Annotated in this window: 54 protein-coding genes, 1 pseudogene and 1 riboswitch (1 of these 56 only partly in view); of the genes and pseudogenes, 36 read left to right on the top strand and 19 right to left on the bottom strand. The window is 48.8% G+C overall.

What is annotated here, in order from left to right; genetic code table 11:
- Nucleotides 1-909 carry the 3' portion of a Ppx/GppA phosphatase family protein gene (locus M1D61_RS18735; protein ID WP_458120109.1) on the top strand. The gene continues 648 nt to the left of window position 1, outside the view, so 909 of the gene's 1,557 nt are visible here — the last part of the coding sequence; its start codon lies off the left edge, out of view; the stop codon is at nt 907-909.
- Here the strand turns inward: M1D61_RS18735 and ppk1 are convergent.
- The 5 genes from ppk1 to M1D61_RS18710 all read right to left on the bottom strand — a co-directional run bounded on the left by ppk1 (nt 842) and on the right by M1D61_RS18710 (nt 6,876).
- Nucleotides 842-2,986 (bottom strand): polyphosphate kinase 1, encoded by a 2,145-nt coding sequence (gene ppk1 / locus M1D61_RS18730; protein ID WP_458120108.1) that lies wholly within the window; start codon nt 2,984-2,986, stop codon nt 842-844. The genes M1D61_RS18735 and ppk1 overlap by 68 nt on opposite strands.
- 151 nt (nt 2,987-3,137) lie before the next feature.
- Nucleotides 3,138-3,356 (bottom strand): hypothetical protein, encoded by a 219-nt coding sequence (locus tag M1D61_RS18725; RefSeq protein ID WP_458120107.1) that lies wholly within the window; start codon nt 3,354-3,356, stop codon nt 3,138-3,140.
- A gap of 280 nt (nt 3,357-3,636) precedes the next feature.
- Nucleotides 3,637-4,596, bottom strand: a complete 960-nt coding sequence (locus M1D61_RS18720; RefSeq protein ID WP_458120106.1) for a polysaccharide deacetylase family protein — start codon at nt 4,594-4,596, stop codon at nt 3,637-3,639.
- A 294-nt stretch (nt 4,597-4,890) separates the two neighbouring features.
- Nucleotides 4,891-5,886: a nuclear transport factor 2 family protein gene (locus M1D61_RS18715; protein WP_458120105.1), complete on the bottom strand. Its 996-nt coding sequence runs from the start codon at nt 5,884-5,886 to the stop codon at nt 4,891-4,893.
- A gap of 321 nt (nt 5,887-6,207) precedes the next feature.
- Nucleotides 6,208-6,876, bottom strand: coding sequence for a DUF1129 family protein (locus tag M1D61_RS18710; RefSeq protein WP_458120104.1), 669 nt, complete (start codon nt 6,874-6,876; stop codon nt 6,208-6,210).
- Nucleotides 6,877-7,133: 257 nt separating this feature from the next.
- On the opposite strand from M1D61_RS18710, the gene M1D61_RS18705 reads away from it, so the two are divergent.
- The 4 genes from M1D61_RS18705 (at nt 7,134) to thiE (ending at nt 10,709) form a co-directional block, all read left to right on the top strand.
- Nucleotides 7,134-7,970, top strand: a complete 837-nt coding sequence (locus tag M1D61_RS18705; protein ID WP_458120103.1) for an alpha/beta hydrolase — start codon at nt 7,134-7,136, stop codon at nt 7,968-7,970.
- A 187-nt stretch (nt 7,971-8,157) separates the two neighbouring features.
- A riboswitch (TPP riboswitch) is annotated at nt 8,158-8,257 on the top strand.
- A gap of 113 nt (nt 8,258-8,370) precedes the next feature.
- On the top strand, nt 8,371-9,168 hold the full coding sequence (gene thiM, locus M1D61_RS18700) for a hydroxyethylthiazole kinase (protein ID WP_458120102.1): 798 nt from the start codon (nt 8,371-8,373) through the stop codon (nt 9,166-9,168).
- Between the two features lie 79 nt (nt 9,169-9,247).
- Nucleotides 9,248-10,066 (top strand): bifunctional hydroxymethylpyrimidine kinase/phosphomethylpyrimidine kinase, encoded by an 819-nt coding sequence (gene thiD / locus M1D61_RS18695; protein ID WP_458120101.1) that lies wholly within the window; start codon nt 9,248-9,250, stop codon nt 10,064-10,066.
- Entirely contained in the window at nt 10,053-10,709 is a 657-nt protein-coding gene (gene thiE, locus M1D61_RS18690; RefSeq protein WP_458120100.1) for a thiamine phosphate synthase, read from the top strand. Before thiD ends, thiE begins: the two co-directional genes overlap by 14 nt.
- A gap of 168 nt (nt 10,710-10,877) precedes the next feature.
- Here thiE and M1D61_RS18685 read toward each other — a convergent pair whose 3' ends face one another.
- Nucleotides 10,878-11,405: a DoxX family protein gene (locus M1D61_RS18685; protein ID WP_458122559.1), complete on the bottom strand. Its 528-nt coding sequence runs from the start codon at nt 11,403-11,405 to the stop codon at nt 10,878-10,880.
- Nucleotides 11,406-11,983: 578 nt separating this feature from the next.
- Between M1D61_RS18685 and M1D61_RS18680 the strand changes: the two genes are divergently transcribed.
- The 10 genes from M1D61_RS18680 to rlmD all read left to right on the top strand — a co-directional run bounded on the left by M1D61_RS18680 (nt 11,984) and on the right by rlmD (nt 22,387).
- Nucleotides 11,984-13,249, top strand: coding sequence for a DUF3048 domain-containing protein (locus M1D61_RS18680; RefSeq protein WP_458120099.1), 1,266 nt, complete (start codon nt 11,984-11,986; stop codon nt 13,247-13,249).
- Between the two features lie 195 nt (nt 13,250-13,444).
- Nucleotides 13,445-14,059, top strand: a complete 615-nt coding sequence (locus M1D61_RS18675; RefSeq protein WP_458120098.1) for a DUF47 domain-containing protein — start codon at nt 13,445-13,447, stop codon at nt 14,057-14,059.
- A 214-nt stretch (nt 14,060-14,273) separates the two neighbouring features.
- Nucleotides 14,274-15,275 carry an anion permease gene (locus M1D61_RS18670; protein ID WP_458120097.1) on the top strand — a complete coding sequence of 334 codons (1,002 nt, stop codon included), beginning with the start codon at nt 14,274-14,276 and terminating at the stop codon, nt 15,273-15,275.
- Nucleotides 15,276-15,379: 104 nt separating this feature from the next.
- Nucleotides 15,380-16,342, top strand: a complete 963-nt coding sequence (corA, locus tag M1D61_RS18665; protein WP_046216656.1) for a magnesium/cobalt transporter CorA — start codon at nt 15,380-15,382, stop codon at nt 16,340-16,342.
- Between the two features lie 136 nt (nt 16,343-16,478).
- Nucleotides 16,479-16,769: a YerC/YecD family TrpR-related protein gene (locus tag M1D61_RS18660; RefSeq protein ID WP_017814542.1), complete on the top strand. Its 291-nt coding sequence runs from the start codon at nt 16,479-16,481 to the stop codon at nt 16,767-16,769.
- A 2-nt stretch (nt 16,770-16,771) separates the two neighbouring features.
- Nucleotides 16,772-17,545, top strand: coding sequence for a sirohydrochlorin chelatase (locus M1D61_RS18655; protein WP_458120096.1), 774 nt, complete (start codon nt 16,772-16,774; stop codon nt 17,543-17,545).
- 93 nt (nt 17,546-17,638) lie between these two features.
- Nucleotides 17,639-18,550: a diacylglycerol kinase gene (locus M1D61_RS18650; RefSeq protein WP_458120095.1), complete on the top strand. Its 912-nt coding sequence runs from the start codon at nt 17,639-17,641 to the stop codon at nt 18,548-18,550.
- 366 nt (nt 18,551-18,916) lie between these two features.
- Nucleotides 18,917-19,846 carry a YwqG family protein gene (locus M1D61_RS18645; protein ID WP_458120094.1) on the top strand — a complete coding sequence of 310 codons (930 nt, stop codon included), beginning with the start codon at nt 18,917-18,919 and terminating at the stop codon, nt 19,844-19,846.
- A 107-nt stretch (nt 19,847-19,953) separates the two neighbouring features.
- The gene (locus M1D61_RS18640) at nt 19,954-20,475 is read left to right on the top strand and encodes a glycosyl-4,4'-diaponeurosporenoate acyltransferase CrtO family protein (RefSeq protein WP_458120093.1); all 522 of its coding nucleotides are present in this window, start codon (nt 19,954-19,956) and stop codon (nt 20,473-20,475) included.
- Nucleotides 20,476-20,836: 361 nt separating this feature from the next.
- Nucleotides 20,837-22,387 carry a 23S rRNA (uracil(1939)-C(5))-methyltransferase RlmD gene (rlmD, locus tag M1D61_RS18635; RefSeq protein WP_458120092.1) on the top strand — a complete coding sequence of 517 codons (1,551 nt, stop codon included), beginning with the start codon at nt 20,837-20,839 and terminating at the stop codon, nt 22,385-22,387.
- Between the two features lie 228 nt (nt 22,388-22,615).
- Here rlmD and M1D61_RS18630 read toward each other — a convergent pair whose 3' ends face one another.
- Both M1D61_RS18630 and M1D61_RS18625 read right to left on the bottom strand, forming a co-directional pair.
- Nucleotides 22,616-23,485, bottom strand: a complete 870-nt coding sequence (locus tag M1D61_RS18630) for an IS3 family transposase (protein WP_458120091.1) — start codon at nt 23,483-23,485, stop codon at nt 22,616-22,618.
- Nucleotides 23,437-23,763, bottom strand: coding sequence for a transposase (locus tag M1D61_RS18625; protein ID WP_458120090.1), 327 nt, complete (start codon nt 23,761-23,763; stop codon nt 23,437-23,439). The genes M1D61_RS18630 and M1D61_RS18625 overlap by 49 nt, the downstream gene beginning before the upstream one ends.
- A gap of 624 nt (nt 23,764-24,387) precedes the next feature.
- Here M1D61_RS18625 and M1D61_RS18620 point away from each other — a divergent pair.
- The 6 genes from M1D61_RS18620 to M1D61_RS18595 all read left to right on the top strand — a co-directional run bounded on the left by M1D61_RS18620 (nt 24,388) and on the right by M1D61_RS18595 (nt 30,388).
- On the top strand, nt 24,388-25,782 hold the full coding sequence (locus M1D61_RS18620) for an N-acetylmuramoyl-L-alanine amidase (RefSeq protein ID WP_458120089.1): 1,395 nt from the start codon (nt 24,388-24,390) through the stop codon (nt 25,780-25,782).
- 30 nt (nt 25,783-25,812) lie between these two features.
- Nucleotides 25,813-26,358 carry a GerMN domain-containing protein gene (locus tag M1D61_RS18615; RefSeq protein ID WP_458120088.1) on the top strand — a complete coding sequence of 182 codons (546 nt, stop codon included), beginning with the start codon at nt 25,813-25,815 and terminating at the stop codon, nt 26,356-26,358.
- Nucleotides 26,359-26,758: 400 nt separating this feature from the next.
- A complete protein-coding gene (locus tag M1D61_RS18610) occupies nt 26,759-27,742 on the top strand; it encodes a tRNA dihydrouridine synthase (protein ID WP_458120087.1) in 984 nt (327 codons plus the stop codon).
- Between the two features lie 245 nt (nt 27,743-27,987).
- Nucleotides 27,988-28,557, top strand: coding sequence for an SF0329 family protein (locus tag M1D61_RS18605; RefSeq protein ID WP_458120086.1), 570 nt, complete (start codon nt 27,988-27,990; stop codon nt 28,555-28,557).
- A 440-nt stretch (nt 28,558-28,997) separates the two neighbouring features.
- Nucleotides 28,998-29,636, top strand: a complete 639-nt coding sequence (locus tag M1D61_RS18600) for a glycoside hydrolase family 11 protein (RefSeq protein WP_458120085.1) — start codon at nt 28,998-29,000, stop codon at nt 29,634-29,636.
- Nucleotides 29,637-30,016: 380 nt separating this feature from the next.
- A complete protein-coding gene (locus M1D61_RS18595; protein WP_458120084.1) occupies nt 30,017-30,388 on the top strand; it encodes an iron chaperone in 372 nt (123 codons plus the stop codon).
- Nucleotides 30,389-30,513: 125 nt separating this feature from the next.
- On the opposite strand, the gene M1D61_RS18590 is transcribed toward M1D61_RS18595, so the two are convergent.
- Together M1D61_RS18590 and M1D61_RS18585 are read right to left on the bottom strand one after the other, a co-directional pair.
- Entirely contained in the window at nt 30,514-31,155 is a 642-nt protein-coding gene (locus M1D61_RS18590) for an RDD family protein (protein ID WP_458120083.1), read from the bottom strand.
- Between the two features lie 45 nt (nt 31,156-31,200).
- Entirely contained in the window at nt 31,201-31,848 is a 648-nt protein-coding gene (locus tag M1D61_RS18585) for an RDD family protein (RefSeq protein WP_458120082.1), read from the bottom strand.
- A 544-nt stretch (nt 31,849-32,392) separates the two neighbouring features.
- Between M1D61_RS18585 and M1D61_RS18580 the strand changes: the two genes are divergently transcribed.
- Together M1D61_RS18580 and M1D61_RS18575 are read left to right on the top strand one after the other, a co-directional pair.
- Nucleotides 32,393-32,614 carry a hypothetical protein gene (locus M1D61_RS18580; RefSeq protein ID WP_046216039.1) on the top strand — a complete coding sequence of 74 codons (222 nt, stop codon included), beginning with the start codon at nt 32,393-32,395 and terminating at the stop codon, nt 32,612-32,614.
- A gap of 454 nt (nt 32,615-33,068) precedes the next feature.
- Nucleotides 33,069-34,256: an amidase domain-containing protein gene (locus tag M1D61_RS18575; RefSeq protein ID WP_458122558.1), complete on the top strand. Its 1,188-nt coding sequence runs from the start codon at nt 33,069-33,071 to the stop codon at nt 34,254-34,256.
- A gap of 189 nt (nt 34,257-34,445) precedes the next feature.
- Here the strand turns inward: M1D61_RS18575 and M1D61_RS18570 are convergent.
- Together M1D61_RS18570 and M1D61_RS18565 are read right to left on the bottom strand one after the other, a co-directional pair.
- A pseudogene (locus M1D61_RS18570) lies at nt 34,446-35,622 on the bottom strand (MFS transporter).
- A gap of 81 nt (nt 35,623-35,703) precedes the next feature.
- A complete protein-coding gene (locus tag M1D61_RS18565) occupies nt 35,704-36,735 on the bottom strand; it encodes an ROK family protein (protein ID WP_458120081.1) in 1,032 nt (343 codons plus the stop codon).
- 488 nt (nt 36,736-37,223) lie between these two features.
- Between M1D61_RS18565 and M1D61_RS18560 the strand changes: the two genes are divergently transcribed.
- The 7 genes from M1D61_RS18560 to M1D61_RS18530 all read left to right on the top strand — a co-directional run bounded on the left by M1D61_RS18560 (nt 37,224) and on the right by M1D61_RS18530 (nt 43,469).
- On the top strand, nt 37,224-37,418 hold the full coding sequence (locus tag M1D61_RS18560) for a PspC domain-containing protein (protein ID WP_046216036.1): 195 nt from the start codon (nt 37,224-37,226) through the stop codon (nt 37,416-37,418).
- A gap of 514 nt (nt 37,419-37,932) precedes the next feature.
- Nucleotides 37,933-39,477 carry a nickel ABC transporter substrate-binding protein gene (gene nikA, locus M1D61_RS18555; RefSeq protein ID WP_458122557.1) on the top strand — a complete coding sequence of 515 codons (1,545 nt, stop codon included), beginning with the start codon at nt 37,933-37,935 and terminating at the stop codon, nt 39,475-39,477.
- Nucleotides 39,477-40,421, top strand: a complete 945-nt coding sequence (gene nikB, locus M1D61_RS18550; RefSeq protein ID WP_458120080.1) for a nickel ABC transporter permease — start codon at nt 39,477-39,479, stop codon at nt 40,419-40,421. The genes nikA and nikB overlap by 1 nt, the downstream gene beginning before the upstream one ends.
- Nucleotides 40,421-41,272: a nickel transporter permease gene (gene nikC / locus M1D61_RS18545; RefSeq protein ID WP_458120079.1), complete on the top strand. Its 852-nt coding sequence runs from the start codon at nt 40,421-40,423 to the stop codon at nt 41,270-41,272. Before nikB ends, nikC begins: the two co-directional genes overlap by 1 nt.
- Nucleotides 41,269-42,078 (top strand): ABC transporter ATP-binding protein, encoded by an 810-nt coding sequence (locus M1D61_RS18540; RefSeq protein WP_458120078.1) that lies wholly within the window; start codon nt 41,269-41,271, stop codon nt 42,076-42,078. The genes nikC and M1D61_RS18540 overlap by 4 nt, the downstream gene beginning before the upstream one ends.
- Nucleotides 42,075-42,836, top strand: a complete 762-nt coding sequence (locus M1D61_RS18535) for an ABC transporter ATP-binding protein (protein WP_458120077.1) — start codon at nt 42,075-42,077, stop codon at nt 42,834-42,836. The genes M1D61_RS18540 and M1D61_RS18535 overlap by 4 nt, the downstream gene beginning before the upstream one ends.
- A 162-nt stretch (nt 42,837-42,998) precedes the next feature.
- Nucleotides 42,999-43,469, top strand: coding sequence for a DUF421 domain-containing protein (locus M1D61_RS18530; RefSeq protein WP_046216031.1), 471 nt, complete (start codon nt 42,999-43,001; stop codon nt 43,467-43,469).
- A gap of 225 nt (nt 43,470-43,694) precedes the next feature.
- Here the strand turns inward: M1D61_RS18530 and M1D61_RS18525 are convergent, their stop codons facing one another.
- Complete coding sequence (locus tag M1D61_RS18525; protein WP_458120076.1) at nt 43,695-44,255, bottom strand: helix-turn-helix domain-containing protein; 561 nt, start codon at nt 44,253-44,255, stop codon at nt 43,695-43,697.
- A gap of 133 nt (nt 44,256-44,388) precedes the next feature.
- On the opposite strand from M1D61_RS18525, the gene M1D61_RS18520 reads away from it, so the two are divergent.
- The 3 genes from M1D61_RS18520 (at nt 44,389) to M1D61_RS18510 (ending at nt 47,827) form a co-directional block, all read left to right on the top strand.
- The gene (locus M1D61_RS18520; protein ID WP_458120075.1) at nt 44,389-45,111 is read left to right on the top strand and encodes an AzlC family ABC transporter permease; all 723 of its coding nucleotides are present in this window, start codon (nt 44,389-44,391) and stop codon (nt 45,109-45,111) included.
- Nucleotides 45,108-45,431: an AzlD domain-containing protein gene (locus tag M1D61_RS18515; RefSeq protein ID WP_458120074.1), complete on the top strand. Its 324-nt coding sequence runs from the start codon at nt 45,108-45,110 to the stop codon at nt 45,429-45,431. Before M1D61_RS18520 ends, M1D61_RS18515 begins: the two co-directional genes overlap by 4 nt.
- Before the next feature lie 572 nt (nt 45,432-46,003).
- Nucleotides 46,004-47,827, top strand: a complete 1,824-nt coding sequence (locus tag M1D61_RS18510; RefSeq protein ID WP_458120073.1) for a sensor domain-containing diguanylate cyclase — start codon at nt 46,004-46,006, stop codon at nt 47,825-47,827.
- 101 nt (nt 47,828-47,928) lie between these two features.
- Here the strand turns inward: M1D61_RS18510 and M1D61_RS18505 are convergent, their stop codons facing one another.
- The 4 genes from M1D61_RS18505 to M1D61_RS18490 form a co-directional block, all read right to left on the bottom strand.
- The gene (locus M1D61_RS18505; RefSeq protein WP_458120072.1) at nt 47,929-48,609 is read right to left on the bottom strand and encodes a Na-translocating system protein MpsC family protein; all 681 of its coding nucleotides are present in this window, start codon (nt 48,607-48,609) and stop codon (nt 47,929-47,931) included.
- A gap of 240 nt (nt 48,610-48,849) precedes the next feature.
- Nucleotides 48,850-49,290: a hypothetical protein gene (locus M1D61_RS18500; RefSeq protein WP_458120071.1), complete on the bottom strand. Its 441-nt coding sequence runs from the start codon at nt 49,288-49,290 to the stop codon at nt 48,850-48,852.
- 305 nt (nt 49,291-49,595) lie between these two features.
- A complete protein-coding gene (locus M1D61_RS18495) occupies nt 49,596-51,089 on the bottom strand; it encodes a pectate lyase family protein (RefSeq protein ID WP_458120070.1) in 1,494 nt (497 codons plus the stop codon).
- Between the two features lie 396 nt (nt 51,090-51,485).
- Entirely contained in the window at nt 51,486-51,932 is a 447-nt protein-coding gene (locus M1D61_RS18490; RefSeq protein ID WP_458120069.1) for a YtxH domain-containing protein, read from the bottom strand.
- A 143-nt stretch (nt 51,933-52,075) separates the two neighbouring features.
- Between M1D61_RS18490 and M1D61_RS18485 the strand changes: the two genes are divergently transcribed.
- Nucleotides 52,076-52,213 (top strand): hypothetical protein, encoded by a 138-nt coding sequence (locus M1D61_RS18485; protein ID WP_458120068.1) that lies wholly within the window; start codon nt 52,076-52,078, stop codon nt 52,211-52,213.
- Nucleotides 52,214-52,292: 79 nt separating this feature from the next.
- On the opposite strand, the gene M1D61_RS18480 is transcribed toward M1D61_RS18485, so the two are convergent.
- On the bottom strand, nt 52,293-53,492 hold the full coding sequence (locus M1D61_RS18480) for a M20 metallopeptidase family protein (protein ID WP_458120067.1): 1,200 nt from the start codon (nt 53,490-53,492) through the stop codon (nt 52,293-52,295).
- Nucleotides 53,493-53,759: 267 nt separating this feature from the next.
- Here M1D61_RS18480 and M1D61_RS18475 point away from each other — a divergent pair, with 267 nt between their 5' ends.
- Together M1D61_RS18475 and M1D61_RS18470 are read left to right on the top strand one after the other, a co-directional pair.
- Nucleotides 53,760-54,629, top strand: a complete 870-nt coding sequence (locus M1D61_RS18475) for a class I SAM-dependent methyltransferase (protein ID WP_458120066.1) — start codon at nt 53,760-53,762, stop codon at nt 54,627-54,629.
- Between the two features lie 341 nt (nt 54,630-54,970).
- Complete coding sequence (locus tag M1D61_RS18470) at nt 54,971-56,920, top strand: fibronectin type III domain-containing protein (protein WP_458120065.1); 1,950 nt, start codon at nt 54,971-54,973, stop codon at nt 56,918-56,920.
- A gap of 197 nt (nt 56,921-57,117) precedes the next feature.
- Here the strand turns inward: M1D61_RS18470 and M1D61_RS18465 are convergent, their stop codons facing one another.
- On the bottom strand, nt 57,118-57,651 hold the full coding sequence (locus tag M1D61_RS18465; RefSeq protein WP_458122556.1) for a DoxX family protein: 534 nt from the start codon (nt 57,649-57,651) through the stop codon (nt 57,118-57,120).
- Nucleotides 57,652-57,671 lie beyond the last annotated feature (20 nt).

Genomic DNA, 57,671 nt, shown 5'->3' with positions numbered 1-57,671 from the left:
ACGATTCGTGCAGTCGGTAAAATGCATCAGCGCAAACGCAAATATTCGATGGAGCAGATTCACCAGTATACGCTCCAGCCGGAAGACACGGACTACTATTACCAGCAGCTCCCGTCGCTGACCAACGAGCAGCGTAAACGCATTGGCGGTCTGAGCAAGACACGGAGCGATATTATCGTGCCGGGTACTATTATTCTTCATACAATGTTCCGCCATATGCAATGTGATCATTACATTATCAGCGGTACCGGTCTGCGGGACGGACTGTTCTTTGAATGGGATCGTGGCAAGGATAACGCGGTTCTGGATAATGTACTGGAATATGAGATTCATGCGGCGCTTTCCCAGGAGCCGCTGCCCCGTCAGCGTCATCTGCGCCAGGTGGACAAGCTCTCGGTTCAGCTCTACGAAGCGCTGGGCGAAGGGCAGGGAGATGCCTGGAACCGCAAACTGCTGCGTACGGCAGCCCTGATGCACCAGGTCGGGATGAAGGTCGGCTACCATGAATATGAGGAACACACCCGCTACCTGCTGACGACCCGCGCAGTAGCCGGGTTGGATCACCGGGAGACGGTGCTGGTCGCTTTTATCGCCATCTTCGGAAGCAAAGGCAAGATCAAGAAAAGACGCATCTCCGTGGAATACGCGGATATTCTGCATCCCAAGGATGAAGAGCGTATTCGTCGACTCGGGGCGCTGCTTCAGCTCGCCGCCGCTATGGATACGAGCGAGACACAGCCGGTCGATCGCATGACCGCTGTACGCAAAGGAAGAGACTTCGAGCTGACCATACACTGTCGCACCGAAGCCTCTATGGAATTAAACGATATTACCGACGCTGTTAAAGATTTGGAGAAGGAGTGGGATGTGCGGGTCCGGTTGGTGGTACATACGGTTTCCACGAACTGACATCCCATGCTTTGAACTGACTGCGCAGCGGCGGTTTACCATTTTTGAATAATTCATAATTGCCGCTGGGCAGGAGTATTCTGGCTTTGACGTTATCCTCAAGGATAAGGTTCAGAATATTCAGCATAGCGGTTTTTGTGTTTTTGTCGAACAGCGGGCACATCAACTCAACCCGGCGGGTCAGGTTGCGGGTCATCCAGTCCGCGCTGGAAAGCCATACTTCCGGATCGCCTCCATTGTCAAAGGCATAGACACGTGAATGCTCCAGATACCGGTCGACGATGCTGCGTACCCGGATACGGTCGCTCAGGCCCGGAATACCCGGACGCAGACAGCAGACACCGCGGATGATCAGATCGATATCCACGCCAGCCTGGGAAGCGGCGTACAGTTCGTCGATCATGCGCTGATTGGACAGGGAATTCATTTTGGCGATGATCCGTGCCGGTTTGCCGTTGCGGGCATGGTCGGCTTCACGCTGGATCAGCTCAATGAACTTGTTCATCATCGTGTCTGGCGCAACAGCTACCGCTTTCCAGTCATGGCTCTCCGTGTATCCGGTAATATGATTGAACACCTCGGAAGCATCTTCCCCGATCTGCTGATTTACGGTCAAAAGGCCGACATCGGTATAACTCTTGGCGGTCGAGGCATTATAGTTACCGGTACCGATATGAATATACCGGCGCAGCATGCTGCCTTCGCGGCGTACGACAAGAATGACCTTGGCATGTGTCTTGAGGCCGACGAGACCGTACACTACATGACAGCCGGCTTTTTCCAGCATGCGCGCCCAGACAATATTGCGCTCTTCATCAAAGCGGGCCTTCAGCTCCACTACAACGGTTACCTGCTTGCCGGATTCGGCGGCTTTGGCGAGCGAGTGGATCAGGGAGGACTTGCCGCTTACACGGTACAGTGTCATCTTGATCGCCATGACATCCGGATCTTCGGCAGCCTGTTCGATAAAGTCGCTGATTGCATCAAACGATTCATACGGATGATACAGCAGCACATCGCGTTCCTTGAGCACGCTGAAGTAATCCGTTTCACTGCCTTCCGGGAATTCGGGAGAGTACCTTGGAATCTCCGGCGGGTAGCGGAGGGAGTCATGCCCCTGAATCGAATCGGAAAAGGACAGCAGGAAGCCAAGATCCAGCGGACCGTCAATCTCGAATACCGCCTCGCTGATATCGAATTCCTCCATCAGCATCTCCATCGCATACGGATGGATATCCTTCTGGATCTCCAGGCGGACCGGTGCTCCGCGTCTGCGTTTGCGCAGCTGGTTCTCGATCTCTTCCATCAGGTCTTCCGCATCTTCTTCGTTAATGTCGAGATCGGCATTACGGGTCAGCCGGAAAGCATTTACTGCCACCGGTTCGTAGCCGCCGAACAGCGTATGCACATGATGACAGATCAGATCCTCGATGATAACGTACTGCTGCTTTTTACTGTTCTGGCGATGCGGCAGCGCGACCATACGCGGCAGATTCGAAGGAATCTGTACGATGGCAAAATAATATTTGTCGCTGTCTTCCGCATCTTCATGCTTTTCACCTTTACGTTCGAGCACGACCGATACATACACATTCAGTCCATGCACGAGCGGGAACGGACGGCTCTGATCGACCGCCATCGGTGTCAGCACCGGATAGATCACATCATGATAATAAATATCCGCAGCTTTTTGCTGGGAAGCGGTAAGATCCGTATAGCGGTTAACCGTAATACCCTGCTTGCCCAGCTGACGGATCATGTCGCGGTAGATACGATATTGCTGGGAGACCATTTTTTCAACTTTTTTGGTCAGGCGCTTGTAGAGACCTGCCGGTGTATAGCCGGTAAAGTCCTTTTTGGTGTATCCGGCCTTGATCTGGTTACGGATACCGGCTACTCTGACGCTCATGAACTCGTCTAGATTGCGGGATACAATACCGAGAAACTTGATTCTCTCCAGCAGGGGAGTCTCCGGGTCCTGGGCCTCTTCAAGCACGCGGGTGTTGAATTCGATCCAGCTTAAGTCACGGTTGATATAAGACGACTGAGATTGTTGTTGTCCATGTTTGTTTTCCATAATGCCTCCGGTTAATCATTTGCTTCCTGTCCTAGCGTACTGGTACTACCAGTATAGTGCAGGACACATAGGAATATTGTCGAAATCTGCAAAAATACATCATATGTAGCCAGTATAGCCTTCTTTTGTTAACGCTGTGTAAAATAAGGCGTTAAGTTTCATTCCATAAATTCGGGCCGTCGATTTTGGCGATTGATCTTTTCTGGGTACGGCCGAAATTGAAGCTGCGGATGCGTACCTCATAGCCCTCGTCATCAAGCGGCATAGTCTTCTTCAGCTCCGCTACCGTACGGGTCGGATAGCCGGGACGGCTCAGGTCAATCAGCAGCAGATCGTTGTGCAGCTGGTTCAGGCATTCGCCGAGAGTCATGGTGTCGGGCTCCTTTGTATACAGGGAATGGCTGCCGGTCATCCTATAGATGTACCGGCATAATTATTATTTATTACCCGCATATCTCTATTTTGAGTAAATAAATCTAAAAATGCAAAAAAAGGCCTAATGCTACCACTTCCTTTCAGGGAAGAGGCAGGCTCAGGCCAGGGTTGATTATTTATTTATCGCAGGGCTGCGGTTATTTTAACTTGACCGGATCTGCTGGATTCTCCAGCAAATAGAAGCCTTATGCTGGATTGTCCAGCAAATTGAGACGTTATGCTGGATTGTCCGGTAAATTAAGCAGATGCTTGACTGTAGTCGTCGAAGTCACGTTCATGCGCGGCAGGTACATCGGATCGTCACCGGGATGCACATAGCCGGGGCGTACCGTAAAGGCCATACGGTATCCGTTCATTTTAAGATCATAGACCATTTTGGGATCGTATTCTCCATAAGGGTAGGCAAAGTATGGTGTATCAATGCCGGTTTTGGATTTCATGAGCTGGATATCATGGGTGAAGCGTGCGCTGTCCTTGCCGGCTGCATAATATTCGGCGCACTGTACAAGCCGCTTGTAATGCAGATTGTACGTATGACTGTGATACTCGAATACATCGCGGGTCGCTTTCATTTCCTTGCGGGAAATGGTGGTTTTGGCGGTGGGGATGAATTTTTGCTTGTGATCCTTGAGCTTGGTACCGACGATGAAGATTGAGGCATGGAAGCCGTACTTTTTAAGTACCGGATAGGCATAGACCACATTGTTCTGATAGCCGTCGTCAAAAGTCAGGACGACTGTTTTCTTGGGCAGTTGGATCTCGCCTCTCACATAGCGCTCCAGTTCTTTGAGCGTAGCGGTATAATAACCCTCGTCATGCAAATATTTGATGCCTTCTTCAAAAGCTTCCAGATTGATGCGCGCGTTATTTGGTTCAACATTATACTTTTCAGGTACGACGTAGTGATACATCAGCACCGGGATGTGACTGGCTTTGCCGGGAGGGGCGCTGTGGCTCACTTCCGAAGCGGAAGCGACATTGGCGGCTCCTTCGGGGACTTCGCCGTTCAGCGTCTTAAACAGATCATCGGTCATATCATATGTGGCCCTGCATGTCTCATAGGAGAAAGCGGAAGCATGTGGATACTTCAGGCTCAGCACATAGAAGGTCACGACGAAGGCGATGGTGATATACAGTAGGATGATGAATAGATTACGGATACGCCGGATTCGCATTTCGCAGGCTCCTTTTCTGTCAACTGAGTGAGCAGAATTAAACTGCCCTTATATAACATCGGAAAAAGGAGTCTGAAATTTTATGCTACTGTCGAATCATGTAGAATGTCCTATATAAACGGACTGATCATCCCGGGTTGTCCTTTTTGCAGGCCTGTCGGACCGGATTAGGGACGACTTATAGGAGACGCCCGGCATGCGGATACGGCAGCAGAGCAAAAAAAGCCGCTCTCCTATATGGATGGAGAGCGACTGTGGAAGCCGGAGTGCGAATCTATTCCTGCCCGGCTGTTATTAGAACATCGTATTTTCATTGGCGGATTGCTCCGGTACCGGCTGGCTCAGTGTCCACATCTCGGCAATCTGACCATTCTCGATCCGGAAAATATGGGCGACAGCCGTACCGCGATCATCGGCACTATTTTGCATCTGGCTGTGAACGACGACCAGATCGCCTTCAGCGATCACATTGACCACTTTGGCTGTGCTGTCCGGATGCGCACGGAACTCGGTCAGATAATGGCTGGTGAGTGCGTCACGGCCGTTAGCGATGCCGGAGCCATGCTGAACGACATTTTCACTGACTGCTTCGTTGGCAGCATCGGTATTATGCTGATTGAAAAACGATTCATAGAAATTTTTGACAAAGTTCGCATTGGCTGCAACAGTAGCTCGCGGCGTATCGGCGACAGCCGCTTCGGTAGAAGTCGACGGCAGCAGATCAGCCGGCTTCTCGGAACCGGTCAGCTGGGATGGAGCCACGCTCCAGTGTTCGGCGATCAGATTGTCCGCGATTCGGTAAATGTCGACTACAGCACCAGCGGAAGCTTTGGCTGCATCTCCTGCCGGTGCGGATGGCTCGGAGAAGACAGCGACCAGATCACCCTGGCCGACCATGCCGCGTACAGTGAATTTGTAATCGGCATTCTGCTCGAAGAACGGTGTAAAGTAGGACACGAATCCTTCACGACCGGTTGCGGAAGCCGAATCATGCTGTACATAATCTTCTGCCACATACTGGTTGACCTTGTCCAGCTGATGACCGTTGAATACATCGTTATACAATCCAAGCACCAGCTTTTTATTGGCGGTGATTTTGGTCTCTTCGGCGGAAGCATTGGAAGAGCTGTCCGGTGCGGCAGGATTGGCTGTATCCGGAGCCGTACCGCCGGAATTCTCGGTATTCGGAGTGGTGCTCGGTGCCGGTGCACTGGAATTATTGTTGCCCGAGCATGCGGATAATACCGTGATCAGCATCAGACTTGCAAGCAATAGACTGGTTTTTTTCATAAATAAAACTCCTTTGATTGTTCGTTGTGTACACCATGATTCATGATGTCAGGCTGCTCTCGTTATATTAACCATTTGCTTAGCCGGCGAATGCATGTCTGCCTCTATTATAAAAGACGGGCACAGCAATTGCGAAGTTGCGGTACAGCGGCTAGTATTCCGCTGTTACTCAGCTTTATGGTTATGCTGCGCAAGACATTTCTGATCACAAAAAAAGCCTCCGCTGCGCAATTGACCGGAGGCTTCTTTCTATATTAAATGCAGAATGCCGTAGTTGCTGGATAATTCGAACAACAAACAAAGCGCAGCGGAGCCAACCACTCAGCGGCGCATAAAGATAAGCTTCTGGCCGAGAATCCCGATAATGCACAGAATCAGACTCACCCACGGCGAGATGACCAGCACCGGCATCACATTGCGCAGATAGGTTCCGACGACAATGATCGCAATCATGACGATCAGATAGGACATGACCGAGCGGGCATTGATCTGCATTCGCGGACGGTCCAGATCGCTCTTCTCTACAGGTTGATCGGCGACGCGGCGAACGAGTTCGACCAGTACAATCGCACCGGCAGCGACCAGGATCAGGGTGGAGAGGCTGATTTCACCGACAACGCCCGAGCCGCTGATATTGATTTTGAAAAAGCCCATCAGTGCCTGCAGCAGGAACACCCATGTAAGCGCGACCCAGACAATCATCAGATAATACATCGGTTTGCTCAGCTGCCGGGCCTCCGGCAGATTCTCGATGAGCTGATTGGCATAACTGTCCGATTCCTTGCCAAACAGCTGGCGGGCACTTTTGCCTTTTTGCTGGGCGTCCAGCAGGTGCCGTCCCATCTCCAGCAGCAGTTCCTCACCCGATTCGCGGCGGATACGAGCGTCCCGTACATGCACGATGACATCGTCATAATAGCTCAGATTATCCTGTTTGAGCTGATCGCGAATTGAATTAATATCCTTTACCAAATGACGCACAGTACTCATAATCGTTCCTCCAATCGTAATCAATTGTACCTGAATATATCCCTATTTATACCGGCTGCCTATAGTGCCGGAGATCGGTCTGGAAGCTATTATTCTGCCACACTTTTGCTCCATTGACAATTGAATTCCCGGGATGCTACTATAATGTTACTTTAAATCATATTAAACTCATCGGAATTATTTAAATTAAATATTTCACCTTTAAAAAAATAGGAGTTTTCTGATTATATACACAGCTATTGCGGGGAGGAATCATTATGGAGAGGAATATCGTTATTCGCCATCAGGAAGTGGATTTAACAGCCAGTATTCACTATCCGACGCATGACCGTCAGACCGATACACAGGGCAAAGGCAAGGACCGTACACCGCTGATTATTATCTGTCACGGTTTTGTCGGCAGCCGGATCGGTGTGGACCGCTTGTTCGTCAACAGCGCCCGTGAACTGGCTGCTGATGGATACATGGTCGTTCGCTTTGATTACGCGGGCTGTGGGGAAAGCAGTGGACTATATGGTCAGCAGGGACTGGACTCCATGGTCGCGCAGACCCGCACTGTGCTCGATTATGTCATGAACTGCAGCGATATTGATCCGACCCGGGTCACGCTGATCGGTCACAGCCTTGGCGGAGCGGTAGCAATACTGACTGCTGTCCGCGATCACCGGATCAAGCATCTGGTACTGTGGTCGGCGGTGGGTCATCCTTTTAATGATATTGTGAAAATTGTCGGTCGCGAGACGTATGATCAGGCGGTAATCGAAGGGGAAGCGGATTATCTGGGCTACTGCTTCAAGCCGGTTTACTTTGAGTCGCTGGGCAATTACCAGCCGTTCATCGAAGCGCGCCAGTTCAGCGGCGATGTATTGGTCGTGCATGGTACCGGGGATGATGTGATTCCGGTGGATTATGCCTTTTTGTACCAGCAGGAGTTCTGGACCCGGCAGGAAGGGCGCTGTGACAAGCAGATTATTTTCCAGGCGGATCATACGTATTCTTCCGGTCCGCATCGCCGCGAACTGCTTCGTTATACACGCGAATGGCTCGCCGGACGTGAAGCGGCACAGACGCAGTGGCAGCACTGGATGATCTGACCGTTTGGCATATGTACATCTTATAAGGCTGTGTATGGATATTAAAGCTCTGTAATGGAGCATGAACCGGCACGGCTGTGGATTTGACAGTCGGCGGATATCCTTATAAGATCGTAACTATAAAGAGACCAGAGGACACCGGCAGCGCAAGACGTTCGGTGTGCAATCCTTACTCATCATATTGCTTTGAATTCACTAGGGGAGCCGCGAGGCTGAGACGGATTATGTCCGGACCCTTGGAACCTGATCTGGGTTATACCAGCGGAGGGAAGTGGACGCGGATTTCACTCATGCCTATACGGCACGATATACCTGAATGAATGATACGACCCATTGATCTCCTGCTGGAGGTGAATGGGTCTTTTTTGTATACAGTTTGTACAGTCGAGGAGGAGAAGGGATGTCTTATTTGCAAAAGGTGCGTGAGCAGAATCCGCTCATTCACAATATTACCAATGTGGTGGTGACCAACTTTACAGCCAATGGGCTGCTGGCTCTGGGAGCTTCGCCCTTTATGGCGTATGCGCATGAAGAAGTGGCGGATGTCGCCGCGATGTCTGGAGCGGTCATGCTGAATATGGGCACGCTCGATGAATATACGGTGCAGTCCATTCTACTGGCAGGACAGTCTGCCAATCGGGCGGGAGTGCCGGTTGTGTTCGATCCGGTTGGAGCGGGAGCAACCGCTTATCGCACAGATTCGGCCCGCCGGATTAGCGAGCAGGTCAAGATCGATTTTCTGCGCGGCAATGTGGCAGAGATTGCGAATGTAGCCGGAGCCGAATGGAATATCCGCGGCGTCGATGCCGGGGCAGGAGAGGGAGATCGTACTCAGTTGGCCCGCCAGGCAGCCGAGCAGCTGGGCTCCATCGTGATTGTGACGGGGGAGGAGGATATTATCACTGACGGTCAGGCGACCCTGACGGTGGCGAACGGACATCCGCTGCTGACCAAGGTGACCGGTGCAGGGTGTCTGCTCAGCTCGGTGGTGGCCGCTTTTGCAGCGGCTGCCGGAGGCCGGGAGCACTGGCTGCAGGCAGCAGCGGAAGCGCTGGCTTTCTACGGCATAGCGGCAGAGATGGCAGCAGAGCGTACAGAAGGGCAGGGAACCGGCAGTTTTCAAGTGGAGTTCATCAATCAGCTGTCCCTGCTGACTCCTGAACAAGTGCAGCAGCGGGCACGGATCGAGACCCTGTAGATGTGGCCAGGCTTGGCAGGATAGTCAGGCAGTACATTTTATATCCCTATATCCCTAATTCAAAGGAGTGCAAACAAACATGAGCATCCATCAGGCATTAACGATCGCCGGCTCGGACAGCGGCGGCGGAGCAGGCATACAGGCCGATCTGAAAACTTTTCAGGAACTCGGCGTCTACGGCATGTCGGTCATTACGGCAGTGACCGCCCAGAACACGGCAGGTGTACAGGGCGTCTATCCGGTCGATCCGGAAGGCGTAATCCGCCAGCTGGATTCGATCGGGGAAGATCTGGCACCCGAAGCAGTCAAGACAGGGATGCTGTTCAGCGCAGACATTATTCATGAAGTGGCACAGGCGGTGCAGCGATATGGCTGGCGCAATCTTGTGATCGATCCGGTCATGGTCGCCAAAGGAGGCTCCGTACTGCTCCAGCAGGAGGCGGTTCAGGCATTGACCAGGCATCTGCTGCCGCTCGCCGAGATCGTCACACCGAATGTGCCGGAAGCGGAACTGCTGACCGGCATGAGCATCCGGCAGCTGCAGGACCGGGAAGAAGCGGCCCGCCGACTGACCGATATGGGCGCACGCTATGCGATTGTCAAAGGCGGTCATGATCTGTCGACAGCAGGTGCCGTCGATGTGCTCTACGACGGGCAGAACTATCATTATCTGGAGACACCGCGCATCGATACGCCGCATACCCATGGAACAGGATGTACGTATTCCGCTGCAGTTACCGCAGAGCTCGCCCGGGGCCGCTCTGTGCTTGAAGCGGTGCATACCGCCAAGCAGTTTATCCAGGCAGCGATAGAGGATGGGCTGGGGATCGGTTCAGTACACGGTCCGACCAACCATTTTGCCTATCGGCAGAGGGGGTATACTCATGAGCCGTCCTGATACCGACATCATGCGCCGCTGGTTGAAGCTCTATCTGGTCATGGGCAGTGTAAACTGTACAGAGACGCCGGAGCAGGTGCTGCGCCAGGCGATTGCCGGGGGGATCACCATGTTTCAATTCCGGGAAAAGGGAGTGGGCGCACTGACCGGTACAGCCTGTGTTCAATTGGCCCGACGTCTGCAGGAGATCTGCGCGGAGCACGGGATTCCCTTTATCGTAAATGATGATCTGGAACTGGCACTCGAACTGAATGCGGACGGCGTACATGTCGGTCAGGACGACGAAGCCGCTTCGGTCATTCGCCGCCGTCTCGGTCCGGACAAGATCGTTGGCGTCTCGGCCCATTCGCTCGAAGAGGCGCAGCAAGCGATCGCAGATGGAGCGGACTATCTCGGAGTCGGCCCTGTCTATCCGACCATTTCCAAGCCGGATGCGGAGGCGGTGCGGGGCACGACGGTCATCGAGCAGCTGCGCACTGCCGGACTGGATATTCCGGTAGTCGGCATCGGAGGCATCCATGCATCCAACGCCGCTCCGGTGATCGCTGCGGGAGCGGATGGCGTCGCAGTGATCTCTGCCATTGCCGGGGCGCCGGACAGCCGTGCAGCCGCCGCCGAGCTGGCCGGGATGGTGACCCGGTAAACACCGTACCGGATGCTTGAGATCCGGCTGATGATATAAAGAAAGAGCAATCCACACAAAAAGTCACTCTACCGGTATACGGAGACTTCCCGTATTTGGCAGAGTGACTTTTTATAATGTGGGCGGCAGAGAAGACTGCCGAGCGGGTATAAATGATTACGCTTCAGGTCAGGCCGCTCGATGCGTAGGTGCATGAGGGCTGCTGCCGCGGCGGTTATTCTTTTTGAAAAAGGTCGCTTTCAGATAAGGCAGTATCCAAAGATCGAGGCCGATCTTACCGGCATTGGCGCCAGCAACGACGATGAAGATTTCGAGCAGCAGCAGGTATGGGTTGGTGCTGACGGTTCCCGAGAACAGGAAAGCAAAGTTCATGACCATACCCATCAACGCTGCGAGCGTTGTGAATGTGCCCAGAATCAGTCCCAGACCAACGAGGAATTCACCGATCGGTACGAGTACGTTAAACAGCCCTACATTCGGTAGTGCAAAGTGCTGCAGGAATGCGCCCCAGCCTGCCTGTACGCTTGGGTGTTCGCCGCCGGTGCTTGCGATTGCACCAGTGAGGAACCCGGTAGCGTCGAATCCACCGGTGAGCTTGCCCCAGCCGCCTTCGATCCACTGGAATCCGACATACACACGGACGATAGTCAATAACCACATTGCTACTGCATTTTCTCTAAGCCATCTGTTCATAATGGATACACCCCTTAAGTATAATGACAAGCAGTTATGCTGAATCTGTGATGATTATCTCTTTCATGGCTTTATCTTAAAACATTCCTAAATTTTAATATGTAATAAAAATCACAATCTAGCTTACTTTTTAATGTTTTATAATTGAACAGCTTGAACTGAAGGATTTGTTTGAATTAACATATAATTTTTACCGAATTTTTCATGTGTTTTTATGTACCACAGTTCTTTCTTATAGTTCGATGTTTGCCAGAATCATTCATATACTTACAAAATATGAGCTTTGCAGTTCTCCAGCCGCAGCAGCTATGTATATAATGGATGTATTGTCTGCAGCAGCCTCTGGCTATGCAGCAGTGTCACCGATCACCCGCGTCACGCATACATAATGAACAGAAACATCTATTACAGGACACAGCCAGGCCGCAGATTCACCTGTGTGGCAGCATACGTTATAGACCCGCCAGTCCGGATGCCAGCAAGCGTTCATACGGAATTCATGCCGGCAGTCTATTCTTGACGAAGCAGCTGTCCGGCGTAATCGCTGCTCTGCTGATGTCCTTTATTCTGAGGAGGATGTTATGAAAATTTCTTGGTCACCCTTATTACGTGGAATGATGCCTGTACTGCTCGGAATTAGCCTCACCGCCTGTCAGTCTGACGAAGCCGCCGTGCCGCCGCCGTCAGCAATACCTGCCCCGGAAAAGGCAGAGCCTGCGCCGGAAGCGACTGTGCAGGCGCCTGCTTATACCACTCCGCTGACCGGGCTTCCCGTCAAACAGCCTGATCTCGCGCGACCGGTCGCCGTGATGATTAACAACGCACCGGCGGCACGTCCGCAGTCCGGTCTGGCCGAAGCGGATATGGTGTATGAAGTGCTCGCCGAGGGCGGTATTACCCGTCTGGTCGCTGTCTATCAGAGTTATCACGGAGACGCTGCCATCGGTCCGGTACGCAGCATACGCCCTTATCTGATCACACTCGGGGAGACGGTAAACGGACTGCTCGTCCACGCCGGAGGCAGTAATGATGCCTATGCCATCCTGCAAAACGGCGGCAAGGAGCATCTCGACGAGATTACCAACGCCAGCGCTCCGTTCTGGCGCGATTCCAGCCGCAAGGCGCCGCATAATCTGTATACCAATGAGCAAAAGCTTCGCAAAGCCGCAGCGGACAAAGGATATACCGAGCAGCTCACTTTGCCGGTGTACCCATTTCTGCCGCCAGCGGATCAGACGAACTCTGCCGACAATGAACCAGCAGAATCGTTATCCGCCAGCACCGATACGGATGCCGGTCTTACTACAGAACGTGCATCATCCCCTATGCAGACCAAATCGGATTCTGCCAGTAATATGGAAACGCCTGCCGGTATGAGCGAAAGCCCGGCCGTCAATAGCGCATCATCTGCCACAACCAGCTCGGAGCAGGTAAATTCCCTGCAGCTCAAATACCTGCTGGACAGCTATACCGTCGGTTATGCGTACGATTCGGCCAGCGGCGAGTATACGCGCAGCATGAACGGCAAGCCGCATATCGATCTCAATACCCGTGAGCCGCTTACCGCCGCCAATGTTATTGTACTCGGCGCCGATTACAAAGTGCTGGATGATGTCGGCCGTCTCAGCCTCGATCTGGAGTCTGGCGGCGAAGCGCTCATGTTCCAGCAAGGCCGCATGATCCGCGGTGAATGGAGCCGCAGTGACGGAGATGTGATCCGTTTTCGCAGCGGCGGGCAGGAGACACCGCTCGTTCCCGGCGTGACCTACTACAATATTGTGCCGAACAGTCCGACATTTTACAGTCACTTAACAATTGATGATAAAAAAATGGACAATAATGGATAAAATGAAGACTTTCAGTGTAATGATATAAAGAAGTGCTGAACTTTGTATGAGATTTGTATATTATTTGTTAAGCTATTCTTTACAAAACCGCACACGGATTGATAAGATAACAAAGGTTGTTATCAAAGCCAGAATTGTGCTTAAAATGCGATTTTACGACATTTTTCGGCAAAATTTCGAAAAGGGGTTATAGGAATGCGTATTAAAAAGAAGGATATCTTTTTTGAGACGCTGGAGAATATGGCGGATAGCCTGGTACAGGCTGCGGATTACTTCGCAGAACAGGTCGCAAGCCTTAAAGACATTCCACAGTTCACCAAAACGATGAAGGATTATGAGAACCAGTGCGATACGTATACCCATACGATCATCACCGAGTTGAATAAAACATTCATCACGCCGCTGGAGCGCGACGATATCATGGAACTCACGACCAAAATGGATGATGTAATGGACGGCCTGGAAGCCTGTGCTTCCCGCTTCGAGATGTATCATCTGAACGAGCCGGACCAGTATATCAATGCCTTTGCAGAGATTCTGCGCGAGTGTGCCTATGAGATTCAAAAAGCGATTCAACTGCTTTCCCAGAAAAAACTGCTGCCGATCCGCGAGCACTCGATCCGCCTGAATGATCTGGAGAACCAGGGCGATGATATCATGCGCAAATGCATCACGGAACTGTTTGCTACCGTTACGGACCCTATCGAATTAATCAAACGCAAAGAAATCTATGAACGTTTGGAGAATACAACGGATTCTTGTGAAGATGTAGCCAATACGCTGGAATCGATTATTATGAGCAATTCCTGATCCGGAAAGAAGCCGAACCGACGTAAGTGTGAGCTGGTTCGTTTTTCTTTTGCCACCTGGCAGAAACTGAGCTGCTTTTAGGAACAGATTCATTGATGCTAACAGAAGATTCGGATTTTGCCGCGACTGCAAAATCTTAAGATAATTAAGGAGGTAGTATCATACAGCTTCTCTGCAAATAGGAGTGGGGAGAAACTCTGTATGATGAATAAATATGGTAGAAACCTCATTATTCGTGCTATGTATTGTCGTATTCCTGGCGCTGGCGTTTGACTTTATCAACGGCTTCCACGATACGGCAAATGCGATTGCCACATCGGTGTCCACCCGGGCACTGCCACCGCGTACAGCTATTTTGATGGCTGCGATCATGAACTTCCTCGGTGCGATTACATTTACCGGTGTTGCCAAGACGATTGGCGGCAGCGTCGCCGATCCCGCCACACTGGAGAACGGTATACCGATCGTTATTGCGACACTGATCGCAGCGATTATCTGGAACCTTGCGACCTGGTGGTTCGGGATTCCATCCTCATCCTCCCATGCACTGATCGGTGCACTGGCGGGTGCTGTATTTGTCGGAGCAGGTTCAAGTTCGGTCAACTGGAGCGGTTTTATCAAAATCGTCGAAGGTTTGCTGCTGTCCCCGCTGATCGCCTTTGTTATGGGTTTTATCGTCATGTATATTCTGAAATGGATCTTCGCCAAGCGCAGCCCGCACTCGGTGAACAAAGGCTTCCGGACGATGCAGATTCTGACGGCTGCCCTGCAATCCTTTTCCCATGGTACGAATGATGCGCAAAAAGCGATGGGGATTATCACGTTTGCCCTCGTAGCGGCCAATGTCCAGGACAATCTGGAAGTACCGCTGTGGGTTAAAATTTCTGCCGCAACGGCGATGGCGCTGGGTACCTCGGTCGGTGGCTGGAAAATCATCAAGACGATGGGCACCAAGATTTTCAAGATCGAGCCAATTAACGGATTCGCCGCTGATGCAACGTCCGCAACCGTTATTTTCACAGCCACACTGACTCACCTGCCGGTAAGTACGACACATGCTGTTACCTCCGCGATTCTGGGTGTTGGCGCAGCCAAGCGTTTCCGTGAAGTGAAATGGGGACTCGCCGGCCGGATCGTGATTGCCTGGATCGTGACCATTCCGATCGCGGCGACGCTGGCCGGCATCATTTACAAAGTAATGTTTGATCTGTTCTAATTCTTATATAAGCACAACCGTATGAACGATTCCGCCGTTTCTTGCGAACGGCGGTTTTTTATGCGATTCTAGCCTTATCCGATCCCGAGAAAAGAGGTTGAAGCGTGATACGTATAATGGGCTTTACACATGAACATATGATTGTGGAAGATGTACCGCTGGAGAAAGTGAAGTCCGGCGATTATATATGGTGCTGGGTCGATTTTGACCGTCCGACCGAAAAGGAATCCGAGCTGCTCAGTACCTTTTTCGAATTCCACCCACTGGCGGTGGAGGACTGCATGCATCTGCTGCAGCGTCCCAAAATGGACTATTATACCGATGTGGAATTTTTGGTACTGCATGCCGTGAAGCGCGATACGCTGAATGTGGAAGAGGTCGATCTGTTCATCAGCGAGAATCTGCTGGTGTCTTTCCATCATCAGAAACAGCCGGAAGTCGACTCTGCCTGGGAGAGAGTGCTGAGTTACCGTACCGGCAAGCGGCCCAAATGGATGCGCGGCCCGATAGCAGCGGCCTATATCATTATCGATAAAATCGTCGATGAGTACTTCCCGTGTGTATTCGATATCGAGGATGAGCTGAACGAACTGGAGAGCCTGGGGCCGGATGAAGCGGTCGATGAGCTGCTGGCACAGGTATTTGCTCTGCGTTCACGGCTGCTCAAGCTGCGGCGTACGGTCGTGCCGATGCGCGATCTGATGTACCGTGTCGTCAATTCCCAGCATATCCAGAAGGTGGACGATCATCATTCCTATTTCGGGGATATCTACGATCATCTGCTCAAGCTGTCCGATATGATCGAAGCGGATCGCGAGATGACATCGGATCTGCGGGACAGCTATATCTCGCTCAACTCCAACCGCATGAATACGATCATGAAGACGCTGACCGTTATCACGACCATATTCATGCCGCTGACGCTGATCGCGGGCATTTACGGGATGAATTTTGAGTTTATGCCGGAGCTGCACTGGAAATATGGTTACTTTGGCGTACTGCTGCTCATGTTCCTGCTGGGCGGGTGTATGATGCTGCTATTCCAGCGGCGGGGCTGGTTTAAATAGATCTAATGGTAATTTTGGAATAATTTATGGAAAAGACGTGTTGATTCTGTGATACTGTACATCGTTAACGCTTGAAAAAACAAATGGTAATCTATACAATGAAATTACATTAACCGTAGTAGGGGATGATCTAATCGTGCAACTTAAAAAGCTTGATGATAAAAGTGTCGATCAATTATTCGAAGCGATCCTGACGCTCAAAAACCTGGAAGAATGCTATGTATTTTTTGATGACCTGTGCACAGTGAATGAGATTCAATCACTGTCCCAGCGTCTGGAAGTGGCCCGTATGCTGGGCAAAGGCGCGACGTATAACCAGATCGAAGCGGAGACCGGCGCGAGTACAGCGACCATTTCCCGTGTCAAACGCTGCCTGAACTATGGCAATGATGGCTACAAAATGACGCTCGAGCGTCTGGGGAGATAAATATGATGAAACCGGGTGTATTGATAATCAGTCATGGATCGCCGGACCCGACATGGATGCACTGGATCGATGATGCAGTGGCAAACACTTCCTTTCCAGCCGATCTGCCTGTAAGTGCCGTCTATCTGGACAATGTGCCGGGACGATTCATACAGGACGGGATTGATGAACTGGAGGGACAGGGAATTACCGATCTGCTCGTTATACCGCTGTTCGTGTCCTCCGGCAGTACACATATGGATGAGATTGCCTACGCACTGGGCGTCAAGGCAGAACCCGATCGGGAGACAGATCTGGAACCGTTTACCATTAGAGCGAACGTGCACTTTGGTTACCCGGTCGATGACGATGACGATATTGCCCATATGGTATGGGACAAGGTCAAGCATCTGTCGACTGTCCCGCAGGAGGAGACAGTGCTGGTCGTCGGTCATGGCAGTATTCATGATGGCTTCCGTCAGCGCTGGGAAAAGGGCATCTCTTCGCTTGCCCGCCGTGTCGGCGATATCAGCGGTACGGCTCATGCCGATTATGCATTGCTTAATCCGGACAGCCTGCGGTCCAAGACCGAAGAGTGGACAAGCCGTGGCTACCGTGTGCTGGTCGCGCCGCTGTTTCTGAGCTCAGGCATTTTCCTGCGTTCGGTGATTCCGGGGCGTATCGAAGGGTTAAGCTATGAATATGCCGGTGAAGCGCTGCTGCCCCACCCGCGCCTGTCCCACTGGATGGAGCGCCAGGTGGATCTGCTGATGCAGCAGCTTCAGGTTGTAGAATAAGACATAGCCGGCCTGACCGGATCGGGTGGCAACAGCTGCCGCTCCTATGATCTGTACAACAGGCGAATCACAACAATATTAGGTGGCATGAACATGAAAAGAGCGAGGTTAATCTATAACCCGACCTCCGGCCGTGAAGAGATGAGACGCCGTCTGGCAGACATTCTGAAGCGACTGGACGAGGGAGGCATCGAGGCCAGCTGTCATGCAACGACAGGCGAATCCGATGCGACCGTAGCAGCCATGGAGGCGATTGAACGCGGCGGTTACGATATGATCATCGCCGCTGGCGGCGATGGAACGATCTACGAAGTCATCAATGGCATGGCCGCATACGACAACCCGCCGCCGCTGGGCATTTTCCCGCTGGGAACGACCAATGACCTGTCACGGGCGCTGGGCATTTCCCGGAACTGGGAGCAGTACTGCGACCTGGTCATCCGTCAGCAGTCCCGTCCGATCGATATCGGCAAGGTCAACGACCGTTACTTTATCAATATCGCAGGCGGCGGTTCCTTTACCGAGCTGACGTATGAAGTGCCGAGCAAGCTCAAGACGATGATTGGACAGATGGCCTACTATATGAAGGGCATCGAGAAAATGGTCAATCTGGCGCCAACCGAGCTGATCATCCGGGCCGAGGGCATGGAGACGATTCATGACCAGTTCATGATCTTCCTCGTCGCCAATACGAATTCGGTCGGCGGCTTTGAAAAGCTGGCACCAGATGCGCGGATCGACGATGGACTGTTCGACGTGATTGCCGTGCGCAACTGCAATCTGGCCGAGTTCATCCGCCTCGTCACCATGGCGCTGCGCGGTGAACATCTGGACGATCCCAAAGTACTCTACTTCCGCACGAGCAAGCTGGATATCGAAGCGCCGCGAGCGGACGAAGTCATGCTCAATCTGGATGGCGAGCTTGGCGGCAGTCTGCCGGGTCATTTCGAAGTGATGAAGCACAAGCTGCGGATCTTCGCGGACGATAAGAAACGACTGATCTAATCCGCTGCTCTCTTATCTGATGGGTATGATGGATAGTGTAGAATTTAGATTTAACTAATTGTATGACTGACTTAAGCTCATAACAGCTTCTGTACACTCTATCGTTGACGTTTCTACATGGAAATGTCTCTGCGGAGTGGATAGGAGCTTTTTGCTGTTGCCAAAAATCAGAGTATAATAGATATAGTGGAGATGAATAGTATCGTTTATGACACGTAAATACATCCAGGTATATTCAAGTACGTTCAAATACATATATTTACCTGCCTGTACGACATCTTTTGCTGTATATGCATTAGAACTCAGTATTGAAGCAGGTTAGCCAGAATCATACCTATCCAAGTGTAAAGGAGATTGAGGATTACGATGGAATATAGCAATCTATTATCAGACGAAGAGTTGAAGCAGCTTATGGAACGATATGAAGTCCCTGAATTAGAAAACTATCTGCGAGAACATCAGCGTCCAGTGGTCAAAATGGTACGCGGTGAAGGCGGCAACGGTCAGACCGGCTGTTCACGCTTTGGAGGCAGTCCAGATCTGCCAGCAGGTATGGAGTGGCCGCGAAGTCAAGGTGGCGAATGGATGACATCGGTCGCTCAGCTAAACCTGTCACAGATCACGGCAGAGATCAAGGACTCGGCGTATAACGCAATTCCTGAATCGCTGCTGCCCGCTCAGGGGATGCTGTACTTTTTCGTGGGCAAAGACGAGCCTGCCTATAACATCGAACACCGGGTACTGTACTGGTCAGGAACGGATACCTCGCTGTTGTCCTGTTATGAGCCGGACAGTCTGACGATTCTGGAAGAGGAAGCAGAGGAGCCGTTTTTACCTTACCAGGTGCATGCACAGGCCAGAGTGGAATTCCCGAATTACGGATATAGTGAAGTCTATAATCTGGATAATGAAGAGATTACAGAAGAGACCGCAGAAAATTATCTGCTGCTCACCGAAGAGATGGGCTGGGAACCTGAAAATGTGATCGGCAAAATGCTCGGCTACGGTGATGGACAGCATGGGGATCACGAGTTCGTCGCGGCATCCTATATGCATACTGGGAAGCATACGTATAATCAGGAAAAAGACAAGAAGCGCATGATTCAGCACTTTGATGGAGATGAAGAGAAGGTGGATCAGGAGATTGATGAGATGCTGATGCTGCTTGAGGTGGACAGTGACCGGGATATTGGATTCCTCTGGTGGGATGCAGGATGTATTCATTTTTTCATTCGCAAGGAAGATCTGCTGGCAGGAAATTTTGAACGAACGTATTGTTCGATTTACTCTAGTTAAAATAGTAATGTGCTTAAAATGTAGCTAATCCATCATCCGTTTTATATGTTGAAACGGGTAAATACATAAGGAAGTGGAAGAGAAGCAAGAGGGAAGGGCGGTGGGGCATGAGTGGTTTGATTGTATGGATGATCGTAATCAATACGCTGTTTTGGTTAGTCTGCTGCCTTGGCACAGCTCATGTGGTTCGATTCTTGCCCAAGTCCTGGTACGAAAAAAATGATTGGTTTTTTGCGGAACATTCTTTCGAAAGAAAATTATATAAACGAATTCGTCTTGATCAGTGGAAAGATAAGCTTCCGGAAGGCGGCGGGTTATGGAAATTTCAAAAGAAAGAACTCCATGGGACACTTACTTTGGAATATACGGATCGATTCATTTTAGAAACGAAATATGGCGAAGTCGGGCATTGGTGCATGGCTGTATTAGGCTTTGCTTGCATATGGGTGAATCCAATCAGCTATGCGAATGTCGCTCTGATTTGCGCGATAGTCAATGTGATCGTTCAGATCCCGTTTTGTTTGATTCAGAGGTACAATAGGCCAAGGCTGATTCGTTTGAGATCACGTTTGGCCCGTAAGAATACGCAGTCACATACGACTAAGCCCCAGACCGGTGCTGGTGTCTAATCAAGCCGTATCCAAGCAGAAGTCCATTTCGAATTATCTTGCGTCTTCACAATAGGGTACAAGGCTAACTTATAATTGATTTTATCCAGATTGGGAGGCAGCTCTTAGATGCTGCGCTCAATCTTTTTTGGTTTGAGCATCATTTCCTTGCTGCCTCTCATTTTAAGATATACCGATAAGTAAGAAGAACGAGCTTTCTTCCCGTTAACTAAAAATATACTTGATGAAAGTATCTATATTGTATTGTCACATTCGTTGGTTTTCTATACAATTTAATAGTTGCCCATCCGGAAGTCTGAGGTAGTTACGAAGAGGCTAAGAATGACATGTGGAAATATGTATAGAAAATGGAGTAATGATTATGAATAAAGACCGCAAAGGCGGCAAAAAATATAATTCGAATAAGCGTAAACCGGCGGCAGTGTCGGCGGCGATCGCGAATCTGCCAGTTGCCAAGAATGATGAGTTGGAGCTGGATATTGTTGGGCTGACTCATGAGGGAGAAGGAGTAGGTCGCGCAGAAGGATATACACTATTCGTTGCGGGTGCGCTGCCAGGTGAGAAGGTTCAAGCTCGCGTAGTGAAGACGAAGAAGCAGTACGGGTATGCCAAAATGCTGACACTGCTGCAGGAGAGTCCGGATCGTGTCAGTGCGCCCTGCCCGATCTACTCCCAGTGCGGAGGCTGCCAGATTCAGCATATGAACTATCATGCACAGCTGGCATGGAAACGTCAGCATGTGATCGACAATCTGCAGCGAATCGGCAAGCTGAATGTACTGAGCGATGATGCAGATCAGAGTGGCAGCGGAGCGATTCAGGATATGTCTAAGATTGGTACAGAACAAGACCAGCAAGCAGCATCTGTAGAGCGTCCCGCAAGTGGCGGGATTCGTGTACTACCAACACTCGGCATGGCAGAACCTTGGCGTTATCGGAATAAAGCACAGGTACCGATGGGTGAAGAGAACGGTCACCTGATCGGCGGTTTCTACGCACGTGGTACACACCGAATCGTGGATATGCAGAGCTGTCTGATTCAGGACAGCCGCAACGATCAACTGGTCAATAAGGTCAAGCAGATCGGCAGCGATCTGGGCATCCGTCCGTATAACGAAGAGAGCGGCGAAGGACTGCTGCGCCATGTCGTGGTGAAGGTTGGCTTTAGCACTAATGAGATGATGGTGGTGCTTGTGAGCAACGGAGAACGCCTGCCGCGCAAAGCCGAATGGATCGAACGTATTCGTGCAGAGATGCCTGCGGTGGTGAGTATCTGTCAGAACATCAACACCCGCCAGACAAACGTCATTTTCGGCGATGAGACGCGCGTACTATGGGGCAGTGAAGTCATTCATGACTATATCGGCGACGTAAAATTTGCCATCTCGGCACGATCCTTTTACCAGGTGAATCCGACCCAGACCGAAGTGCTGTATGAGCAGGCTGTGAAGTATGCCGGATTAACCGGCAAAGAAACCGTAATCGACGCCTACTGCGGTATCGGTACGATCTCCCTGTTCCTCGCCCAGCACGCCGAGCGTGTGTATGGCGTCGAGATTGTAAAAGAAGCGATCGAGGATGCCCGCAAAAATGCGAAGCTGAATCAGATGGATAACGTGGAATTCGAAGTAGGCGCATCCGAAGATGTGATTCCGCGCTGGAAAGAGCAGGGCATTACGCCAGACGTCATCGTCGTCGATCCACCGCGCAAAGGGTGCGATGAGCGCCTGCTGGCGACGATTCTGGAGATGCAGCCGGAGCGGGTGGTGTATGTGTCATGTAATCCATCGACGCTGGCACGGGATTTGAAAGTGCTGGAGGATGGCGGGTATGTGACGACGGAAGTGCAACCGGTAGATATGTTCCCGCATACAGTACACGTAGAATCAGTAGCTGTTCTCGTGAAAAAGTAATACAGGTTCGAAATCCCTTGTAAATAGAGGATATATTGCGTAGTACAGATTTCTAGAAGTATATAAGACAGTAGATTTTTTTGTGGATTGATGTAAAACTGATGTGAAAATTCTAGTTAATATGTGCGATTTCGTAATAAAAAAAGCGAATAGAAAAGAATTAAAAGCGCTGAGAGCTGAGAGCTGATTGGTCAAGCCCCTATTTTGTAGACAGTTAAAAAAGCCTCATCAAGCAAACTGGCGTCGGTACTCTACCGGCGTCAGTTTATTTAGTTTTCGTTGTGGTCGTTTGGTGTTGTAAAAGCGGATATACGTTTCCATTCGCTTTTGCGCTTCCTTCCAGCTTCGGATAGAATAGAGGGAGAGTCCTTCGGTCTTTAACGAGGAGAAGAAACTCTCAATGGAGGCATTGTCATAACAATTTCCTCCACGAGACATGCTGATTTGGGCGCCAACCTTGGGCAGCATGTCGTGGTACAGATGAGACGTGTACGGGGCTCCGCGGTCGCTATGAACGACCACGCCCGTCACGTCTTTTCGTTTGCGAAACGCCTTTTGAAACGTACGCTGCACCAATTCCTTGTTGGGATGTTCGCCGATGGCGTATGCCACAATTTCGTTGTTGAAAAGATCTTTGACGGCAGACAGATACAACCAGCGCTCGCCGATGAGAACCTGCGTGATGTCCGTGACCCATTTTTCGTTCGATCGGTGAGCGACAAAATTCTGGTTGAATACATTCTCAGCGATTCGTGCCGCCTTGTTGGTCGTGTACCTATACTGACATTTTTTACGAATACGAGACTGAATGCCAAGGTTCTGCATGAGCCGAAGCACTTTTTTGTGATTCATCCACACGCCTTCGTCATGCCACAGGAACAATTGTAGTTGTCTGTAGCCGTAGATTCCCTTGTATTTGGTGTAGACTTTGCTTACGACTTGCTTATCCTCCATATCCCGGTCGATGGGTTGTCGCTTCAACCAGACGTAATAACCGCTTTTGGAGACGCCAAACAGCTGGCAGAGCCGCTGAATCTGTCCTCGTTCGTTTACTTGTCGAATGAGCGAATACCGCGTCTTCGTTCCTCCTCCTTCCAAATTTTCAAGCACTTTTTTAGCAGTTCATTCTCTCGTTTTAATTGGTTCATCTGTCGATCTGAATCGATGTACGTCTCTCTTCGTCCTCGCTGATCGAGTAATCCAAACTCGCCTTGCTCCCGATATTTCCGCATCCAGTTTTTGACCCGGTCTGCGTCGTGAATCTGCAAATGAGCCGTGATTTGACGATACGTCCAGGCTTCCTCGATATGTAAACGAATGGCTTCTTTCTTGAGTTCCAACGAATACCTTTTAAACTTCTGTCCTTTTTCTGTCATGAAAAATGCACCCCCAAATGCTCATTAGTTTAACCGAGGGGTTTTCTAATGTCCATTTTAAGGGGTGCAGTTCACAATGGTTAGGAGTCTTTATTTTAGTGGTCATTATTCTCAAGTTATTCCCAATAAACTTTTTGATCCAGGTCTACTCTTGCTGACCATACCAGCTCGGCATGGTTGTTAATAATAATAAAGTGATTTTATTTCAATAAAAAACCACAATTTAAACAATATTGTATTAAAACCATTTACTGCACAACTTTTGCGGTGAAATAGCGTCTTACATTTAGCAACCCCAATAGGGCGATGAATTTTGATTACATATTCAAAAATTACAAAGCATATACGAATTTACAGGATAAATACAACATGCAAAATGGTGTTGTAATCGAAGAGCTAACAAGTTTATTGGAGGAACTGAATTGCAGATTACAGGAGGTGAATTATGCTTCACCGTTAGCTCAGTCGCTACAATGTCTACAGCATCCGCCTAATTTCATGGAATGATGAATTCGAGTGATTGGGTTATTTTCCTGTGACTTCTTTTCATAAATAATAGTCGTTTTATAAGGTTGCTATTCAGTCCAGAATGTAATGATATGCAAATTAAAATCGAGGTGTGAAATGAAGAACTCCATACTTATACTGCTGTTTAGTATGCTTTTACTTTTTCTAATCCCCATGCATACGGATGCAGCCGCAAATCAAACCAGAATTATTTTAGATGGCCAAGAGCTGGTTTTACCCAGGGACGTTGGAGTCGTTAATGTACAAAATAATATTATGATTCCAATCCGGGTAGTGGCTGAGAATTTGAAGTTTGACGTGAAATGGGATCAGACAACACAAAATGTACATATCCAGCAGGGAGCCAATGCCGTTTCATTAACAGTTGGGAAAAATGAGGCTTCCGTAAGCAATAATACCGTGAAGCTTAATGTTGCTCCTCAAATGATCAAAAACACGGTTGTCGTTCCTCTGCGGTTTGTTAGTGAAGAGATGGGTTTAGGAGTAGAGTGGAACAATAGCGATAAAATTGTCACTCTAGCCAGTCTGGCCAGCAGTACGCCTATCGTATCTTTACCTGCTAGTGGAGACTCAACAGTAACCAATCTGATTCATGAGATCAATTATGTGAATAATCAGCTGGTTGTCTCTTTGGATCATGAAGTCAATCCAGTGATAACCACACTTCAGAATCCTACGCGCATCATTATGGATTTTCCAGCTACTAACTTTGGTAATATGCAAGATATACCTTCTGCAGGATCTATAGCAAAATTGGATACGAGTGGTCTTCCAAATGTGAAAGATATACGCTATTCACTTTATAAAAACGATCCTGCTCAAGTTCGGATTGTAATTGAATTAAATAATGTAAGTTCTTTTAATTATAAGCAACAGACCAGCACGGGTAAGTTTATTCTTGATTTAAGCATGATCAATGATCCTGGACCTACCACTCCTGTAAGTAATGATAAGAAAATAGTCGTTATTGATGCGGGACATGGAGGAAAAGATCCAGGAACAATAAGTTTTGCAAAAAAACCTGAGAAGGACTTTACTCTTCCGTTAAGCCTTAAAGTTCAGAGTCTTTTAAAAAATGAACCTGGTATAGAAGTAATTATGACTCGTGAGACTGATGTTTACCCTACCAGATCAGAACGGGTTAAACTTGCTAATGATCTTAAAGCAGATGTATTTGTATCCATACATGGTAATAGTGCTCCTCGTTCTCCTCAGGCAAAAGGAACGGAGACGTATTATTACCAACGAGAAAGTAGCAAAGACTTAGCCAATTGTATCCACAAAAAATTGATTCAGGCTCTGGGATTTACGGATCGTGGGGTTAAAAATCGTAGCTTACAGGTTATTCGTGAGACCACTATGGCAGCTGTCCTTTTGGAAATTGGATTTTTGAGCAACAAAGAGGAAGAAGAAGCCATGATGTTAGAAGACAATCAGAATAAAGCCGCGCAAGCGATTGTGGATGGCATCAAAGAATATCTGGAGTTATAAAGTACGGAATAAATAAAGAGGATGTGCGTTATGAAAAAAGGAATTTATGTGGCGATCATCATATGCGTCCTGAGCGTACTTGCCCTCGGTTGCGAGAGCAAGCCTGCTGCCAATACCGTTCAAGGCTCTGATCCGGCAACGAATAAGCCGGCGGCACCGGCAGATACCAAGGACAAGCAAGACGAGAAGTCGCAGGAGATCACAGTGTATTACTCGGACGTTCAAGTCATGCAATTGGAGCCACATACACAGACCATTACGTTTAAAGAGGACTCGGAGAAATACAGTGCGACCTATGCGGCTCTCCAGAAGAGCGATCAGAAGGAGCTGATTCCCTTGTGGGAGAATATTGATTTGCTCTTGGCCAAGTTGGATCAAGGGACATTGACACTGGATGTGCATGTTCCGGATAAAGCACGGATGGGATCTTCCGGAGAGATTCTGGCGATAGATGCTTTGAAAAAGACATTTTTCCAATTTGACGAAGTAAAGAATATTCAGCTGCTGGTTGACGGAAAACAGACAGATAGCCTGATGGGGCAAGCGGAATTGGACAATCCACTCACTCGTGAATAAATGAATACAAAAGCAGCCGATAGTTATAGAGGATCGGCTGCTTTTTTGTTCGGTGATAGTGCTGGTTGGAAATGAATTATGTCTATTTTGCTGAAAGAAACCATATGCGTTCAATGTTACAGATCAATCTTCCAATTATCCATCCTGCTGGCTGCTTCCGAATCATGATAAGACAGGAAAAGGCTCTCTTCTGTATTAAGAAGCCATCCATGCAGCGCTTACTGACAGAAAAAAGCTTGATAACTTGTTCAAAAAGGGAAATTAATCTTCTGTTTTGGTTGTACAATCTAGTATAATGGTTGAGGTCCATACCGTTATCGTGTATATGCCAGTGTGTACTGGGATATGTTGATTTAACAGATAAAGAATTACAGCTATATACCATGAAAGGATTTTTAAAATGACAGACAATTTTTGGCGTGATTTACCCAAGCCATTTTTTATACTGGCACCGATGGAGGATGTGACGGATGTTGTTTTTCGTCATGTCGTGAGTGCAGCGGCCAGACCGGATGTGTTTTTTACCGAATTTGCGAATACGGAGAGTTACTGTCATCCGGAAGGGCATCACAGTGTGCGAGGACGGCTCATGTTTACCGAAGATGAGCAGCCGATGGTGGCGCATATCTGGGGAGACAAGCCGGAGTATTTCCGGCAGATGAGTATCGGCATGGCAGAGCAGGGCTTCAAAGGGATCGATCTCAACATGGGCTGCCCGGTGCCGAATGTAGCCGAGAACGGTAAAGGCAGCGGTCTGATCTGTCGTCCCGAACTGGCAGCAGAGATCATCCAGGCAGCCAAAGCCGGCGGTCTGCCGGTCAGCGTGAAGACACGGCTTGGCTTTAGCGAAGTCGACGAGTGGCGCGGCTGGCTGACCCATATTCTGCAGCAGGATATTGTGAATCTGTCGATTCATCTGCGGACGCGTGACGAGATGAGCAAGGTTCCCGCTCACTGGGAGCTGATTCCGGAGATCAAGAAGCTGCGTGACGAGATTGCGCCGAATACGCTGCTGACGATTAATGGCGATATTGCCGACCGTGCAGCCGGGTTGGAGCTGGTAGAAAAGTACGGCGTCGACGGAGTGATGATCGGACGCGGAATTTTCAGCAATCCGTTTGCATTTGAACAGGAAGCGAGAGAGCATACCAGTCAGGAACTGCTGGATCTGCTGCGGCTCCACATGGATCTGCATGATAAGTATTCGGTGATTGAACCGCGTTCGTTCAAGCCGCTGCCACGCTTTTTCAAAATCTATGTTCGCGGATTCCGCGGAGCGAGCGAGCTGCGCAATGAGCTGATGAGTGCCCGGTCGACCGATGAAGTACGTGCGATGCTGGATGCGTTTATGGCGAAGCAGATGGAGACGGTAGAAGAATATTAAAGGTATGGCAGGCGGGAATGTTACTGTGCACAAGTTGCACAGGGCATTCTCGCATTTATTTATAAAGAAATGAAATAAGGGAATCAGAAATGGAAATTGATATTCAAAAACTGAAACTTATTAGCAGAAGGATTGGGAGTACTGTAACAAGTTCCTATATTCTATGATTATGAGTTATTATTAAACCATATGATTTCATAAAGATAGCTGAAAAGTGGTTCAGCCTGAAGAATATAGGAGGATATATGTCCTGGAGTAAATTAAAGCAAAACCTGGAGAGCTTTCTGGCTCCGGCGCTGGATGGAAGAGTGGAGTACCGGGCGACGAGTTACAGTTATATGACCGGCAAATCGGGCACCTGCTATATCACGGTAGATAAGAAGAACATTTTCAACATGAACGACAAGACCAGCCCGATTCGCTGGTATCAGACGGAGCAGGAAATCAAGAATGATCCGGAGCTGCAGATTCCGGTCAGCCCGGAAGAGATTGAAGCGATCCGCAAAGAAACGGGCGGCAACGTACCGGAAGAGCGGATGAAGATTATGGCGCGAAACCGCAAAATCACCACCTATGCCAAAGAAATCCTCGCCGCGCAGACGGCACTGAGCAAGTCCAACTTTACTGCGGTCGCTACCCGCTTCCTGGCGACTTCCATCGAAGACAGTCTGGAGAGCAGTGACATCCTGCTGAACATTCTGGCACTGATGGATCGGAGGGTCGGGAAAAAGCGGATTCTGAGCATGAGCAGCACGATCAAGCTCAAGCATCCGATTGTGCAGTACTTTTATGAACTGCGATTGGGGAAATGTTGATATACTCATAACTGCCTCTGCAGATATCCCTGCCTACATCTGTACACATTCACAACTGCAGTTATCTACCCGTAATTACCTCTTTATCCGACCATAAATATCATGAGAAATGCCGCTGGAGGCTGTCGTTTTTTCGGCAGCCTTTTGTGCTGCTTCCACATATTTGGCAGAAGCACCGGATTGTCTTCTATCCGTACGACTGCTTTATAGTCAGCAGTCCAAGAACCCCGTTCAATTCACTGTCATACATGATCAATACCGCTGTTATGCTCCATATCCTATTCAAGTTCGCTTATATTATATGTTGAAATCAACATGTTAGAAAAGGTTTTTGTTACTTAATATGGTATATTTAAAGTATGGCTATCGCTCTAATAATGACTTTGAATAAGTAATTTTGTAAGCGGTACCATAAACTTATTCCTTAGAGGAGGCAAAATATGTCTACATTCAAAAAGAAATTCCTGACTACCATTCTCGCTATTTCCATGAGTTCCAGCGTGTTCGCAGCGACATCCAGTGCAGCTACCGATTACTGGCAAAACTGGACTGATGGCGGCGGTACGGTCAATGCAGTGAATGGCGCAGGCGGCAATTACAGTGTTAACTGGCAAAATACCGGCAACTTTGTAGTGGGTAAAGGCTGGACGACCGGCTCACCGAACCGGGTGGTCAATTACAACGCAGGTCAGTGGGCACCATCCGGCAACGGATATCTGACACTGTACGGCTGGACACGCAATTCACTGATCGAATATTATGTGGTCGACAGCTGGGGAACGTACCGTCCGACTGGTACATACAAAGGTACGGTCACCAGTGACGGCGGCGTGTATGACATTTATACGACAACCCGTTATGATGCACCATCTATCGAAGGCGATCACAAGACATTCACCCAGTACTGGAGTGTGCGCCAGACGAAGCGCCCGACCGGCAGCAATGCGACCATTACCTTTAGCAATCATGTGAAGGCATGGGCGAGCCACGGCATGAACATGGGCAGCACGTGGTCGTATCAGGTGATGGCGACCGAAGGGTACCAGAGCAGCGGTAGCTCCAATGTGACGGTATGGTAAGGCAGATCCTGCCCTTGTAATACAAGTCCGACTTTATTCTTAATGCTAATTTCAAGATATGTAGGTTAATTTCAAGAATGGAATATCCAAAAGGCATACCCGCATTCTTTTGAAAGATGCTGGTTATGCCTTTTGTGCTGTTATTCAAGGTGAGATCGCATCGAAGAAATATTTCCCGGTAAATAATTACCGGTATGATTGCAAAACCACCCTGCGGCCAAATAAGTACATATAGAAGCTATAATTAGACAAATTACTTGTAAAATGGAGCTGGATTATTCAAACTGAAAGAAACCCATCGTGACCGGAATCGTATGCTGCAGCTCCAGACAAATGATGGGAACAGCAATCCTAAAATGGTTATTCAGGAGGGCAAACCCATGGAAGTTTTTGCGGAATACCTGAATTCGATTGACGATCCATTGCAGCGGGAACGCACGGAGTATGTATTGTCCTGGGTAGGTGAGACTTTTCCCGATCTCGTCCCCAAAATTGCCTGGAACCAGCCCATGTTCACGGATCACGAGACCTTTATTATTGCGTTCAGTGTAGCCAAAAAGCACCTGTCTATCGCTCCGGAAAAAGCGGGCATTCATCAGTTTGCAGATCGAATCGTACAGGCGGGTTATACGCATACGAACCAGCTGTTTCGCATCCCCTGGAAAAGTCCGGTTGATTTTGCGCTGCTGCAGGAAGTGATAAAGTTCAATATTTCCGATAAAGAAAATTGTACGACGTTCTGGCGGCAGTAAACTATCTTCATCTTGCTGGACGATGTATAGCCATGAAGCAATGAAGCAATGAATAGGTGCTGGGCAGGCAATTGTTACAACAAAAAGAGGCGGCCAGGGAAGGTCGCCTCTTTGTTTTGGTTATTTTAGACATTCGTATTCTGTGTACCCATCCGGGCGTTGTACTCCTGAAGCTGCTGCTCGTATTCACGCTGCTGTTCATGCAGCCGCTGCAGGGCATGCTTGTCCACCACATAGGTGCTGGCGATCATATCATGCATACCTTGCTTGTATGCCGTCCAGCCGGCCATCATATAGCCGATATAGAGGGTGAATTCGTTCAGCCATTTCGCCCAGTATCGGCCGCTGGCCCGGCCAAAGCTCAGTGGGCGATACTGTTGATCCACTGCTACGAGACCCAGTGCCATTTTACCCGGCGTCGCGTGGTATTTGGAATGTTCAAACAGACTAAAATACAACCATGGACATACGAGTCTGAACAGGATGAACACGAAAGGCAATAGGGCGCCAAAAACCTGTTCTCCGGTGGTGGCGGATTCATAGGTTTGATTACTGTCAAAGTAACCATTCAGATTGCCGATCAGCATAATGACGCCGATAATACTGCCAAGCCCGAGAATCAGAATAAAATAATCGATGCATATCGCCAGGAATCGTTTCCAGAATCCGGCATGCAGGTCTTTCCATTCATTGTTTGGATGCTGCTGATACTGGCTCTGATTGTACATGTTGTTGGCTGCCTGGGCAGCTGTTGGTTCATTCATCATTACTAATTAGTCCTCCATAATCACATATTGTACAGCTTTATTGTTTTAGTTTTCCTGCATGGATATCTGGGCTGCCTGCTGGGCATTGAACTGCTGAACATGCTGCTCATATTCAAGTCGCTGCTGTTCCAGTTGAGGAAGAGCATCTTTGTTAATGACATACGTACTGGCGACCAGATCATGGATGCCCTGTTTGCGTGCTGTCCATCCTGCCAGCATATAACCGATGCCAAAAGGAAGCGTACTGAGAAACTTGGCCCAGTAGCGTCCGCTTGCCCGGCCAAAGCGCAGGGGACGGTAATACTGATCCACGACTATAAGGCCAACTGCCATTTTGCCCGGTGTTGCCTGGTACTTGGACTTTTCAAACAGGCTAAAATACAACCACGGAAAAATCACCCTCAAAAAGAAAACCAATATTAAAGAGGTAAAGATATACACAGTCTGGCCAGTCGAATCGTCACTGTACGAATGATCGGTGCTGATATAACCTTTGAGATTACCAAACAAGTCAATGCTGTGCATTACGATAAAAAAGATAACCAGGTAAATAACAGCATCGATGCATATCGCCAGGAATCGTTTCCAGAAGCCTGCATGAATCCCTTTTTGTGCTTGTACATTGCCTTGACCATACATTCTCTGTTCATACATCCGATTTGCCGCATCGGGAGCGGGTTGTTCATTCATCATTGCTAAGTATTCCTCCATCACTTTTGCTGTATGCTATTGTGTGCTTCAGCTGTTTTGCATATATATGCAAAAAGCCGGCTGTCTGAAATATCCCGTTGAAGCTTGTTCATATCTATCAATATCTGCCTAAAGCTTATATGTATAAGACTTCTATATCCTGTAACAACCGGCTTGCCGAAAGCTTGTACAGATGCAGCAACCTGTTTATTGGCATCTGTGTTAAAAACGTATCGGATTTCCTCCTTTCCCCAAAAGAAGATTATATCGCAATTGGAACAAGGAGGATAGTCAACTATAGACTTATATTATGAGCAAGTAACTTTTGAGTTATAGGGCAGCAGGCGTAGTAGGGATTATAGAATTTCGTATGTATGCAAAAATGAGAGAGTATGAATACCATATGCAGAGACTCGTTTTATGAAAAATCCGGATTCAAGGTTCGATAACATCGTTATACCGAAACGATACCAATTGACTATTCCACGATATGGGAATAATGCATTATGCTAGTTAAGCAGTTAAATAATTATCCAAGGGTGATCGTATGTATGACGTGAAGATTGTTTTTACAGGCAATACCGAGCTGTATATTCAGGGAGTAAGTGACAAGCAGGTCGCCCAGCTCAAAGAGGCGGTAGAACGGGGCGAGAATTTCTACTACCAGAATTATCACCTGAAATGTGCGAATATCGCATACTATCATCTGACCGAAGCGCCACGACAAAAGCCAAGCACCAATCCGAATGAGTACTTTTATTTCAATTGATCCATAGGTACGTTTTTTTGGTAAGGCGCGTAGGTGGCGAAATGATTGGTATAGCTGTCAGATTGTAGTAATCAAAGAGAGAATATACTTATGCAATATGAAAAATCTTAAAAGTAGTAGGTATTTCATAATAGACAGGACATTAAGCCAACTCATTTATGTATTACTTGTTTTTATGAGCAAAGGAGAATTTAATATTTAATGTGCGCCACAGCTATATGAAATAAAAAATATTTTTTTGAACGATATTTTGATGTAAACACTTTGTATGGCGTCTTATGTACTAATTTCGTTTGTATTGTTTGATATTACTTTGTAATTGTATGTTTTCTTATATTTTTCGACTAAAAAATACAAAAAAATAAAATCAGCATGGTATATTTATCTTATTTACAATATTTTGATATATGTTATCTTTCTTGGTATTACATTCAAGGAGGAACATTTATTGAAAATGAAAAAGAAAATTACCCAAGTCGTAGCCTTAGGAATGTCGTTGCTTCTTTTACCCAGTGTCTCATATGCAGCCGTAAATCTAACACCCATTGAAATTGATGTGCCGACATCTCAAGCTGCTTACCTTGATTATTTAAACGATATTAAGGAAGGCAAGATTGTATTACCGATTAAAAAATTAGATGAGATTGATATTAGTAAAGAAGAAGCTTCGAAAAAATACAAGCATGCTATGAATCTGGTTGATAATTATATAAAAGATAATCAACTACTTATTAAGAATGATATCGATAATGCAGATTATCAAATGCTTGTAATTAGTTTGGGTGTGGCTTTAGAGCAATTTCCTTCATCAGAACAAAGCAGCATGCTAGAATACGTAAAATTTATGGATCGCTACGAGAATAAGAGAAAAAATAATTTGATAGAAAGTTATGATAAAAAATTATCATCAAACGACATAACTACTGATGAGATTGTTGACTTGATTGAATTAATGCCAGTAGCTGACTCAGAAAAAGCTACTATTCAGTCCACTCCAACTGAAATAACAGAAGCTCAAACCAATACAGTTCAATCCAATAATTCAGTTGAGCAGTCTGTTTATCAAAATTCTACATCGAAATTTATTTCTCCAATGGCTTATTCTAACGGGTATAGTTCAATTAAAGCCAGAGACTACGCATATAAATGGTGGGATGGAAGAAATCCAACATATTCTTATTATGCTAAATCAAACAATTGTTCCATAGCTTCAAAAGAATGTTGGAAAAAGTGGAATGATTGTACTAATTTTGTTTCCCAAGCCTTATTGGCTGGAGGTATGGAAGAGTGGCCTGGGCTAATAAACAGAAGCACGTCATGGTATTATGCGGATAGTTTGATTAATGCACCTTCTCATAGTTGGGGCGGAGCAAATAGTTTTTATAAGTTCTGGTCTATAAGATCCAAAACGGCTCCAACTGCAGCAAAAGCGGCTATGGGAGATCCTGTGAATGCCGACTTTGATAACGATGGTGATATTAATCATACGGCTTTAATTACATTGCTTAAAGATGGTCATTTTTATTTAACACAGCATACTAGTGATAAGAAAAATGCACCTCTTAGTAACTGGTATTCTTCAGGGTACAAGGTTTATATTTGGAAAATGGATCAAGCTATTCAAAGCCAAATACCAGGTTGAAAAATAAGGAGAAGGCTTAATTGAGTCTTCTCCTTATTTGTATGGACTTTATCTAAAGTTAGATATAACTCAAGCAAGTGCTTAGGCGATTGAGGAAAAAACCAAGCAGAAAAATTTATAATACATTCAGAAAAAATGTTGTGATAGTTATTATATTGAGAAATAGGGAGAATTCAGCAGTCTTCTCCGTCAGATCAGTTCCTGCCGCCTTTTCAAATACCCGTACAGCACAATTCCGGATAGGGCGCAGATTGCCGCACAACAGCCCGATGAATCCGTAGCCCGCCTGCAGTCCGCGCAGCAGCCTCAACTGTGTGCCCACACCGTACATATTTTTGACCCCTTCGATCATCCAGCCGATCAGATAGTTCCCGACCACACTGCCGACGCCCATCAGCATCACGACAAACGTAATTTCCGTATCGCTGCCATTCGGATACCGACGTGCGATAAAGGCCATGACGGTCGGATAGATTATCGCAATGCCTGCCCCGGATAGCGCAAACAGGAAAGCCACCCGTTCACCGCCTGCGATAGCGACAAATGTACAGTTCGCCGAGAAGGCAGAGAATACGATCAGCGAGAGCACGAAGCCGAATCGGTCGGTCAGCGGTTCGAGCAGCAGACGTCCCAGGGAGAATACGAGGAAGAACAGGGACAGCAGACCGGACGCTTTGACCGTACTCCAGTCGTAAGCCTTTTCCAGAAAGTTGACGAGCCAGCCGCCAAAGGACAGGATCATTACCATCAGCCACAGCGTTGGATCACGGGTCATCATTTTCATGGAAACCTAGTCTTTATGCGGCAGATCATCGCCGGGAAAGTGGCTGCGCAGCGCAAACAGGATCGGCAGCACACACAGTGACAGCATCACCAGATACATACCGCGCCAGTCCAGCTCCTGCCCGAAGACGGTCAGCGACATGACTCCGGTCGCCAGCAGCGGTGCCACGGTAGAGCTGAGTCCATAGGAAAAGTGGGACAGGCTCATCAACATACCGGTATTTTTGACAAAGATCCATGCGCCCAGAATTGCCAGCGCGATCTCCAGCATGCCGTTGCCGATATACATCAGGAAATACGACGAAGCGAACAGCGGATAGGTATACGACAGATAGATGAATACCCCCGAGATGACCATGAAGCCAAACGAAATGATACTGACCGCCTTGATTCCCCACAGACGGACCAGTACGGCGGTAAATGAACAGGCGAGCAGATAACCGAGCGCATTGAGCGACAGCAGCGTACCGAGCTGCTGCTCATCGAGATGAAAGTCGAACTGGATATGCGGGATCGCCGGGCCTTTGATATTCTCTGAGATGCCAAATACGATAAAACCGACGCAAATGGTCGCCAGCTGCATGGCATATACGCGATTGAACTTGCTTTCTTTTGCCTTCACAACAGAGTCCCGGCAGAATTTATGGGATAAGGTAGATGATGTCTAATGCCGCTCAATCAGCTGGATATTATAGGTAAGACTCTCCAGGGTCATCGTGATCAATCCGGTGAGATATTCATGCCGTGTGTCCTGCTGAATCAGCAGCTGAGGCATATGTTCAGCCGGAACATGCTGGCGGCAATCCTGATCGATTCGGTCCAACATCGAAGGAACAAGTGCATTGCCGGTCATTACAATAGCAGCCGGATTAATGATGGCGATGATGGAGACGATCGTATGTACAATCAGCGCATGCACACCTTCGGGAGTATGGAGCTGTCGGAGCTGTTCCTCACGGGTGATGCCAAAAGGCAGATAGGAGACTTCACCGCTGAAATAGCTGTTGCCGTTCAGCAGCCTGCCGCCGATAATAAAGCCGGCTCCGGGATAATGATTTTCCGGAAAGGTCAGCACCGCGAAATTACTGTCCTCCTCATAATTCTGCTCATGATACAGCCCATATACGGTCAGGTTCATATCATTCTGAATAATGATTTCCAGGCCGTTATAGCGCTGCCGGAGCATCTGTGCCAGCGGCTGTCCAGCCAGTTCCTTCACATCGCAGATACCGATTTGCCCGTTACGTGCCACACCGGGAATCCCGATGCCAACAGCCTGTACATTGTGATACTGGCTCAGCAGCTGATCCAGCAGTTTCTCAATCGTCTGTATGTTGATGACTTCATATTCGGTGGTATGCTGCTCCAGAATCTCGCCGTTCAGATTGGCACGGGCATGGGTAATGGAGTGGATACCGCTTTCCGTACGGATAATCAGGCCAACCATGCTGGCATAATCGGCGTTGAACTGATACCGGCTCGCTGGTCGGCCGCCGCTGGATTCATCCGGTCCGATATCCAGAATCTCCCCGGTTCGTACCAGCTCATTGAGAATCGTACCGCAAGTGGCGACGCTGAGCCGGGTCAGACTCGCGATAGAAGCTTTGGTACCTGTCCCGGTGGTACGTAGTGTATTTTTGACCAGCTCGATATTGATTTTCTTGACCTGCTGGGTACTGTAGGATAACGGTCGCATAATGGAATGTTCTCCTTTGTATCACTTTTGAAAAGATGTTTAAAAAGTGGATCGATTGTAGTCTAAAGCCAACGATCCGGAAAAGCAACCCTTTGCACAGGGTACGAATATCTATCCTATAGCGATAAAAGTGGAAAAGTATGGATAATAACAGAAGCGTATGCAATCATGGATAAACACAACATGTAAGCAAGGGAGGAATATACTATCAAAATATACATCATTACCATCGCTGTACTGCTGCTTCTGGTCGTATGCGCATCGGATGCGAACGCGATAAGGCTGAAGCGGGAGTCTGCTGCAGGTCCAGGCCTATCCCCGACTAAAGTCTAAGTTGCGAAACAGCCGCAGGGCGGTTGGAACAGCTCCTGTACTCCTATATCATGAAGGTATCACATATCAACGAGACAGCGTACATGAATAAGCCTTCAGAAGAAGAAATTCCGCTGTCGGCACAAGAATCATAATTGACAAAGGAGAGTATGGAAATGAGCAAATTATATCGTTCCAACCACGACAGGATGATGACAGGATTGTTGGGTGGATTCGCGGAGCTTCTGGGTATGAGTGCTACCTTTTTGAGATTGCTGTTCGTGGTCAGCGTATTCCTGACCGGAGGAACATCGATCATCGTTTACTTTATCGCAGCACTGCTGATTCCACGGGAAAGCCAGATTTACTAAGCCGGATTTACTAAGAACGTACAGATACAGATACTCATACTCATAGCGTATAGATCGATTACCATGCGAGACGAGACCCTGTTAGTAAGTAGCTGTAATAAATCATTTCTAAATAGCAACCAAGCAAAAGGCAGATAACCAGTAGATTTCAAACTAGCATAAATAACAAATAGCTAATAAAACAACAAAGGAACATCCTTCTTCTACAGTGGGATGTTCCTTTTTTATTTGGCATATCCATACATTTGCCCATATGAAAAGATAGAAATATGCCCGTTGCTTGAAGATGAATCGGCTATTTTTCTTCTTGCTAAATAGTAATCGTTACGATAAGATAAGATTCAATGTTTAAATCGTAACGTTTACTAAATAGAGAAATGCAGTGGGGGGAAGAATCATGAATCAGGTAGACAATGGCAGCAGGCAGGTTCGGCAGCCAGACCAGCATCGTACAGAATACATGAATACAGATCCGGGAAAGGGTTCCGTACAGCATCGCTCTGTATATGGAGGAATGACTGGAGGGAAGCGCAAAGGAAGACAGGCTCTCGGACTAACCGTGCTGCTGCTCTGTATCGCTATCCTGGGTGCATGTTCTTCACCTTCTTCCAGCGCCAAGGAACAGGGCAAGCATGTGAGCTTCCTGTATAACTTCTCGACCAACTCGCTCGATCCGCATGTTGATTCCAGTTATGTGCCGATCCGTGCAGGCATTACCGAGACGCTGGTGCGTCTGGATGAAGATAACCTGACGGTCGCGCCATGGCTCGCCGAGAGCTGGGAAGGAAAGGACGGACAGAACTGGAAAATAAAGCTGCGTGATGATGTGACGTTCCAGAATGGCAAGCCGATGACCGGAGAAGCGGTCAAAGCTTCATTGGAGCGGGCGATAACCGAAAGCATAGCGGTGAAGAATGCACTCAAGATCAAAAGCATCCAGGCAGATGGAAATACACTGCAGATATCAACGAACCAGCCTTTTCCGGAATTCATCTCGGAACTGGTGAATCCCAATACATCGATTATCGACGTGTCCGAACCGGATGTGGTGAACAAGCCGGTCGGCACAGGGCCTTTCCTGCTGAGTACATTTACTCCCGGCAGCAAGCTGGAAGTGAAACGGTATGACAAATACTGGGATGGTGCTTCCCTGCTGGACGGAGTGACGTTCTCCTTTAACGAGGATGCCAATGCCCGTTCGCTGGCACTGCGCTCCGGGCAGGTGGATATCGTCTATCGTCCGGAAGTGGAGAGCCTCGATACACTGGATGCCGAGCAGGGCATCAAGGTCGAATCAATTTCTACCTTCCGGGTGCATCAGCTGACGATGAATATGGAGCGTCCGGCACTGCAGGATGTGAATGTACGCCGGGCGATGGATGCACTGATTGACCGACAGAAGATTGTGGATACGATTCTGCTGGGACATGGAGAAGCGGCGACCGGGCCTTTCCTGCCGTCATTGCCATTTGCACCCAAGTATGAGCCGTCGCCGCTGGGCGCGGATGCGGCGGTCCGATATCTCCAGCAGGCAGGTTACTCACTGGTCAACGGCCAGATGCAAAAGGATGGCAAGCCGCTGCAATTAACGCTGCTCACCTATTCGGCACGAGCCGATCTGCCGCTGATCGCGCAGGTGTTCCAGTCTGATGCCAAGAAGATCGGCATTCAGGTGGAAATTCGCCAGATCGATACTCCTGAGGATTATATGGCAGCCAATCGAGATTGGGATCTGGCGACCTACAGCAATCTGACCGCCCCGCGCGGAGATGCCGGGTATTATCTGAATGCGACGTATCATCCGGATGGCGCGCTGAATTTTAGCGGAGCCGAAGATCCGAAGTTGACAGCCATTATTGATCAGCTCAACCGGACCGTTGAACCGGACAAGCGTGCTGTGCTGGCAGAGCAGGCTGCTGATTATGTACATGAGAATGTGATCAATTCCTTTGTGCTGCATCCATCGACGATTGTGGCTTATAACGAAGAGAAAGTGAAAAACTGGGTTACCACGCGCAGTGAATACTATATGATTACGAACAAGCTGGATGTGATGTAATGGGCCGGATTCTAATCCGCAAATTTTTGGAGACACTGGGGTTTGTGTTGTTTATTACCTTTATCAGCTTTCTGTTTATTCGTATGGCGCCGGGTGATCCGGTGCTGACGATTCTGAATGTGGATGAATTGTCCGTCAGTCAGGAACAGGTGGAAGCGCTAAGAGAAGAGATGGGATTCAATCAGCCATTGCTCGTTCAATACGGGCAGTGGCTGCTGGATTTCGTACGGCTGGATTTTGGCCAATCCTATGTAACCGGTCAGCCGGTCATGAAGATGATCATGGGCGGTCTGCCGGCGACGCTGGAACTGACGGCAGGAGCATTGGTCATTATGCTGCTGATTGCGCTACCGCTCGGTTCACTGTCTGCGCTGCATCGGAACAGCTGGATTGACCATGTGAGCCGGCTGCTGTCGATTATGGGCGCAGCGATTCCGAGCTTCTGGCTGGGGCTCATTCTGATCGATCTGTTCGGCGTGCGTCTCGGCTGGCTGCCGACGATGGGCAGGGACGGATGGATCTCGCTGCTGCTGCCTTCGCTCACACTGGGGCTGGCAATTTCCAGTGTATACGTGCGTCTGCTGCGTTCAAGTCTGCTGGATTCGCTCGGACAGGAATTTGTGCGGGCAGCGCGGGCGCGGGGATACAGTGAGGCGCGTATTTTCTGGGTGCATGCCCTGCGGCACAGTCTGCCGCCGGTCATTACGGTATTCGGCGTGAGTCTGGGCAGTCTGATCGGTGGAGTCGTTGTTGTTGAGGTGCTGTTTGCCTATCCGGGGATCGGCAAGCTGGTCGTGGATTCGATCCGGCAGCGGGATTATCCGCTGATTCAGGGCTATATTCTGGTCATGGCAGCCCTCGTATTTGTAGTGAATACGCTGGTGGATCTGTCCTACCGATATCTGAATCCGGAGATGAAGCTCAAGGAAAGGAAGGCTGGCTGATGAGAGAATTATCCATACCCAGATTGCCCCGGCGCAGCAAGCACAGCTGGCAGGGCATGATCGCTTTGTTGTTTGTTCTGGTCACGGCTGCGGCTTCAATCTATGCCTTTTTCTGGCTGAAGCATGATCCGAATACGACTGATCTCGGTGACCGGCTGCAGGAGATGAGTATGCTGCATCCGCTCGGCACGGATCATCTGGGCCGGGATGTGCTGACACGACTATTGCTCGGCGGACAGCAGACGCTCGGATACAGCCTGCTGGCACTCGGCGCCGCGCTGCTGATCGGTATTCCGTTTGGACTGATCTCCGGATACAGCCGGGGATGGGTCGACCGGATCTTTATGCGGGTCGCAGATGCCTTTTTGTCTTTTCCCGATACGATTGTGGCGGTTGTACTGAGCGGTCTGCTCGGTGCGGGGATCGGCAATCTGGTGCTGGCGATCGTTGTTGTCAAATGGGTAAACTATGCAAGGCTCGTACGCAGTACCGTACTGTCCGAGGCGCAAAAGGATTATGTGCAGATTGCCCGTACGAACGGACTGTCTCCGGCAAAAATTATGCGCAAGCATCTGCTGCCGCATGTGATCGGTCATGTGCTGGTGCTGGCGAGTCTGGATCTGGGCAAAATCATTTTGCTTATCTCGGCATTTTCGTATATCGGACTGGGTGCCCAGCCGCCGACACCGGAATGGGGAGCGATGCTCAATGACTCGCGTCCTTATTTCCAATCCCGGCCGGAATTGATGATTTATCCGGGTCTGGCGATTGTGTCTGTTGTGCTGCTGGCGAATATGCTGGGCGATTATTTGCGTGACCGGTTTGATGTGAAAAGGGAGGTGCAGTCATGATTCTGTCGATGGAACAGGTAACCATTCGCAGCCGTGAAAAAACGATCGTCGACAGCGTCTCCCTGACTGTACATGAGGGAGAATGGTTCGCACTGGTCGGTCAGAGCGGCAGCGGCAAAAGCCTGCTCTCCCAGGCTGCCGGACGAATGCTGCCGCCGAATCTGCAGCTGGAAGGACGCATCCGGCTGCACGGACAGGACCTGCTGGGTCTGTCTGCCCGGCAGATGCGCGATATTCGCGGACGCAGGCTGGCGTATGTATTTCAGGATTATCAGGGTTCATTTACCCCGTTCCGTACGATTGGACAGCATCTGGAGGAATACCAGAAGGTGCACGGCATTGCTCCAGGCGCTGTGCGCAAGCGGCAGGGAATCGCAGCGCTGGAATCGGTCGGGCTGGACGAAAGTCTGTACCGGCGTCATCCCTTCCAGCTGAGCGGCGGACAGCTGCAGCGGGTATCCATCGCGATGGCTCTGCTGCTCTCGCCGGATGTGCTGATCGCGGATGAAGTGACGACTGCGCTGGACAGCGTGTCCGGTCACCGGATTCTGGAACTGCTGGCACAAAAGCAGCGGGAAACCAAATGCGCGATTCTGTTCATCACGCACGACTGGCGTCATGTGCGCAAGTATGCCAGCCGGCTCGCGGTGATGCAGGAAGGACGCATCGTCGAGACCGGTGGCAAGCACCGGATTCTGGATCATCCCCAGCATCCGTATACCAGGCAGCTGATTCAGGCTGCACCGATCTTAAAGAAACCGGGTAATCTGCTGCCATCCGGTCTGCAGGAGGTGAAAGGAAGATGAGTCTGCTCCAGGTCAACCGGCTGAGTAAATCGTATGCGCCGGATAAGCGGGTACTGGATGAAGTCTCCTTTGCTATCGCATCGGGGGAATGTCTCGGTCTCGTTGGAGAGAGCGGATGCGGAAAAAGTACGCTCGCCCGCTGCCTGCTGCGTATGGAAGCGACAGACAGCGGTTCGATTACACTGGATGGTCACTCCATTGAACGGATGAATGACCGCCAGCTGTATCCGCACCGAAAGAAAATACAGATTGTGTTCCAGAATCCGTCGGCGGCCCTGAATCCCAAGCTGAAGATCCGGGATTCCCTGCTCGATCCGTATCTGCAGTACCGTGATGAGCTGCGATTGCAGCATTTCCGGCCTGCTTCGGAGCAGGAACTTGTGTGGCAGCTGATGGAGGCCGTCGAGCTGCCCGAATCGCTCGCAGATCGGTATCCCCATGAACTGAGCGGCGGTCAGCGCCAGCGGGTGACTATCGCCCGCGCGATCAGCATTGAGCCGCAGCTGGTCGTGCTGGATGAACCGACAGCCAGCCTCGATGTCATCTCCCAGGGAGCGGTGCTCCAGCTGCTGACCCGTCTGCGTACCGAACTGAATCTGTCGTATCTGTTCATTTCCCATGATCTTGCAGCCGTACACCAGATGAGCCAGCGAATCATGGTGATGAAGGACGGCAGGCTGGTCGATCAATTTCCGCAGGAACAATTGTTTGCAGAGTCCAGGCATCCCTATACACAGGAACTGATTTCCATTTTCTGATCGAATCCGGGCTGGATAGTCATCCTGGTATGTATGTGATGCCCGGAAGTTGTGTCATGCTGAATGATGACGGGTAACGACTGCTAGAGCTGCATATACCGTAATTCATGATTTGATCGGCATATTAAAGTGTAGCCAAACCATTTATGGGGAGGACCGCTCATGTTTTTTGATACCTGGGGAGATTTGTTTCGCATTCTTGTTATCGGCATATTTTCATATGTATATCTAATGATCCTCTTACGGATATCCGGCAAAAGAACGTTATCCAAACTGAATGCTTTTGATCTGATAGTGACCGTAGCACTGGGTTCAACTCTATCTTCTGTGATTGTCAATAAAAGCATCTCGCTTACCGAAGGATTTCTCGCGATGACACTTCTTGTGCTGCTGCAGTATCTGGTCGCTTATACCACCATACGCAGCAAGAAGATCAAGTCGTTTATCAAAGCAGAACCGCGCCTTCTTTTTTATGAAGACGAGTTCCGTGATGAAGCTATGGAAGATGAACGAATTGCCAGGGATGAAGTTATGCAGGTGGTTCGTCAGCAGGGAATGCAGGAGATGGATAAAGTAGCGGCCGTCATACTGGAGACGAACGGGAAAATATCTGTCATATCCAAGTCGTCCTGAGCCAGATACATCCAGAAAACACGTATCCACTATCAAACAGGCAACCCCTCCTTTTTCATAAAAAGGAGGGGTTGCCTGTTTTTTGAGCCTATCAGGATCAGTGAATGGTTCCGTCTATCGCTCGTTCCAGTGACTGCACCATCTGCGCAACAAATTGCTGTGACAGGTTCACCGGTATATCCAGCAGCGAGAGGTATGGTCCCCTGCTTTCACAAAATAGAATATCTACTGCAGTTCGTCATCCGGATAATGCATCATCATGAAAAAGCTTGCTTTCTCTGCAGTCGGATTGGTATAGCCATGCAGGTTCTGACCGGAGAACTGCATAGCATCGCCCTCGGTCAGCTCGTATTTCTGTCCCTTGAGGTCGACGACCATTAATCCTTCCTTGACGATCAGATACTCTTCACCCGGATGGGTCTTCGGTTCATGAATGCATCCCGGCAGAAGCTCTACGATATACAACTCAAATCTTCTATCCGGATGATAAGGGAAAAAAGGATACACCCGGTACTTGTCATCACTGTCCATAATCATGTTCACTTCATGGATATTCACCCTGCGAACGATAATTTCTTCTTCCTTGAGAAAGCTTGTAAATGATACCTGCAGACCATTGGCGATTTTCCATAGTGTGCTGACGGTAGGATTGGATTTTACGTTTTCAATTTGCGCCAGCATCGCTTTGCTGACACCGGTCAATTCGGATGTCTGATCAAGAGTGAGATTTTTGCTTTTGCGGATGCGAGCCAGATTTTTGGCAATTACACTCTGTATGGCTTCCATCGTATTTCTCCTTTTTCCCTTGTTTAATATAATGGAATATTGTATGTTATATTAAATAAAAGTACGTTATAGTAAACTTTAGTTTATTTTAACATACAAAAGATACGACAAACCAGCAGGGGGACATAACATAATGAAGGATGTTCAGGCCATTACAAAAGAACAGACCGAGCCTACTTTTGCCAATGGGGTTAGGGATGGCATTCCTACACTGCTTGGCTATATCAGTATCGGTCTGGCTGCCGGTATCGTGGGAGCCGCTTCGCATCTGAGTGTGCTGGAGGTCGGACTGATGTCCCTGCTTGTCTATGCGGGAGCGGCACAGTTTATCATATGTGCGATGCTTGCTGTGCATACGCCGATCTCCGCCATTATTTTGACCACATTTGTGGTGAATCTGCGAAATTTTCTGTTGAGCGCGACGCTGGCTCCACATTTTACACGGTATTCGCTACTGCGGAATATGGGTATCGGCCTGCTGGTCACGGATGAGTCATTTGGTGTAGCAGCCGGCCGGATCGCTCAGGGGAAATCGCTGAATGATCACTGGATGAACGGACTGAATCTGACTGCCTATGCCAGCTGGATCGTATCCTGTGTCGTCGGCGCCATGTTCGGCAGTTGGATCGCCGATCCGGAGCAGCTGGGGATGGATTATGCACTGACGGGCATGTTCGTCGCCCTGCTTGTCCTGCAGCTGGACCATCTGGCACCCGAGAAATTAAAGCATTATTTGCGCTTGATGGTCTATATGGTCATTGCGATGCTGCTGCTGTCCATGGTCGTATCTTCCCAGCTGGCCGTCATTATTGCAACGATCATCGTAGCAACAATCGGGGTGGTGACCGAAAAATGACGATACAATGGACGACTCTCATGGTCATCATCGGCTGCGCACTCGTGACCATGATCCCGCGTGTACTGCCTTTTATGGTCGTACGCAATCTGAACCTGCCGAAATCCATACTCCAATGGCTGTCCTATATCCCGGTGTGCATCCTGACGGCCCTGGTCGTCGAAAGTTTCCTGATTCAAAACGAACATTCCCTGCAAATCGACTGGCAGGCCGTTATCGTACTCATCCCCACCCTGGCTATCGCAATCAAAACCCGTAGCCTGTCTATCACCGTGATCTCCGGCATAATTATGATGGCACTGGTACGTTATTTCTTCTAATGTCCCCAACCTGATGGAATCCCATCAGGTTTTTTTGCCGAAGTGCTCTAATTCACACCCAAGTAATCCACCCTGTTCCAAGGTCGCTAACATATAATGAGCTTGTCCGATCCTGCAAATGCTGGGAAAGTGAAAGTAAAGGGTTTGAAGTCTATATGTACCTGCAAAATGTTGCTCCCCACACAGAACGCAAGAAAGGAGATCAGAGCAAAGTACGATCTAAGCGTTTGGCATTGGAAACCCAGATACAATGAAAAGTGATTTTTGCGCAGCAAAACACCTTACTGTTTTAAGCCTGGAGAGGTACGGCGTTTTCACATTGCAGATGCTAAAAAGGATGTACGATCCATCTGTATCATTTCTTGGTTGATTAGTGCTAAGGAACGCTTTTTATGAATCTTCACGATTAATTTTGTATCTTTATCTAAAGTAATAAGGCTTTACAGCAGATAATAAAATAGAATATTTAATATGTTAAATTAAAATGGTACTTAATGGTTAATTTATTAACAAAGCTGAACGGAATTTGTGAATGCGACACAAGAAGCGACAGGCAGGTAAGGAGACGATAAATGAAAAAGTCCCTCGTCAAAATTTTTCAGGAAGAGAACTTTATCGGAGCGGGCGTTGTCAAAACGAATCTCTGGTCCATCATGATTTTTTTGCTGATTGTGGTGTTTGGGTTATTTTATGTGAATCATTCTGTCCGGAATGATTATGGACAGGTTAAGGAAGCTGCCGATCTGCAGATCATGCTGCTATCGCTGGAAAATGCGCTGGTAGATCAGGAGACTGGACAGCGTGGTTTTTTGCTTACAAATGATATCTCTTTTCTGGAGCCATTTGACCGCGGGAGCATGGAGTACCAGATTATTTCCAGTGAGATTATGGACCGGCTGGACTACTATCCGGAATATAAGGCAGACACGCAGCAGTTAATTGACATCGGGACTAACTGGAAGCTCAATTACGGAGACAAACAGGTGCATAAGTCAATGTCCGGTCGTCAGGTGACCAGTGAAGAGCTGCTGGCAAGCAAAAAGCAGTTTGATTCCTTTCGGGAACAGCAGGTCGTGTTGAACAAAAAATTTGAAGAGCTGCGCAATCAGATGCGTAACCAGATGCTTCGTAATATTGTAATCACACTGGTCAGTATGGGAGCAATGTTTGTACTGTTCCAGTGTATTATGCTGTATTTTATCCAGCGGGGGCTGCAGCGGATTACTGTTCCGATCGTCCAGCTGGATAAAGTGGTATCCTCCTATGCTAACGGCAGCATAGCTGCCGAGCTGCCGGCCTATTCGTCTTCCAATGAAATCGGCCGGTTGATCCATACGTTTGAAGAGATGCGCCTGGAAATGCAAAAAGACCAGCGTCTCCTCGGATATACGTATCAGATGATCAACACGCTCAATCAGGCCAAATCGGTCCAGCATGTCTATCAGGAGACGCTGATGGGCATATGGAACATGATCGAATGCGAGCGCCTCTCAATTATTACCCAAAATGCAGATCGCAGCTTTTCCATCAAATCGTCGATCTATCACGGCGTTATCGATCACAAGGAAATCGCTCTGGCGGGAGAGCAAAAAGATGTAAATGAACTGCTGGAAGGCGGCTTCTCCATGATCCACGAAGACTGGAATATGTATCGTCCGGCAGGAGCGGTAACGAACTATTTGTACGAGAATGGGATTCGCTCTTCCATGCATATTATTTTACGCAAAGAAGCCCGGGTGGTCGGCGTACTCAATCTGATGTCGCCGAAACGGGACCATTTCTCGAGTCAGCAAAAAGTCCAGATTGAGAAACTGGCACCGATGATTGTGACAGCGATCGAGAATGCCAGAGAGACGGATAAAATCCAACGTCTGGCAATGAGGGATGGTCTGACCGGCCTGTGGAACCGCCGCTATTTCGATGAGTCATTACACCAACTGATGAGTCGGGTAGTCAACGTGGATGCCGAGCGTCGTCTGCTCTGTCTGATCCTGCTGGATGTCGATCACTTCAAAAGCTTCAACGACAATTGGGGGCATCAGGAAGGGGATCTGGTGCTCAAGCATCTGGGACGCGTGCTGAATGATTACTGTCGTCCGGGAGATACGACGGTACGTTATGGCGGAGAAGAATTTGCCGTGCTGCTGCCGGACACTTCGCTGTATGAAGCCCGCAGCGTCGCCGAACGTCTGCGCAGGCTGATCGAATTGGAATCACCCTCCCGCAAATATTCCGTTACTGCCAGCTTTGGCGTGGCCGAGTGGGATGGGGTCCAGTCGGCAGAGCAGCTCATTCAGGAGGCGGATAATGCTCTGTACCGGGCTAAGGATGAAGGGCGCAACCGGGTATGCTGCTCCGATCTGAAGCGCGGTGACCAGACGAATGAGGCTGGCTGAATCATTGGCTGTACAGATCCAACCGAGAGTTCCATATCATAAATAATTCAACAGCCCTGCTGACATCGACGTCGGCAGGGCTGTTTGGTATTAGCGATGGATTACTTGTCAAGGATAAGCAGGAGCATACTGAAATCTTGCTCAAAATCCCAGTCCAGATAAGCTGTTTTCAGCGGTCTGCCGAGAAGATCAAGTACCGGCAGTTCTTCCAGGAAAAGCCCCAGCTCCAGTTCACGCTTGGATACCCGAAGTGCACTATTGAATCCTTTTTTGATAATCTGCTTTTCCAGGTTGATGAGCTGCCCTTTGCGCAGGATAACCAGAATATGATCGGACAGCCAGAACGAATCGACGGATTTCGGCGTTTTCTGTACGGATTCGGTGATCTGGCTGATCTTCATATGCAGCTCGGCTTTGCCGGCATACAGATCCTCGTGGGGAGCCTCGGGTTCTGCTTCGAAGATCATGGCGATGACAGCACTATTATATTCCAGCTTCCAGTCGATAAATACATTCACCACATTGTAACCAAGTGTGGTTTCAATCTTTTTTTGCAGTGCAGGAAAAATAAACTGGCTGAGCAAAATGTAAATGTGAGTGTAACACTCATCCGGATCATCGGGCAGTCGTTCATCCCGGGGATCGGTTAGTTCATGTAGCAGAATTGCAGCTGTTTGTTTGTTGGAATACACATGAATTCGATCGGGTTTTTTACCGAACTGACTCTGGCACAGCAGATTAGCCTGTCTAAGGATCGGGTCCAGATGAAGTGGCTGTGACACAGTTAAATCCCCTTTGCAATATATAGTTAAAGTGTATTACCCATAAATAGCAAATTGATAAGCATTTGGATGTATCTTGATTGGGGGATGTGGTTTTAGAGAAAATAAACGAAGCGGCAGGTCACAATTTCGCTGAGCGCTTTATTGACCGCACAGTCAGAAAATAGTCAAAAAGCCCCTGACATTTACCTCAGGGGCTTTTAAAAATATATTAAATTGCGGCGGTATTAAGATTTGTTGCTAGTTAGAGTCTTTAGTGACAGTACCTGCGAATGTTGCGGTAATATAATTGGATTGTTGTGATACACTTACCCGTTTAAGAGTTCCGCCCCATCTTCCTGCGCTACCATTATCTTCTACATAAACAATAGTTGCAGGAATACTATCGGTAAGACCATAATTTCTAACTACAGATACATACTTCTGAGCATTCATAGTGCCAATTGTACCAGTACTATTATAAGAAACACTTGTTACGTCATTCATAGTGCCAATTGTACCAGTACTATTATAAGAAACACTTGTTACGTCATTCTTAGTATAAGTTGGAATAGGAGGCACTGCAGGTTCAATCAATTTAACATTAGGGTTTTCAAGGGAATGAACTATTGAACTTGTTAAAGATTGAGCAGGGCCTGGAATGGTGTGATTTTTTTTGACTTCTGGAGAATCATTTCCCATTGCTAATGCAGACCCGTTGCAAGATAAAACGAGCAGAGGAGTGGCGATAAAAGTATTTGGTAACTTTTTTTGGTAAAACATATAATGTGATGACATTATTATGATTTGTATATATTTTGTTTAACAAAGAAAAATATCTAAAATAAATGCAGATTTAAAATTAGTAAGCTTAAAAAGTAATCTTGAATTTAATACATCATATGAAATCATAACAAATTTTTTACTTATTACAAATCGCTTACTGTAATTAAGGGGAGGCTTTATTATAATTTCATATGAGATGTGAATGTATAGATTTACAAGGTTCAATATCTTGTCAACAGCCAGTTCTCCTTGGTCCAGCCCAGCTTGCCGGATCCTGCACCATCAGCAGCAAGCAGACGGGTAACCAGTGTAGCTGGATCATCGGTCTGGTAGTTGTAAGGCAGTGTGCTGAATCCATTCCACGAGAACGGCTTGGCCGGAGCCGGATAAGGAGCGAGAGGGCTGCCGGCGCTGTCGCTATCACCGCGGAACGTCTTGCCATCATTCACATAAATGGTGTCCAGTGCACGGATTTTGCCGGTATAGCTGGCATCGGTCGGGTCCGCCTGATTGTTGCGAATCGGAGAAGCGACATCCATAATACGGGATTTTTCCACCAGCAGTGCGCCATCTTCGGTAGAGATCGCGCCGTTACTGGTTACGGTAAAATGATAACCTTTGGATGTAATCGCCTTTTCCATCGCCGGAGTGATACGCTTCTTGGCTGCGGCGAGACCGGAAGCGTCCATCACAATATTATACGCATGGGCATTACCGCCGCGCAGGCGAGGCATCCGGTCCTGAATATCCAGATAATAGTTGTGATGCAGCGTCACTTCCAGATCGGCATTATCCGAGGCAAATTCGGTAGCGCCGACGAGGTGGGTCTTTTTCTGGCCGGAGGAGATGGCGATGATATCCTCCATGGTCATGCCAACCGCGCTGCTGCGCAAATAATTGTACATGGGATAGGCGGATTTGCTCGCTTCCATCGCCTCGATTTGCTGTCTGACCCAGCTGCCGCTGCTGCCGTTGTCACCGCGGAAATAGGACCAGGAGATAGTTACGCCGGAGCTGCCTTTTTTGACATCGACGATGCCGTCATAGGCTTTGTTGAATGTACAGTGATCGATCCACACTTTGGAGCTGGCGCCTTCGACGGTGAGGTAATCCCAGTCGTTTTTGTCATAATCGCCCTTGGACGCTTCGTCCCATTCCCATAATTCGTCAAATTCCAGATTACGGATGATGAGATTGGAACTGCGTTTGACCGTAATGCCGGCATGCTTGATTTTGGCACCATTGGCCGAGAAAATGGTCAGTCCGTCAAATCCATCAATACTCAGCTTGCTGACACCGGTTTTTTTGAGTACCGGATGGGTGAGCGGGGCATTATGAGCGGCAAAAGGCGAAGTCTTTGCGGCTGCTGGCAGCTCATTCCAGCCCAGATCCAGATCGTTCATAATCTCGATCACCTTGATGCCCGAATTTTTGCGCAGCGCCTGGGCGAGATCAGTGGCATTGTATACTTTTTTGTAACGGCTGTCGGTCTCCGGGATAGTGCCGCCGCCGATATTGCCGGTGGAGAAGCCGGTCAGATTATAGACGTTGTATGGAGAAGCAGCCTGCATTTCCGATAAGATAGCGCTTTCATAAGTGTTGGCAGAAACGGAATCGGCAGCATGGGTCTGCGCACCGGATAAAGGCAGAGCAGCCAGTGCCAGTACACCGCTTAACAGCAGGGTCATTCCTTGGTGCAGTCTTTTCTTTGTCATTTTATCCTTCTCCTCTTTGGACAAATGTGGTGGATGGAATATAAGATCAGTTCCCTGTATGCAGGATCTGATTCTTTCCTTTTCTGATCTTGCATATTCACAAAATAACACCGGTCTTATAAAAGGAAAAAGAGGAAGTAAGCACTAATTCGTAGACCGAAAATGACATATACCGCATATCTCAATCCAATCAGGCATGAATGCTGTTGAATAACGTCAGATTACATATATGTATACCGAAGGGCTGAATATGAAATAATAGAAGCAGAAGCCGGACAGGGAGTAATGGCAGTAAATGAAGAGGGCCTATAAGAGCGGCCAGACAGCAAAAGCCGGAAACGATCTCTGGGTAGAGACCGTTTCCGGTAGATATCTTGGCTGCTGGATTTGGATAAATTAGAAGCCTACGGATGAAGGAGTTCTGCCTTCCGGTAAAGCTTGTCCAGACGAGGAAGACTGGGAAGATGGCGAAGACTGTGCAGCCTGTGAAGAAGAGTCGGAAGAAGAACTATCACTGGATTTGAATGCCTGTACTTCGGTCTTCAGTTCGCCTGCAGAAGTCTGCAGCACTTCTTTCCATTCTTTGACTACACTGATCGCTTCCTGTACGACAGGCGTAATCTCACGGATCATCTGGATAATCTCCTGACCACGACTTGTAGCCAGCTGTGTTTTTTCTTTGGCTGTTACCGCCAGCTCGGAAGCGGAAGAGGCCGCACTTGCTGTACCTGTTTTGAGGCTGTAACGCATATCTTCTCCGGACTTCGGTGCCAGCAGCAATGCCGCCCCTGCTCCTACCAATGCTCCCGTAATAATTCCATATACCAGGTTTTTCGTTTCCATATTGATCTCTCCGTTCGTTATAGTGATAGAAGCTGTGAATAGTTCCTGTCTGGCTATCTACAGCATACTTACCCAATGAAACGGCATTCGCTCACATATCGGCAAAGGAATTCGCAATATTTTATAGAACTGGAGGAAAAGACATGATCCTGCATATTACAGCAGCAACCATGAATGACTACGAATATCTGGCGGCGAAGGATATCCATCTGTCCAATACATCAAAAAAGGACCCGGCAGTCTGGCCAGGTCCTTACTTCCATTATACAAAGGGTCAATAGCCGCACAGGCATGCCGGTTAGACACATACCCAGAACCATCTGACTCCTGCAATGCTGTCCATTTCCATCCATTCCTGCGTCAGCCGTTCACCGGCACACGCTTGGACAGCAGCTTCTCTGCCGTAATACCGAGGAACACGCATCCGGTATTGAGCAGCGCCTGTTCGTCAATATCAAAGCGCGGATGATGATGCGGGAAGCCGGTATGTTCGCTCTCATTTTGCGAGCCGACATAGAAGAAGTTACCCGGCTTGTGCTCCAGATAGTAGGCAAAGTCTTCCGCACCCATCGACGGTTCGGGAATATCGAACAGCGCCTCTTCGCCCAGTGTGCTCATGACGATCTGACGTACTTCCTCGGCCTGTGCCGGAGGATTTACTACAGCCGGGTAGCCGTGGGTATAATCAATCGTATAGGTTGCCCGCTCGGCAAGGGTAATGCCGTGCACCATCGTACGAATATCGTCTTCAATCTGCTTGCGCACTTCCGGATCAAAAGTACGCACGGTGCCTTCGATTTTGGCTTTGTCCGCGATCACGTTAAAAGCTGATCCCGCCTGGAAGACGCCAACGGTAACGACCGCGGATTTGAGCGGATTCACATGGCGGGAGACAATATGCTGCAGCGAGCTGACCACCTGGCTGCCGATCACAATCGAATCAATCGTCTGATCCGGCTTGGCCCCGTGACCGCCTTTACCCTGAATAGTGATGGAGAATCCATCGGCTGCCGCCATCGATGGACCGGCAATGACACCGATTCGTCCGAGCGGAAGATAGCTCGCCAGATGGGCACCGTATACTTCGTCCACACCATCCAGTGCGCCGTCATCGATCATCGCTTTGGCACCGCCGGGAATCTGCTCCTCGGCATGCTGGAAAATAAATCGCACATTGCCTTCCAGCTGCTCCTGATGCATGCTCAATACTTTGGCGACGCCGAGCAGTGCCGCCGTATGACCGTCATGACCGCAGGCATGCATAACGCCGTCATTTTGCGAACGGTAAGGAACATCATTCTCCTCATGAATCGGCAGGGCGTCAAAGTCGGCACGAAATGCAATCGTCGGCCCGGGCTGTCCACCCTGCAGATCGGCGAGAATGCCGCCTTCACCGACACCGGTACGCACCTGGTAACCAAACTGGATCAGCGTATCCGCGATGAACTGGGCAGTCTTTACTTCCTGAAACGAAAGTTCCGGGTACTGGTGCATATGTCTGCGCCAGGCGACAATCTGTTCATGCTGTGCTTTTAATTCCTGAATCCATTGCTCTTTCATGATGATTCCTCCTGTTCTGTATATCGTCCATCTTTTAATGATAAAATAAATTCCATAATTTACAAGAAAGGAATGACTCTAAATTATCACGCTTCACTTTATATGTCAAATTTTACATTAGAAAGTAGCCTGAAACTCCATCCTCATCCTGCCGATTGGTATCATCCACTACCATTTCATAAATAAATAGCTCGCATCCTGTTTCGCTGCATCATTATTGCTTGAACAATACAATATAGGCAAGACGTAGAGGGAGAGGTGTATACAATGGATACGCAAGAGCATATGCTGGACGAAATTATCAGCTGTATGGCGGTAGCCAAGGATCATCCGGAGATGCAGCGGGTTCAGACCCGGCATCGGCTGAATCTGGTGGATTTCTGGGATATTCCGCCAGGCAGCAAAGTACTGGAGATCGGCTGCGGTCAGGGAGACACAACCGCTGTACTGGCTCACCGGGTCGGCCGGGACGGGCTGGTGTACGGTATCGATATCGCATCACCGAATTATGGAAGTCCCGTAACTGTCGGAGATTCAGCCAAATTCCTGCTCAAATCCAAACTCGGCTTCCAGACGCGTATGGAATACGGAGTAGATCTGCTGTCACCGGAGACGGATTTCCCTGCCGCTACCTTCAGTCATATTGTACTATCCCATGCGTCCTGGTATCTGAATTCCAATGAAGAATTGACAGCTATCCTGCGCAAAATACACAAATGGGGCAAAAAACTTTGCTTTGCCGAATGGGATACCCAGATTCAGAATATGCACCAGTTTCCGCATCTGCTCTCTGTCCTCATTCAGGCCAAATACGAATGCTTCAAAGAAAGCAGCTCGGCCAATGTGCGTACTCTGTTCACCCCTCAGGACATTCGAGATGCTGCGGCGGAGGCAGGCTGGGTCATCCGGCGCGAGCAGGTTATTGCTGCCAACGATCTGCAGGACGGACAATGGGAGACCGAGACGGTACTGCGTGATTATGGCAGGGAACTCGACGAGCTGGAGCATTTGCCGGATAAATTAAAAATGCTGATCCGCTCGGAAGTTCGGCTGCTGGAAGATTCCGTACGCGGCTTGGACCATCTGGAATCGATGTCCGCCTATGCGATGACAGCAGACAGCGCAGAAATTAAATAGGCTGTGCTGTAAATCTGAGCCTTTCTCCATAAGATGGAGAGAGGCTTTTTTTGCTGTGATCCAAAACAAACAGAATCAGTATGGGATACGCAATATCGACGATATTTTTTATGAGTATTAATTATACATTTATGGGAAATAATTATTTTCAATAAGGTGTTAAATGATTATGATTAAGGCAGATTCACTGTAAAAGGAGGTGTGTAACGAATATCCTGCATATGCAGGGATTTGACGTGAATTCTGGGATAACCGGATAGAGACCAGCAGGATACAGCATACGAATAATATCGGCGGAGTACGTACTTCAGGCGGACGGGTACAGTATAAAGGAGGCTATTATGATGACGAGATCCAAAGGCTTTAAATGGTACATGTGCTGCTGTATGCTGCTGGTGTTACTATTGCCCGCAGCGGGTCGCTCGTATGCGGATACAATTGAAGATATGCAGGGCAGTACGCTGCCTGCGGGAACGACTTATACAGCCAGTGGCACCGAAGGAGTGACATTTGAACCGGAAAATATAGGCGATGGCAACTGGTACAGCATCTGGAAGCTGAATGCCCGGTATGCCCGTCTGCAGGTTGTTTTTCCCGAAGCGGTTAATATGAAAGCGGTACAATTGTCCACTGGCAGTATAGGCAAGCGCTACGAGACGTATACGGTGGAAGGCTTGCAAGATGGGAAATGGAGCCGTCTTGGCAAGAAGACGTATAAACTTGACCCACAAGATTACGTCGCTCTTGATCCGATTCCGGTGCCGGAAGGCTGGTATGATGGTATCCGAATTACAGCTCAGTCCACCCGGCCATATCTGCTGATCAGCGAGCTGCAGTATATTTCGGATCTGAATTCCCCGTCAGGATTGAAGACAATCTATGGAAATCAGCAGCTGCATCTGACCTGGCAGCCGGTATCCGGCGCTTCCGGCTATCGGGTGAGATATGGTCCTGAATCGGGTGTATATACGCAGACACTCGATGTAGCCGCCGATACGTATAGCGGGCTCACCATTCCTAATCTGAACAATCGACAGACCTACTATTTGACCGTAGCTGCTCTGGATGGTGGATCACGAAGCAACTACTCCAATGAAGTGCTCAATATACCGGTCGACGGTTTTGATTTTCCGAGTTATATGACCGGTGGCTCCAACGATGAGTGGTATCGTCATCCTGTAATTAATACGAGAGATCATAATATGTCCACTACGTGGAGGCATGATGGAAACGATCCGCAGGGCGAGCTGTATTATGAATTTTTCTATCCGCTTTATGTAAGCGAACTTCAGCTCATCGTCTCGGCAGCGGTAGACAGTAACCTGACCTATACCATCTTTAAGGGAAGAGGGTCATCCGAGCAAGTGCTGGCCCAGCGACAGATTCATCTGGAAGGGGCTAAGTCTCCGGTAGCACTGGAACCTTTTCCCGTGGCGCCGGGCTGGTATACCGATATTAGTGTGCGCATTGAGTCGTCCACCGCGCCAATCTTCGTCAACGAAGTACGTTATAACACCGACCATACTCCGGTACAGAATGTAAAGGCGACGAGCGGGAATGCGCAGCTCCTGCTCACCTGGGATAAGGTAGCAGAAGCCGATCAATACCGGATCACCTATGGCAATGAATACGGCGATATTGCGCAGACCGAGATGGTGACTGTGAGCGAGGACGCCTATGCCGGTTATACGCTGACAGGTCTGATCAACAATGGCAGTCCTTATTACGTACTGGTACAGGCAGTTGTGAATGGTGAAGACTATGGCTATTCGGAAGTGGCTGTCGCTACGCCGCGAAGCTATAGCACCGGAGACTTCCTGCCGCTGGACACCAAGGTGACCGCATCCGGTTCGTTTGATAACGCCCTGCCGGACTATGCAGCGGATCGTAACCTGCGCCAGGGCTGGGTGCCGGAGAGTGGAGAACACAAAAATGGCACAATCAATTTCGCCTTTTCCCAGCCTATCGATATTCATGCGGTGCAGCCGGTGGCTACCGTGCATCCACCCGCAGCACAGCACTATATAATCTATGGTCTCAAAGGCAGGGACTGGATACTGCTGTACGATGGACAGGTACAGGTGCCGTATAATCCGGCAGGGGGTGTGCTGGAGCCGATTCCGGTAACGCCAGGCAAATATGAGGGACTGATGCTGGTAATTGATGCATCACCCAATTGGGTGGTGCTGCAGGAACTGCTCGTATTTTATAATCAGCCGGGCAGTTCGGTTCTGGCAGATACGTATGGGGAGCAGGCGGTGCCAACCGTGAGTGATAACACCTACCAATAGCAGCAGTACCTATCGGTGGAATTTATCATGAGCGCCCACGTACTATCATTCCCTTTATTCTGATAAGAAAAGGACAATCCCCCTGCATGCTTCTTTAGCCGAAGCGTACAGGGGGATTGTCAGGTGATACACAGTATGGTTATGAAGGGAAGTGGGCGGTTCTTTATTTGTATATGAATCCGCTGGATGTTCTCTGGTTAAGCTGCTCTATGATCGGGAGCGGGTGCTGCAGGTGTGCCGCCATGTTTGGTATGTTTTTTGAAAAGAGTGGCTTTCAGGTAAGGCAGTACCCAGCGGTCCAGACCGATTTTACCGGCATTGGCACCAGCGACGACGATGAAGATCTCGGCCAGCAGCAGGTACGGGTTGGTGCTCACAGTACCCGAGAAAAGGAAGGCAAAGTTCATGACCATGCCCATCAATGCGGCGACTGTAGTGAACGTACCGAGGATCAGTCCCAGACCGACGAGGAATTCGCCGATCGGTACGATTACATTAAACAGCTCGACATTCGGCAGTGCAAAGTTCTGGAGGAACGTGCCCCAACCTGCCTGGACACTTGGATGCTCGCCGCCGGTGCTGGCGATTGCACCTGTGAGGAACCCGGTGGCGTCGAATCCGCCAGTCAATTTGCCCCAGCCGCCTTCAATCCACTGGAAGCCGATATATACGCGAAGTACAGTCAATAACCACATTGCCACTTTGTTTTCTCTAAGCCATCTGTTCATGATGGATCACTCCTTGGGTTGGT

The sequence above is a fragment of the Paenibacillus sp. Z6-24 genome, from assembly GCF_054161335.1.
The sequence above is the reverse complement of the archived record's forward strand: the minus strand, read 5'-3'. Positions and strand labels throughout refer to the sequence as shown.

Excerpts from the sequence above, each read along its gene's own strand:
- ppk1 (WP_458120108.1), bottom strand. The coding sequence starts at position 2,986 with ATGGAAAACAAACATGGACAACAACAATCTCAGTCGTCTTATATCAAC.
- M1D61_RS18725 (WP_458120107.1), bottom strand. The coding sequence starts at position 3,356 with ATGACTCTCGGCGAATGCCTGAACCAGCTGCACAACGATCTGCTGCTG.
- M1D61_RS18720 (WP_458120106.1), bottom strand. The coding sequence starts at position 4,596 with ATGCGAATCCGGCGTATCCGTAATCTATTCATCATCCTACTGTATATC.
- M1D61_RS18715 (WP_458120105.1), bottom strand. The coding sequence starts at position 5,886 with ATGAAAAAAACCAGTCTATTGCTTGCAAGTCTGATGCTGATCACGGTA.
- M1D61_RS18710 (WP_458120104.1), bottom strand. The coding sequence starts at position 6,876 with ATGAGTACTGTGCGTCATTTGGTAAAGGATATTAATTCAATTCGCGAT.
- M1D61_RS18705 (WP_458120103.1), top strand. The coding sequence starts at position 7,134 with ATGGAGAGGAATATCGTTATTCGCCATCAGGAAGTGGATTTAACAGCC.
- thiM (WP_458120102.1), top strand. The coding sequence starts at position 8,371 with ATGTCTTATTTGCAAAAGGTGCGTGAGCAGAATCCGCTCATTCACAAT.
- thiD (WP_458120101.1), top strand. The coding sequence starts at position 9,248 with ATGAGCATCCATCAGGCATTAACGATCGCCGGCTCGGACAGCGGCGGC.
- thiE (WP_458120100.1), top strand. The coding sequence starts at position 10,053 with ATGAGCCGTCCTGATACCGACATCATGCGCCGCTGGTTGAAGCTCTAT.
- M1D61_RS18680 (WP_458120099.1), top strand. The coding sequence starts at position 11,984 with ATGAAAATTTCTTGGTCACCCTTATTACGTGGAATGATGCCTGTACTG.
- M1D61_RS18675 (WP_458120098.1), top strand. The coding sequence starts at position 13,445 with ATGCGTATTAAAAAGAAGGATATCTTTTTTGAGACGCTGGAGAATATG.
- M1D61_RS18670 (WP_458120097.1), top strand. The coding sequence starts at position 14,274 with ATGGTAGAAACCTCATTATTCGTGCTATGTATTGTCGTATTCCTGGCG.
- M1D61_RS18655 (WP_458120096.1), top strand. The coding sequence starts at position 16,772 with ATGATGAAACCGGGTGTATTGATAATCAGTCATGGATCGCCGGACCCG.
- M1D61_RS18650 (WP_458120095.1), top strand. The coding sequence starts at position 17,639 with ATGAAAAGAGCGAGGTTAATCTATAACCCGACCTCCGGCCGTGAAGAG.
- M1D61_RS18645 (WP_458120094.1), top strand. The coding sequence starts at position 18,917 with ATGGAATATAGCAATCTATTATCAGACGAAGAGTTGAAGCAGCTTATG.
- M1D61_RS18640 (WP_458120093.1), top strand. The coding sequence starts at position 19,954 with ATGAGTGGTTTGATTGTATGGATGATCGTAATCAATACGCTGTTTTGG.
- rlmD (WP_458120092.1), top strand. The coding sequence starts at position 20,837 with ATGAATAAAGACCGCAAAGGCGGCAAAAAATATAATTCGAATAAGCGT.
- M1D61_RS18625 (WP_458120090.1), bottom strand. The coding sequence starts at position 23,763 with ATGACAGAAAAAGGACAGAAGTTTAAAAGGTATTCGTTGGAACTCAAG.
- M1D61_RS18620 (WP_458120089.1), top strand. The coding sequence starts at position 24,388 with ATGAAGAACTCCATACTTATACTGCTGTTTAGTATGCTTTTACTTTTT.
- M1D61_RS18615 (WP_458120088.1), top strand. The coding sequence starts at position 25,813 with ATGAAAAAAGGAATTTATGTGGCGATCATCATATGCGTCCTGAGCGTA.
- M1D61_RS18610 (WP_458120087.1), top strand. The coding sequence starts at position 26,759 with ATGACAGACAATTTTTGGCGTGATTTACCCAAGCCATTTTTTATACTG.
- M1D61_RS18605 (WP_458120086.1), top strand. The coding sequence starts at position 27,988 with ATGTCCTGGAGTAAATTAAAGCAAAACCTGGAGAGCTTTCTGGCTCCG.
- M1D61_RS18600 (WP_458120085.1), top strand. The coding sequence starts at position 28,998 with ATGTCTACATTCAAAAAGAAATTCCTGACTACCATTCTCGCTATTTCC.
- M1D61_RS18595 (WP_458120084.1), top strand. The coding sequence starts at position 30,017 with ATGGAAGTTTTTGCGGAATACCTGAATTCGATTGACGATCCATTGCAG.
- M1D61_RS18590 (WP_458120083.1), bottom strand. The coding sequence starts at position 31,155 with ATGATGAATGAACCAACAGCTGCCCAGGCAGCCAACAACATGTACAAT.
- M1D61_RS18585 (WP_458120082.1), bottom strand. The coding sequence starts at position 31,848 with ATGATGAATGAACAACCCGCTCCCGATGCGGCAAATCGGATGTATGAA.
- M1D61_RS18580 (WP_046216039.1), top strand. The coding sequence starts at position 32,393 with ATGTATGACGTGAAGATTGTTTTTACAGGCAATACCGAGCTGTATATT.
- M1D61_RS18575 (WP_458122558.1), top strand. The coding sequence starts at position 33,069 with ATGAAAAAGAAAATTACCCAAGTCGTAGCCTTAGGAATGTCGTTGCTT.
- M1D61_RS18565 (WP_458120081.1), bottom strand. The coding sequence starts at position 36,735 with ATGCGACCGTTATCCTACAGTACCCAGCAGGTCAAGAAAATCAATATC.
- M1D61_RS18560 (WP_046216036.1), top strand. The coding sequence starts at position 37,224 with ATGAGCAAATTATATCGTTCCAACCACGACAGGATGATGACAGGATTG.
- nikA (WP_458122557.1), top strand. The coding sequence starts at position 37,933 with ATGACTGGAGGGAAGCGCAAAGGAAGACAGGCTCTCGGACTAACCGTG.
- nikB (WP_458120080.1), top strand. The coding sequence starts at position 39,477 with ATGGGCCGGATTCTAATCCGCAAATTTTTGGAGACACTGGGGTTTGTG.
- nikC (WP_458120079.1), top strand. The coding sequence starts at position 40,421 with ATGAGAGAATTATCCATACCCAGATTGCCCCGGCGCAGCAAGCACAGC.
- M1D61_RS18540 (WP_458120078.1), top strand. The coding sequence starts at position 41,269 with ATGATTCTGTCGATGGAACAGGTAACCATTCGCAGCCGTGAAAAAACG.
- M1D61_RS18535 (WP_458120077.1), top strand. The coding sequence starts at position 42,075 with ATGAGTCTGCTCCAGGTCAACCGGCTGAGTAAATCGTATGCGCCGGAT.
- M1D61_RS18530 (WP_046216031.1), top strand. The coding sequence starts at position 42,999 with ATGTTTTTTGATACCTGGGGAGATTTGTTTCGCATTCTTGTTATCGGC.
- M1D61_RS18525 (WP_458120076.1), bottom strand. The coding sequence starts at position 44,255 with ATGGAAGCCATACAGAGTGTAATTGCCAAAAATCTGGCTCGCATCCGC.
- M1D61_RS18520 (WP_458120075.1), top strand. The coding sequence starts at position 44,389 with ATGAAGGATGTTCAGGCCATTACAAAAGAACAGACCGAGCCTACTTTT.
- M1D61_RS18515 (WP_458120074.1), top strand. The coding sequence starts at position 45,108 with ATGACGATACAATGGACGACTCTCATGGTCATCATCGGCTGCGCACTC.
- M1D61_RS18510 (WP_458120073.1), top strand. The coding sequence starts at position 46,004 with ATGAAAAAGTCCCTCGTCAAAATTTTTCAGGAAGAGAACTTTATCGGA.
- M1D61_RS18500 (WP_458120071.1), bottom strand. The coding sequence starts at position 49,290 with ATGGGAAATGATTCTCCAGAAGTCAAAAAAAATCACACCATTCCAGGC.
- M1D61_RS18495 (WP_458120070.1), bottom strand. The coding sequence starts at position 51,089 with ATGACAAAGAAAAGACTGCACCAAGGAATGACCCTGCTGTTAAGCGGT.
- M1D61_RS18490 (WP_458120069.1), bottom strand. The coding sequence starts at position 51,932 with ATGGAAACGAAAAACCTGGTATATGGAATTATTACGGGAGCATTGGTA.
- M1D61_RS18485 (WP_458120068.1), top strand. The coding sequence starts at position 52,076 with ATGATCCTGCATATTACAGCAGCAACCATGAATGACTACGAATATCTG.
- M1D61_RS18480 (WP_458120067.1), bottom strand. The coding sequence starts at position 53,492 with ATGAAAGAGCAATGGATTCAGGAATTAAAAGCACAGCATGAACAGATT.
- M1D61_RS18475 (WP_458120066.1), top strand. The coding sequence starts at position 53,760 with ATGGATACGCAAGAGCATATGCTGGACGAAATTATCAGCTGTATGGCG.
- M1D61_RS18470 (WP_458120065.1), top strand. The coding sequence starts at position 54,971 with ATGATGACGAGATCCAAAGGCTTTAAATGGTACATGTGCTGCTGTATG.